Genomic DNA, 57,144 nt, shown 5'->3' with positions numbered 1-57,144 from the left:
CTGAGGTTGGCCCGCTTGAGGAAGGCTGCGAGGATTTGCCGGGCGCTTCGTGTGCGGAGAAACGCTTTGTCCCGGCGAAGGAGCAACTCCGTGGCCGACTCTATGACTCGACGAGCCTAGGATACTTGGCGCGACCTCTGGTGCTGGCATGGCGGTCTGGCTTGATGACGGAGGCGTCGGCGTCCTGGCGTCCGTCGATGCTGGAGCAGGAGTTGCGCCCATGCTGCCAAGCACCGGACCTGCGCCTGGAGAATAATGCATTGGTGTTGCTGGTGGCTGCACGGTGGTTGGTGATGATATCACCGCCGGTGAAATCGGTGGAATGAGCGGGGCTGCCCCCGAGGAATACGGATCCGCGACCTCGGAGGTGCGGTCGCCGTGGCGTACCACTTGTGCAGGTGGGTGGCGGAGTTGGGTTTGGGCTTGTTGGAGTTCGGTGCTGAGGCCGTACATGATGGTGCGGGCTTGGGCGTTCAGTTTTTCCAGGTCGGAGTCGCTCACCGGTGGTTGGATGGCGCGGCTGGCCGCAGCGGCTTTCGGGTCGGCGGCAGTTTGTTCCCAGGAGCGCCTCTGTTGCAGTTTGCTGGCGTACTCGTCGTAGATTTCCTGGATTTTGGCGCGGCTGCTGGTGAGGGCCTGGGTCGCGGCGGACAACGCTGTCTGATTGGTGGCGGCGGCGTCGTGCGTACGCTGCACCTGCTCGATCAGCTCGTCGAGTTTGGCGAGGTAGGCGTGGGAGGCCGCGTTCGTGTCGGGGGGCCAGGCGTGGGCCAGGCGCTCGCGGTGGCGGCGTAGCCGTCCGAGGTGCTGGCCGGACAGCTCGGCGACCTTGCGCCAGCCGGCGACGTGCCGCCAGTGGTTGTCGGCGGGGTGGCTCTGGAGGCAGGCCCACATGTCGGCGACGTTCATCAGGTGCCAGTCGGTCAGGCCGCTGGTGCGACCGACGCCCGGTTCCCTCACCGCATCACCGCCGGGTCGGTGCCGGGGGGGTCGAAGAGCGATGGCGATGCCACGGTCGGCTGCGGCGGCGTGCCGCCGGTCTGCGGGAGTGCCTGTTGGTCGCCCGGTGCGGGCGGGGCGGCGTGCTGACCGAGTGCCCGGTGGACGTCGGCCACGCGGGCCGCGACGAAGGCGTCGGTGTCGGCGTACTGCTCGGCCACGAGTTTGGCGGCCTCGGCGAGGTGGCCGGTGGCGTCGCCGACACCCCAGACCGCATTCGTCGTCGCCTGTTGGGTTTCCCAGTGGGTACGCAGAAAGTGGACCAGCTCGATGAACGCGTCGGCCGGGTTGGGCACCGTGGTGAGCATGTCGTCGGCGATGTACCGCAGATGCGGTGCGTAACTGCTCTCCACCTCGGCGCGGAGCTGCTCGGCGAAGTCTCGTAGCTGACGGATGTCGACCTCGACGCCCCCGGAACCGCGTAGCCAGGACGCTTGTCGATCCTCCTCAGGGATCATCGGCCCTCCCAATCTGTCACGGGCTCGCTCCCCTGAGTGAGGTTAGACGCTCGACGCCCCCTCCGGCAGCCCCGGCGTGGCCGAGGCCGCGTTGCCGCGTACCAGATTGGGTCAGCGAGGTAGGCCGGAGGCGCGCCAGGCGGCGGCACCGGGAGTCGGCACCGGGCCCACCGGGCGGCCGCTGCGCGCCCAGACCGATGCCGGAGCCGGCGCGGGTCGGGCTGCCGGGCGGGACCGCACGGCGATCACGCCCACCAACGCGGCCAGTTCCTCGACGGTCGGCACGCCGCGCACGATCCGGAACAGCGGCTCCTCGACAGACATGGGCCCAGGGTACGCGGCATGAGCTCGATCTTCATCGCAGAGTGGCGTGCCGGCGGTGTGACCGTCTGCGCTGCCGGGTACCGTCTCAGCGATGTCAGAAGCGTCCCCCCAACTCGTCGCCGACCGGTACCGGCTCATCTCGCCGCTCGGTCAGGGTGGCATGGGTCGGGTTTGGCGGGCGCGCGACGAGGTGCTGCACCGCGATGTCGCGATCAAGGAACTGGTTCCGCCGCCGGGCCTGACCAGCGACGAGCGCCGCGAGATGCGCGAGCGCTCGCTGCGCGAGGCACGCGCCATCGCCCGGCTCAACAACATCAACGTGGTACGCATCTTCGACGTCCTCCGCACCGACGGTGACCCGTGGATCGTCATGGAGTACGTGGCGTCCCGCTCGTTGCAGGACACCATCGCCGAGGACGGTCCGGTGTCGCCGGCACGGGCGGTGGAGATCGGCCTGGGCGTGCTGAACGCGTTGAAGGCCGCGCACAAAGCCGGCATCATGCACCGGGACGTCAAGCCCGGCAACGTGTTGCTCGGTACCGACGGTCGGGTGGTGCTCACCGACTTCGGGCTGGCCACGATTCCTGGCGACCCGAACGTCACCCGTACCGGCATGGTGCTCGGTTCGCCCGCGTACATCGCGCCGGAGCGGGCCCGCGACGGCACCTTCGGGCCGGAGGCCGACCTGTGGTCGCTCGGTGCCACCCTGTACGCCGCCGTGGAAGGCAAGTCTCCCTACGCGCGCCCCTCCGCGATCAGCACCCTGGCCGCGCTGGCCACCGAGCCGGTGCCGCCGGCCCGCAACGCCGGTCCGCTCAAGCAGGTGCTCGCCGGGCTGCTGCGCAAGGACCCGCAGGAGCGGATCACCGCCGAGTCCGCGGAGCGCATGCTGCGCCGGGCCAGCGGTCGCCGCGCCCGGGGCATCTCACTGCTCGACGGCGTACGCCGGCCGGGGCCGAACGGGCCGCGCGAGCCGCGCCCTCCGCTGGTGCCGGCGCCGCGCCCGTCCGGCGAGCGGCCGTCGACCCCGGTCACCCCACCCGCGCCCCGCACGCCACCCGCCTCCGGGCTGCTGGCCGGTGGCGCGGCGGCGGCCGGCGCCGCAGCCGCCAGTTCGACAGGTACCCAGCCCGGCTCGGACGTCGACCCGACGGCGAAGGTCGCCGGCCCGGCCGGCGGTGGCGATGCCGATCCGACGGCCAAGGCCGCCGACGCGGGCGGTAGCGCCGATGCCGACCCGACGGCGAAGGTCACCCCGACCAGCCCAGCGGACGCCGCGCCGGAGGACCTGGACAGCGGCCGATCCGGTACCGCCACGTCGAACCCGGCTGGGGACCGGGACACCGCCCTGGCCGCCGCTGCGGGTACCGCCTCGACCGCTGCGGCAGCAGCCGGAGGGCCGGGGGAAGGCGCCGCTGACGGGCCGGCCGGGTACCCGAACGACCACCCCGGATCGGACGCCACGATCGGCGAGCGGACCGACCCGGGCCCGACGGGACCGGGCGTCGACGCGACGGAGACCGGCGTAACGGCTGGCGAGGCTCAACCTGGGGACGCCGCGCCGGCAGGCCCGGCCGCGCCGAACATCGACGCCACGGAGAGCACCGGCACCGCGGACGGGTCCGCCGCAGCGACGGAGACCGGCACGACCGGCGGTGGGGCCGCGCGAGCGGATCGGCCGGCGGTCGAGGGTACGCGGCGTACGCCGCAGCCGACCTCGGTCATGCCGGCGGCTTCGGTGAGCCCGGCCCCGACCCGCGGCAACGTCTTCAAGGCCGGGCAGTTCCGTTCCGAGCGGACCCGGCGTGCGGTGCTCGTCGGTGCCCTGGTGGCGCTGCTGCTGCTCGGCCTGGTGGTGGCGGTGCCGCTGCTCACCAGCGGCGACGAGGACGGCGGCACCCCGCCGGCCACCGGTGGCACCAGCAGCGCACCGCCGCCGGCCAGTTCGGAGCCGGCCGTCCCACCGAGTGACCCGCCGGCCAGCCCGTCGGCGTCACCCAGCCCGTCGGCCTCGCCGAGTCCTTCGCAGACAGCAGGTGGCCTCCCCGAGGGGTGGACGCTGCGGACCGACCCGGTGGGCTTCAAGCTGCCGGTCCCCGACGGCTGGCGACGCAGCGCCAGCGGCACGTCGGTGATCTACCAGGAGCCGGGCGGCGTCGGAGAACTGCTCATCGACCGTACCGACACGCCGAAGCGGGACGCCGCAGCCGACTGGCGCTCGCAGGAGCCGAACCGGAAGAACCTGGTCCGCAACTACGAGTACATCGACATCTCCGCGTTCGACTGCAAGTGGCGGACCTGCGCTGACTGGGACTGGCGGGAAACCCGCGACAACACCCTGATCCGGGTCCGGAACCGGGCCTTCGTCCCCGCCAGCAACCGGGGCTTCGCGCTGCGCTGGGAGGTCGCGGACCGCGACTGGGACGAGCGACTCGACGACTTCGAGATGATCTTCCGCGAGTTCGTGCCGGACCGGCAGGACTGATCGACAGGCATGGCCTCCGGCCGTTCGGGGTATCTGATCTCCGACGACGGAAGGGAGGCCCGAGATGGGTTACCGAGGAAGGGACGCCCGGCCCCGGCTGGCACTGTGGACGGCCGTGGTGCTGGGCAACGTCGTACTGCTCGTCGCCACCGTCGGAGTCGCGGTGCTGGCGACCATGTTGAGCCTCGTGACGCTCGCCGGGGCCGCGTTCGCCGGCTGGCACCTCACCCGCCGGGGCAGCGTGTCCCGTAGCGCGGGGATGAGCGTGCCTGTCGCGATGGCCGCACGGCGGCGGGCCTGACATTCCGGTGACGCCCGGCCCGGCGACACCGGTTCGGGTGCGGCGCGACGGCAGGCTGACGTCCGTCTTCGAGCGAGAAGGACGCCGGCCCGCCGTCGCGGCGTACGTCAGGTGTTGTTGGCCAGTGCGATCAGCCGGCTGCGGTCGCCGTTCCAGTAGTTGCGGTCGACGCCGCCGCTGATGCCCGGGACACTGCCGGAGTCGGTGTACTGCCAGAAGCTCCAGAACGGTGCGCCGGCCGGCAGCGCACCGACGGAGGACGACCAGCGGGCCACCCACAGCGGGTGGTTGTTCCACGGTCCGCTCCACGAGCCGGTGCACTGGTTCCAGAAGCTCGTGGTGGTGTAGATGACCGCGTAGCGGCCGGTGCGGGACCGGTACGTGTTGAGGAAGTCCTGCACCCAGTTGCGCATGCCTGTGGTGCTCAGGCCGTAGCAGTAGCCGCCGCTGTACGGGTTCGCCTCCAGGTCCAGCGCGGCCGGCAGGGTGCGACTGTCCGCCGACCACGCGCCGCCGTTGGAGGCCAGGAAATTCGCCTGGACCGCGCCGGAGGAGATGTTGGGTCGGGCGAAGTGGTACGCGCCGCGGATCACTCCCGCGTAATACGCGTTCACGTAGTTGGTGTTGAAGTTCGGGTCGCGGTAGCTCGTACCCTCGGTGGCCTTGATGAAGGCGAACTGGATGCCGGAGTTACGGACGCTCGTCCAGTTGATGGTGCCCTGGTAGCGCGAGACGTCGATGCCCGGCACGGTGGCAGCGGCGGCCGGGGTCGCGGTGGCGACGAGCCCGGCGGCAGCGGTGGCGAGTACGGCGAGTGCGGCGGCGGTCAGCCGGCGCAGCGATCTGGTTCGACCCATGGCGTCCTCCTGAGACGGCTGTCGATAGACAGACATCTTTGAAGGCGACTGCCCGCCGGGGCAAGGGGGATCAAGGCAACTTTCGATGTAGCGGTTGTGGTGGCGACCCACCTGGTGTTCAACGCAGCGTGGCCGGATCCACCTGCCAGCGGAACGGCTCGGTGAGGGTGAGCGTCTCGCCGGCCTTGGCCACCCGCTCCTCGACGTAGTGCCCGCCGTCGAGGCGGTAGAGCCGCAGCGAATGGGTCTCGCCGTCCTGCTCGACAAGCAGGTACCAGGAGATCCGGGCGATCGCGTAGAGCTGCATCTTGAGCACTCGGTCAGCGGCGGCATTGCCCGGCGACACGATCTCGCAGACGAGCGCCACCTCGGCGGCTTCGACCACGCTGCCCTCGTCGTCGGTATCGGCCACCACGACGTCCGGAATGGCGATCCGGTTCGGCCCGAGTCGAAGATTGACCGCCTCGAAAACGGTGAGGCCGAGCGGAGCAGCCGCCGCGTCGAGGCTGTTGGCCAGCCATCGAGACACCAGTTGATGCCGCTTGCTCGGGGCAGGGCTCACGATCAGGCTCCCGTCGAGCAACTCGATCCGGTCACGAGTTTCGCCCATGGCGAGGTATTCGGCCTCTGTCCAGAGGCCGACGTGGGGTTCCAGGGGGGCCGCGCTCACCGGCGTTCACCTCCCGATCCGATCGCCACCCGGTCAGTCTCACACGATACGACCGGTTGGCCCGGGACCGACACCGGAACGGTCACCCGGCGCGACGCCGGCGGCGGAACGTGAGCGGTAGGCTGCCGCCTCATGGTGTCGATCGAGGGCATGACCGCGTTCTGGGACCGCCTGTTCGGTGCGCAGCCCGACCCGCCCCCGCTGCTCGTGGTGCTCACCGGTCTCGTCGCGCTGCTCGTCGTCGTCACCCGGCTGCCGTGGCGGGTCGCCCGCAACGCGATCACCATCGCCCACGAGGGCGGTCACGCGCTTGTCGCCGTACTCACCGGGCGCAAGCTGCACGGCATCCGGCTGCACTCGGACACCTCCGGCCTGACGCTGTCCGCCGGTCGTCCCACCGGCCCGGGCATGGTGCTGACCCTGCTCGCCGGGTACCTGGCCCCGCCCCTGGTGGGGCTGGGCGGAGCGTGGCTGCTCGCCGGTAACCGGATCACCCTGCTGCTGTGGATCGCGGTGATCCTGCTGCTGGCCATGCTGGTCATGGTCCGCAACCTCTACGGCGCGTTGACGCTCGTGGTGACAGGTGGCGCGGTACTCGCCGTCTCCTGGTACGCCAGCCCGCAGGTCCAGGCCGCCTTCGCCTGGACCGGAGTGTGGTTCCTGCTGCTCGGCGGCGTACGCCCGGTGGTGGAGTTGCAGCGGCTGCGCGCGCGGCGCGGGATGCCGGCCTCCGACGCCGATCAGTTGGCCGGCATCACCCCGCTGCCGGCGTTCTTCTGGGTGGTCCTCTTCGGCCTGGTCAACCTGGCTGTGCTGGTGACCGGCGGCCTGATGCTGGCCGGACCGCTGCTCGCCGAGGCCGGCCTCACCTGATTTCGGCTGCCGGTCGGCAACCAGCCCCACCCCCCGGTGCGTGTGCTCTGTCAGGTACGGGGAGGTGCGGGTGGCGGACGTCGAGGGGTTCGACGAGTTCTACCAGGGCAGCCGGCAACGGTTGCTCGGTTACGTCTACGTGCTGACCGGTGACCTCACCGAGGCTCAGGACGCCGTACAGGAGGCGTTCATCCGGGCCTGGCAGCGGTGGTCCACGGTGGGCGGCTACGACGACCCGGAGGCATGGGTACGGGTGGTGGCCGCCCGGATCGCGGTGAGCCGCTGGCGCAGCCTGCGCAGCCGGGCCCGGGCCTACCTGCGGCACGGCGCTGTCGACAGCGTGCCAGGACCCACCACCGACACCGTCGAGGTGGTCGCCGCCCTGCGCCGGCTCCCCGAGGAACAACGCGTCGCGATTGCGCTGTACTACCTGGTGGGTATGCCCGTCGCCGATGTCGCCCGGGAGACCGACGCGCCCGTCGGCACCGTCAAGGCCCGACTCGCTCGGGGACGTGCCGCGTTGGCCGGACTGCTGGCCGTGTCCGATGTGGAGGAGGCTACCGATGCGGTCTGACGACGACATCAGCCTGGTGGAACGGGTGCAGCAGGATCTGCGGACCGTCCGTTGGCTTGACACCGCCGAGGTGCGCGCCGTGGCGCGGCGACGCAGCCGGTTCCGGGCGGCGGCCGTCGCCGTCGGCGCTGTCGTGCTGTCCATTCCGCTGGTGACAGTCGTCGCACTGCCGTCTCGGCAGACGACGATGCCGGGGGAGGGTGGTGCGATCACGCGGGCGGAGATTCCGTTCGAGGCGCTGTTGCAGCCCGAGGATCTGCCGATGGAGGTCGAGGCCCCGACTGTCAGGGCGGGCCTGGCCGAGCCGATCGTGATCGATCCTGAGTTGGCGAGGTGCCTGGAGGCGAAGGGCACGTCTCCCGACTGGGAAACGTCCCGTTACTCCCGTTCACAGTTCATGCATCGTCCGGCGGACATCCGGGTCGAGGACGGCATGGCGTTGGGACGCGGCATATCGATCGTGCTCACGCAGGACGTCTACCGCATCACTCCGGAGTCGGTCCGGACCCTCTTCGCCGGTATCGATCGGCAGGTGAGCACCTGTCTGGCCTGGGAGAGCATCGAGGTCGGCTCGATCGACGACATGACGGAGTGGGCCGACTTCCACGCGATGCAGAGCTGGGCGGTGGTCGACAGGCAGTTCGCCGGAGACGAGTCGGTACTGATCCGCCACACGGTCGGTGAGACGCGTCGAGGCGACGCCAACGGTGAGGTGCTCGCCGCGCCGATGCCGCCGAACGTCATCGCCGTGGTGCGGGTCGGTGACCTGGTCACGGTCGTCGGGGTCGAGTCCGGCGCGAGCGAGTCGGAGCTGAGACGGCTGGCGACAATCGCCGCCGGGCGAATGTGCGTGGCGGCCAACCCACAGTGCTGACCGGCCCCTGCCGACGGGCTGACGCGCGGGAGGGGCCGGTCAGTGGCGGCTACAGCGGGATGTTGCCGTGCTTCTTCGGCGGGAGGGTCTCCCGCTTGGTCCGCAGCACCCGCAGCGCCCGGACGATCTGGGTACGGGTCTCGTGCGGCGGGATCACCGCGTCGACGTAACCACGCTCTGCGGCCACGTACGGGTTGGCCAGGGTGTCCTCGTACTCGGCGATCCGCTCGGCGCGGACCGCGGCCGGGTCCTCGGCGGCGGCCAGTTCCTGCCGGTAGAGGATGTTCACCGCGCCCTGCGCACCCATCACCGCGATCTGGGCGGTCGGCCAGGCGAAGTTGAGATCGGCCCCCAGGTGCTTGGAACCCATCACGTCGTACGCCCCGCCGTACGCCTTGCGGGTGATGACTGTGACCTTCGGGACGGTGGCCTCGGCGTACGCGTAGATGAGCTTGGCGCCCCGGCGGATGATGCCGTCCCACTCCTGGCCGGTGCCGGGCAGGAACCCGGGCACGTCCACGAAAGTGAGTACCGGGATGTTGAAGGCGTCGCAGGTGCGTACGAAGCGGGCCGCCTTCTCGCTGGCCGCGATGTCCAGGGTGCCGGCGAAGTGCATCGGCTGGTTGGCCACCACCCCTACCGGGCGGCCCTCGACCCGGCCGAAACCGACCACCATGTTCTGCGCGTAGAGCGGCTGGACCTGCAGGAACTCCCCGTCGTCGAGCACGTGCTCCAGCACCCGGTGCATGTCGTACGGCTGGTTGGCCGAGTCGGGGATCAGCGTGTCCAGTTCCCGGTCGGAGTCGCTGATCTCCAGGTCGGCCGGCGCGTCGAAGACCGGCGGCTCGTCCAGGTTGTTCGACGGCAGGTGGGACAGGAGCGCCTTGACGTAGTCGATCGCGTCGGTCTCGTCGGTGGCGAGGTAGTGCGCGTTGCCGCTACGGCTGTTGTGGGTGCGGGCACCGCCCAGTTCCTCCATGCCGACGTCCTCGCCGGTGACGGTCTTGATGACGTCCGGGCCGGTGATGAACATGTGCGAGGTCTGGTCGACCATCACCGTGAAGTCGGTTACCGCGGGGGAGTAGACCGCGCCGCCCGCGCACGGGCCCATGATGAGCGAGATCTGCGGGATGACACCGCTGGCCCGGACGTTGCGGAAGAAGATCTCGCCGTACAGGCCGAGTGAGGCCACGCCCTCCTGGATCCGGGCGCCGCCGGAGTCGTTGATGCCGACGACCGGGCAGCCGATCTTCATGGCCAGGTCCATCACCTTCACGATCTTCTCGCCGAAGACCTCGCCGAGAGAACCGCCGAAGACCGTGAAGTCCTGGGCGAAGACGCAGACCTGCCGGCCGTCGACGGTGCCGTAGCCGGTGACTACACCGTCGCCGTACGGGCGGGTCCGGTCCAGCCCGAAGTTCGTGGACCGGTGCCTGGCGAACTCGTCCAGCTCGACGAACGACCCCTCGTCGAGCAGCATCTCGATGCGCTCGCGGGCCGTCTTCTTGCCGCGCGCGTGCTGCTTCTCCACGGCGCGGGCCGACCCGGCGTGCACCGCCTCGTCGACCCGTCGTGCCAGGTCCGCCAGCTTGCCCGCGGTGCTGTGGATGTTGGTCCCGGTCTCGGTAGTCACCCTGGGAATATAACGATGGTTCAGGTCGCCGCCGCTGTGCACTTCGCCTCACCGGCCTACCCGTACGCTGGTGGGGTGCCGGGTTCTCCGTACACCGATCTGGATCGCCCGCCGCTGTCGGCGGCCCGGCTGCGTCGGGCGCTTGTCGAGCCGTACGGTCCGTGGTCCCGGTTGGAACTGCGGACGGAGACCGGGTCCACGAACGCCGACGTCGCCGAGGCGGCGCGGAGCGGCGAGCCGGAGGGCCTCGTCGTGGTGGCCGAACAGCAGACCGCCGGCCGGGGACGGCGCGGGCGGGTCTGGCAGTCGCCGCCGCGCGCCGGCATCGCCACGAGCGTGCTGCTGCGGCCCGGCGAGGCCGTGCCGGCACGCGGCTGGTCGCCGGCACCACCTGCGGGGTACGGCTGGCTGCCGTTGCTGGCCGGCGTGGCGCTGGTCGAGGCGGTGACCCTGCTGGCCGAGCTGGACGCCACCCTGAAGTGGCCGAACGATCTGCTCATCGGGGGCGCCAAGTGCGCCGGGATCCTCGCCGAGGGGGTGCCCGGACCGGGCCTGAACGACCCGCCCGCGGTGGTCCTCGGCATCGGGCTGAACGTGACGCTGCGCGCCAACGAGCTACCCGAGTTGCCGACCGGGCTGCCGGCCACCTCGCTGCAACTGGCCGGCGCGACGGCCACCGACCGTGATCCGCTGCTGCGGGCCCTGCTCCGCTCGGTCGCCGACTGGTACGCCAGGTGGCGGGACGCCGGCGGGGACGCGACGGCAAGCGGGCTGCGCGAGGCGTACCTGGCGGCGTGCGGCACCATCGGCCGCGAGGTCAGCGCCCTGCTCCCCGACGGCACCACCCTCACCGGCACCGCCACCACCGTCGACCCCCACGGCCAACTCCTCCTCACCACCCCCACCGCCCAGCACCCCCTGGCCGCCGCCGACATCCGCCACCTCCGCTAACCCCCGCCCGCCCCCTCTCGCCCCCGCGATCTTGCACTTTTGGTCGGGTCAAACAGGTGCAGAAGGGCTACTTCGGCGACCGTAAGTGCAAGATCGCGGGGCTGCTGCGCGGCGGGCGCGGGCGGGCGGGGGCGGGGGCGGGTGGGGTATCGAGCCGCGTGGCGGATGTGGGGCGGTGGCGGTGGGGGGTTACGGTCTGCGCGTCCGTTCCTGCGAGGAGGTTTCCGTGGCGTTCCCCGAAGACGTGCTCACCGAGGATGAGCACGTCGTGTTGCACTTGCACCCGCACTGGAAGGCGCTGATCCGGCCGGTGGCGGTGCTGGTGCTCGCCATCGCCGCGGTGGTGGCCGGCGTGCTGTTCCTGCCCTCGGGCGGGAGCGGTTCCGTGACACTTGCGGTGATCGGCGGGTTGGCCCTGCTGGCCGTGATGATCCTCGCGGTGTGGCCGTACGTCTCCTGGCGCACCACCCACTATCTCTTCACCAACGAGCGGGTCCTGCTCCAGCACGGCGTGTTCGCCCGGGAGCGTCGGGACATCCCGTTGAGCCGGGTCAACGACCACTCGATGAGTCAGCAGTTCGTCGGGCGGGTGCTGGGCTACGGCACGCTCACCATCGAATCGGCTGGCGAGCGCGGGCAGTCGGTCCTGCACGACGTGCCCAAGGTCGACCGGGTGCAGACGAAGCTCTACGAACTCGTGGAGGCGTTCCACGACCGGCACTCACTCGGTGACGGTGAACTACGCGAGATCCTCGGCGAGCGCGACAAGAGCGCCGGGGCTTAGGTCCGGCATCGCTGCGGGCGACAGGTCAGCGGCGGCGCAGACGGCGGGGGGCCCGGGCAGGCTGCAACTGGGCCTCCAGCTCGGCCTCCAGCTCGGCGTCCAACGCTGCCGTCAGGTCGCCCTCGTCGGGCAACGGGGCGGCCCTCGGCGGTAGCGGCCGGGGGGTCACGCCGGGCCGGGTGGCGGGTGGTTGCTCCTCCTCGAGCTCCGTCACGGACTCGGCCAACTCGGCCACCGGATCCATCCCGGCCATCGTGTCCCACTCGTCGCGGGGCAGGCCGTGCCAGCGCTGCGTGGCCTCGGCAGGCGCGGCGGGCTGGAAGACGAAGGTCCGGTACGACCAGAAGCGGAAGAGGGTGGCCAGCACGACGCCACCGGTCTTCGCGACGTTCAGGGCGAGCAGCCCGGTCACGCCCAGTCCGTACTTGGCGGCGGCGAGCACGCCGAGTTCGATGAGCAGCCCAGCACCGTTGAAAAGGAAAAACAGGGCGTATTCCCGCTGCATCGCAGATTTCGGACGATCACGGTACGTCCAGTGTCGATTCATCAGATACGACGTGATCGTGGCGACGATGGTGGCGACGACTGTCGCCTTCAGTTGACCATCGACGAAAACCGTGAGTGCGAGTGCGTTGAACACGGCGTAATTGATGACCGTGTTGATGCCACCGACCAGGCCGAATTTGAGTGCCTCGTGGATGAACTTCTGCCAGCGCTCAGGTAGCAGACGGACGAGAGGCATGCGCAACACCTTAAGGCAGTGGGTCGGGGTCGGCTGGCTCCGACCGAACGAGTGGGCGGCAGGTCACGCCCGGCGGTCCTGGTTCGCTTCCGCGACGGGTGGCGTTCCCGCTTCGACGAAGACGAACCGTCGGTACGACCAGAATCGGAACAGCGTGCCGAACCCGGTGCCCACGACGAAGCTGGCCACGTTGTCGGCCAGTCGGGTCTGGAAGACGGCCGGCCAGATGCTGCCGAGCCCGTAGTGGCTGATGGCGAGACAGGCCACCGCGATGCCCAGCCCTACCGCGTTGAAGAAGAAGAACAGTGCGTACTCGCGGGCCGGGTGGGAGCGCTTGCGGTGCCGCCAGGTCCAGAACCGGTTGCCCAGGAAGGCGAAGGTCGCGGCGATGACCGTGGCGATGGTCTTCGCGGTGATCTGCTCGACGCCCTGCGGGCCGATCAGGTAGTTGAACAGGACGAAGTCGACGAGGAAGGCCACCCCACCGACGGTCGCGAACTTGCTCATTTCCCGGATGAGGTGACCGAAGCGGTCGATCAGGGAGTGAACCAGACCCGGGCGGGTCTGCCGGGAGCCTGGCTCCCCGGTCATTGTGGCGGCCACCGTGCGAGCGTACCGGTTGGCCGCCCCGGGAGCGGGTAGCAACGGGCACCGGGGTGCACCGGTGCGGCGGCACGGACGGGCACGAACGGAGCGTAACCGGATCCGTGCGATCGGGTGTTCTTTCCGCTTCGGTACGCCCTGTCGAAAAACGCCGTCGCCGGCTCGGGTCGGGTGTCGTCAGCAGGAGGTCCGCCGAAGGATTTGCGTGAAACTGCGCATGAAAGCGGGTAAAGGCTCGTGATGCCGCAGGGTGACCGCACCTTGTGCAGTTCTTCACAACCAGTCCCACTGACTGGAGAGGTCCCTCGGTTTACGCTGAGGCCAATCCCAGGTTTCCACGAAGGCGACGCGCATCGCGCCGCCGAGACTCGTGCACTCCATAGACCGGTCAGCGTCGACCACAAGGAGATGTGTCATGGTTGCTCCGGCCACCGTTCGGGGTATCGATCAGGCCCCTACGTCCCACCCGAAACTGCTCGCCTGGGTCCGTGAGGTCGCTGAACTGACCACCCCTGACCAGGTCGTCTGGGTGGACGGGTCCGACCAGGAATGGCGTCGCCTCACCGACGAGCTGGTCGAAGCCGGGACACTCGTCCGGCTGAACCCCGAGAAGAAGCCCAACTCCTTCTACGCGCGTACCGACCCGACAGACGTCGCCCGGGTCGAGGAGCGCACCTTCATCTGTTCCGTGGACGAAGCGGACGCCGGGCCCACGAACAACTGGATGGCGCCGGCCGAGATGAAGCGGACCATGACGGATCTGTACCGCGGCTCGATGCGCGGGCGCACGATGTACGTCATCCCGTTCTGCATGGGCCCGCTCGAGGCCGAGAGCCCGATGTTCGGCGTCGAGATCACCGACAGCCCGTACGTGGTCGCCTCGATGCGGATCATGACCCGGATGGGCGCCTCGGTCCTGCAGGCGATGGGCGACGACGCCGACTTCGTGCACGCCCTGCACTCGATCGGCGCCCCGCTGGCCCCCGGTCAGCAGGACGTGGCCTGGCCGTGCAACGAAACCAAGTACATCTCCCACTTCCCGGAGACCCGGGAGATCTGGTCCTTCGGCTCCGGGTACGGCGGCAACTCGCTGCTCGGCAAGAAGTGCTACTCGCTGCGTATCGCCAGCGTGATGGGGCGCGACGAGGGCTGGCTCGCCGAGCACATGCTGATCCTGAAGATCACCTCGCCAGAGGGGCAGGTCTACCACATCGCCGGGGCCTTCCCGTCGGCCTGCGGCAAGACCAATCTGGCCATGCTGGAGCCGACCATCCCGGGTTGGAAGGTCGAGACGATCGGTGACGACATCGCCTGGATGCGGTTCGGCCCGGACGGACGGCTCTACGCGATCAACCCGGAGTACGGCCTGTTCGGCGTCGCCCCGGGCACCGACTGGAAGACCAACGCCAACGCCATGCGGACGTTGGATCGGGGCAACTCCATCTTCACGAACGTCGCCCTCACCGACGACGGCGACATCTGGTGGGAGGGCATGGGTGAACCGCCGGCCCACCTGATCGACTGGAAGGGCAACGACTGGACGCCGGAGAGCGACAACCTCTCCTCGCACGCGAACAGCCGGTTCTGCACCCCGATCACCCAGTGCCCGATCCTGGCGGAGGACTACTACAACCCCGACGGCGTGCCGATCGACGCGATCCTGTTCGGTGGCCGGCGTCGCGACACCGTACCGCTGGTGACCGAGGCCCGGGACTGGGTGCACGGCGTCTACATGGGTGCCACGCTCTCCTCGGAGACCACCGCCGCCGCCTCCGGTGCGGTGGGTGTGGTCCGCCGCGACCCGATGGCGATGCTGCCCTTCATCGGTTACCACGGTGGCGACTACTTCAGGCACTGGATCGAGATGGGCAAGGGCGCCGACGGCGACGAGTCGAAGCTGCCCAAGGTCTACTACGTCAACTGGTTCCGTAAGGACCCGGAGGGCGGTTTTCTCTGGCCGGGCTTCGGGGAGAACTCCCGGGTGCTCAAGTGGATCATCGAGCGGATCGAGGGCCGGGCCGATGCCGTCGAGACCCCGATCGGCATGGTGCCGACCCTGGACTCGCTTGACGTCGAGGGTCTGGACATGACGCCGGAGGACGTCCGCATCGCGCTGAAGGTGGACCCGGACGAGTGGCGCAACGAGTTGCCGCTGGTCACCGAGTGGTTCGAGAAGTTCGGCGACAAGCTGCCAGGTGTCCTCTGGGCCGAGCTGGACGCCCTGCGGGCCCGACTCGACGCGGAGCAGCCGCAGCGAGGGGTGTGATCGACGACGGATCCGGGCATCATCGGATCCCATGAGGACGGCCGCCGAGACCGAGGTCCGGCGGCCGTTCGCCGTCCGGACGCTTACCGCGCTGTTGGCGGTGACGGCCGCGGCCACCGTCGTGGTCGAGGTGCTCAACTGGTGGTACGCGCCGGAGCAGGGGTTCGGGCTCGCTGTGCGTACCGGGTGGGCGATGCTGCGCTCGTTCGGCTTCCTGCTGCTCATCGGGCATGTCCGTCGCGGCCGGACAGTGGCCCGTCCGTTCGGTCTGATCCTCGCCGTCACCACGGTCTTCGCTGTCGGTCGGCTGATCGTGCCCCGCCAGGGCGTACCACCGTTGCCCGGCCTGCTCGGCTTCGCCCTGCTCACCGCGCTCTGCGCGACAGTGGTCTGGCTGTTGTACAGGTCGTCCGCGCTCGCCGGGCACCTGGTGCGGCACCGCTCCCGGCTGGTCATCGACCGTTCCGGCATCTCCTGGCGGGAAACGCCGCCGCGCCGGCCGGAGGCGAGCGCCTGGCTGTTGACCAGCCGGGTCGCGGCGTTCACCTACAGCCCGCTGATGCTGGTGCCGGCGCTTGTCGCCACCGCCGCGATCCTGGACGGACAGTTGCTCGCCGTACCCGCCGTGCTGCTCTGGCTGGGTGCCGGCATCGCGACAAGCTACCTGGTGCTGCTCTGCACGGCGTTCCTCCTGCGCGGTAGCCGCTGGGCGGGCACCCTGCTCATCGTCGTCACTGTCGCCGTACTCGCCGTGGACCTGCCGTTGTGCTGGTGGCTGCTCGGCGTCGACGGCCTGATACGCGACGGTGCGCCGCTTGTCGTCGCCGCCGTCCTCACCGTCTACGGTGTCCGCCGCGCCGCCCAAACCACCCCCACCCCACCCTGACCCCCATCCTGCGCCCATCCTGCGCCCCAAGATCCGGACAACTTCGGGGAAGTTGCTGCCTCAGCCGAGCTGGAGGCAGCAACAACAGGGAAGTTGTCCGGATCTTGGCCTGGGCTGGTCGACGATTGAGGGCCGGACCCCTTGCTCTGCTTCAACGGGCGCGCTGGATCCGGGACGATCGCAGTGCGTGGGGTGAAGCAGAGCAAGGCGGCAGAGCAGAGAGTGCCGCGCAGTCGAGGCGGAGCAGGGGGACGGCGGGGACGGCGAGGACGGCCGGCGGCGGGGACGGCGGAGCAGAGGGGAGAGGCTGTGCGCGACGAGTTCGACGTGGTGGTGGTCGGGGCGGGGCCGGCGGGGGTGGCCGCCGCTCTGGCGGCCCGCCGGGCGGGTGCCGAGGTGTTGCTGTTGGACCGCGCCGAGTTTCCCCGGGACAAGGCCTGCGGTGACGGTATCGCCGCGCACGCGTTGGACGTACTCGCCGAACTTGGTGTGCGCGACGCGGTTGCCGGCTTCTCGCCGGTGCCGGCGTTGCGGCTGGTGGCACCGGACGGTGGTGCGGTGGCGCGGGCGTTGCCCAGACCGGCGTACACGGTGCCACGGCAGGTGTTCGACGCGCGCCTGGTGGCGGCGGCGGTCGGGGACGGTGTGCCGTTGGGCCGGCGGGCGGTGCGTCGGGTGGAGGTGCGCGCCGACCGGGTCGTGCTGGACGGGGAGATCTCCGCCGGGGTGGTGGTGGGTGCCGACGGCGCCGGATCCGTCGTGCGCCGAGCGTTGGGCGAGCCGAACAACCCGGACCGCCATCTGGCGCTGGCCATCCGGGGGTACGCGCCCGCGCCGCCCGGACCGCCGGCCCAGCTCATTGTCACCTCGGCCACCCGCTGGCCGGCGTACGCCTGGTCGTTCCCGATCGGTGACGGTCGGGCGAACGTCGGGTACGGGGAGGTGCTGCGGGGCGAGTCGCTGACCCGCGCGCACCTGCTCGACCGGCTGGCGGCGCTGCTGCCGGGCACGGATCCGGCGGCGGTCAGCTCGCTGCGCGCCCATCACCTGCCGCTGTCCACCTTCCGGCCGACGCCGGGACGGGGCCGGGTGGTGCTCGCCGGCGACGCACTTTCGCTGATCAACCCGCTGACCGGTGAGGGAATCTTCTACGCGTTGCGATCCGGGGCGCTGGCCGGGCGGGCCGCGGTAGGTGCTCCGGAGCACGCCGCGCGGCGGTACGCGGGCGAGCTGCGTCGCCGGCTCGGCACCCACCTGCGGCACAGCTCGGCGGCGGCCTGGCTGGCCCGGCGGCGGCGGGTGGTGGACGCGACGGTACGGGCGGCCGATCGGGACGGACGGGTCTTCGCCAGGGTGACCGAGCTGGGACTGGGCGATGGTCTGCTGGACGGCCGGACGCTCGGCCTGATCGCCCTCGGCCTGTCGGCGCCGCATCGGCCACCGGCACACTGATCGGTACGGCGGCTCGCTACCCTGCTAGGTGATGACTCTGCGGAAACTTCTCTACTCCGTCTACGAGCGGCGGCTGACGGCCAAGCTCGCGGGCCGTCCGGTGCCCCGCCACGTGGGTGTGATGTGTGACGGCAACCGTAGATGGGCCCGGGAGATGGGCTTCGTCGATCCGAACGACGGGCACCGGATGGGTGCCGAGCGGATCAAGGAACTGCTGCGCTGGTGTGACGCCGCGGGTGTGGGTCACGTGACTCTGTGGCTGCTCTCCACCGACAACCTTTCCCGCCCGGCGGCGGAGCTGGACCCGCTGCTCCAGATCATCGAGGATCTCACCACCGAGCTGGCCGCGGATGCCAATCCCTGGCGGCTGCGGATGGTGGGCGCGCTCGACGTGCTGCCGACCCGTCTCGCCACGGCGCTCAAGGCCGCCGAGGAGCGGACCAGGGAACGCACCGGCAGCGCTCAGGTCAACATCGCTGTCGGGTACGGCGGCCGGCGGGAGATCGCCGACGCGGTGCGCTCGTTGCTGCTGGAGCGCGCGGCGAACGGCGGCACGCTTGAGGAACTGGCCGGGTCGCTCGACGTCGACGACATCTCCGAGCACCTCTACACCCGTGGCCTGCCGGATCCGGATCTGATCATCCGGACCAGCGGGGAGCAGCGCCTCTCCGGCTTCATGCTCTGGCAGTCGGCGCACTCGGAGTTCTACTTCTGCGAGTTGAACTGGCCCGATTTCCGGCGCGTCGACTTTCTCCGCGCGTTGCGCTCATACGCCACCCGCCAGCGCCGCTACGGGGTCTGAGAGCGGCGCCGGACGGGGGCCGGTTGCTCAGCTGAGGTGGTGGGTGGCCTCGGTGAGGAAGTCACCCAGGTCGGCCGGGGAGTCGATGGTGAGGTCGGCGGCCTCGGCGACCTCGTCGCCGGTCTCCGGGTTGGCGACGGCGACGCAGACACCGAGGAAGTCCGGGTCGGCGGCAGCGCGGGCCCGCAGTGCGGCGAAGGCCTTGATGTCGGAGACGTCGTCGCCGAAGTACCAGGCCGCGCGTACCCCCTGCACCAACTCGTCGATCACCATGCCCTTGTCCCGGTCGACCGGTGGCTTGATCTCCAGGACCATTCGTCCGACCTGTACCCGTAGGCCGAGACGCTCGGCCTGATCGCGGCCCCACTGCTCGACGGTGTCGGCAAGTCGCGGCGCGGTACGCCAGTGCAGGGCGACCGACAGCCGCTTGAATTCCACAAGGGTGCCGGGTGGCAGTTCGGTGCGGGCCAGTTCGGCGAGTTCGGACATTGTGGGCACCCACGGCAGGGCGGCCGGCTCGGTGACCGTGTCACCGCCGGAATGGCTGTGCTCCAGGCCGTAGAGGCCGTACAGGTCGACACCGGTGAGCCCGTCGAAGTGTTCGCGCAGGAACTCCACAGGTCGGGCCGAGACGATAGCGATGCGCCGCACGACCGGGGCGAGTGCCTCGATGGCGGCCAGCACCTTCGGCGCGGGCTGTACCTGTGTCGGATCGTCGGCGACCGGCGCGAGGGTGCCGTCGAAGTCGAAGAAGAGGACGGTCTCGGCCGCCCGGTCGGCGGTCGCCCGCCAGGCATGGTCGGCGTTCAGCGGGATCTTCGGCTGCTGGTTGCCCAGATTCAACGGCGGCACGCGCGACAGCGTACCCCGGGTTCGGCCGGTCAATCCTGACGTGAATCCGGTGTGGGCGACAGGTGTGATTCAGCGTTCGGCGGCTCCACGTCCCCGGCGTCCGAACGGCACCACCGCCGCTTCCTGGCCGTGGCTCAGCAGGTAGCCCTCCACGAAGCCGGAGTTCCGGTCGCCGGTGTGTGCCTCGATTTCCCGCAGCCGCTCCACCAGGAACTCGGTGAGCGCGGTGAGCCGATCGTTGAGCCGGTCGTGCAGTTCGGCGACGACGGCCAGGACGATCGCGGTGCCCGCGGTGGCGAGCGCGAAGAGGTTGACGAGCAGCGGAAGCTGCCCGCCGTTCAGGGTCAGGGTCACCGCGTTGCCGGTGACGCACAGCGTCACCGAGACCGTCGCGACCACGACAGCCAACCATTTCAGGGTCATGGAAAGACCCCTTTCTGTCCCGCAGGGCTGGGTTCGGCCTTGTCCCGTCCCCCGCCGACGACGAGCCCAAGCAGTACGAATACGGACGCTAGCGCGCCCGATCCCGCCCCGTAGCGAAACGAATCAGGCTGACCTGCCGTTCTTTCGCCATCTGAGGAACTAGCTGGCGGCGTCTCCTCGTTTTCGGACACCGAGCGGCAGCGTCGGGCGATATGCGAGATAACGAATGGTTTCCCGGATGTGGAACTTCTCCGCGTCCGAGACGTCGGGGTCGACCAGCCGGCGGAGCAGCGCCTCGACGTCGGGGTCCATCGGCGGTGGTGACGGCGAGGTTCGGCGGGAGGTCGTCCGGTCCCAGCCCAGCGCCGCGAAGGCCACGGTCGGGTCGAGCCCGAGGCCCTCGCAGAAGGCCACCACCCGTTCCGCTTCCGGGTCGCTGGCCCAGTCGCCGCGTACCCACCGGTTGATGGTCTGTCGGGAGACGCCGGTGCGCCGGGAGACCTCGGTGCCGCTCCACGCCCGGGTCGCGCGGGCCTCGTCGAGGGCGCGCCGGACGAAGGTGGCGAAGGCGATCTTCCGCGCGTTGGCCGTCTCGGTCACCTCGTGACCGTACGACCGTTGAGCCTGGGTGACAGCGCCTGCCACGCGTCTGTCACGCTTGCGTGACGTCGTTGCTATGTGGCCGGAGGGGGGTCCGGCGCTCTTCCTGAGGGGTGCCACCTGGGCAGGATAGATGTACGTAGGTGCGGAGGCAAACGAACGAAAAGCTGATACTGTCACGTTCATGGGACAACCTACGGTGTGTCACGTGCATGAGACGACCAGTGCTCACCTGCGTCACGCGCCCGGTGCGAGGGGGACGCGGTGACCGAACTCGCAACCCGTGCTCAGGCGTTCAGCCTGGTGGCCGAGGGGGTCGCCGCCGGGCTGAGCGCGCCGTGGCGCCTGTACCTCGCCCGCGGCTGCCGCTACCTGTCGCTGAGTGTCGGTGACCGAGCCGAGTGGAACGCCTGGCGGACCCACCTCGGCTGCCCGGAACTGAGCGTCCGGGTCTACGACGCCGGTGGCGAGATCCGCCGTTCGTCAATGGCTGAGGTGGTCATGGACGGCTGCCGGATCAGCGTCGAGCTGGTCGAGGAGATCGGCACCGACGACCTCGACCGGCTGCTGGTGGCCGACCCCACCACCGTCGAACCGGAGGAACGATGACGTCCGCGCGGGGAACCGGAGCCGCCGGATGAGTCCGTTCCTGGCGATCTTCCTGGTGCTCGTGCTCGCGGCGACGAGCTACGCCGCGGGGCGGCTGCACGGGCAGCTCAGTTACCGGATCGGTTACCGCTTCGGCTACCGGCAGGGCTACTTCGACGGGGACCGTGGCGCGTGGAACCGGCGTCGCCGGGACGCGCAGGCGGCCATCGCCTCCGCTCTCGCCGTCGCGGCACCCTCGTCGCCCCCGGCCCGGGTCACCGCCACCGTGAACCCGCTCCCGACACGCGGCGCGAGCCCGGCGCCGTCAGCCCTACGGTCCGACGGGCCGCAGGGCGAGATCGAGAAGGCCGGGGCAGCCCGGCCGGGCACCACGTACACCGGTTCGTCCTTCGCGGAGCCGGCCGCCTCGGTCACCGGGCGGCACCCGACCGGCACCCTCGTACGACGGACCGGCTGAACCGGTCGACGGGCCCAGGCCCGTCCACAGGCGCGGCGCGTACGCCCTTCCGGGTGGCGCCGCCGGGGCCACGTCAGACCGGTGGCGGTGGTCCCACCGGCCGGGATGCGCGCAGGGGGCATGCATCCCGGCCGGTTCGTTCCCGGCCTCGCCGTCCGGCGGTGCCGCCGGGCCGTCCGGCGGTGCCGGCCGCGCCGTCCGGCAGTGCCGGCGCGGGCCCGCAGCGGCACCGCCGCAGGCCGGGTCCGGGGGCGGCCGGGCACGATCTTTGAAACGTGACCTAGCCGGGACGGGTGCGGGGAGCTAGCGTCTAGGCATGGCGCGGGGTTGTCCCGAGCCAGCCGGCCCGCCCGGCCTGCGACCTCGCGCACGGGGCCCGCATCCGACCCCGTGTCAGCCGGGCATCCGGAGGAGGCGGACCGCGGGTGGCCGGGTGCCCATCCGCCGGAGCAGGCCTGTGACGACTCGCCGTACGACCGCCGGTGCCGACCAGGGCCCGGCCGCGACTACCACGACCCGCCGCAGCACCCGGAGCCGCCGTACGGCGGCCGCCGGTTCGGCCGACCCCAGGGAGCCCCGACCAGCGGGCCAGTCCTTCGTTCTGGACACCTCCGTACTGCTCAGCGACCCGGCGGCGTTCCACCGCTTCGCCGAGCACGAGGTGGTGCTTCCGCTGGTGGTGATCTCCGAGCTGGAGGGCAAGCGGCAGCACCCGGAGCTGGGCTGGTTCGCCCGACAGTCGCTGCGCATGCTGGACGAGCTGCGGGTGCGCCATGGTCGGTTGGACCGGCCGGTGCCGGCCAACGATGTCGGTGGCACCTTGCGGGTGGAGTTGAACCACACCGATGACGGGGTGCTCCCGCCAGGCTTCCGCAACGAGTCCAACGACGCGCGGATCCTCTCCGTCGCGCTGAACCTCGCCGCCGAAGGACGGGAGGTGACGCTTGTCAGCAAGGACATGCCGTTGCGGGTCAAGGCCGCCTCCGTGGGGTTGCGCGCGGACGAGTACCGGCACGGCCAGGCCAGCGACCCGACCTGGACCGGGATGGCCGAGTTGGAGCTGGCCGAGGAGGACATCGCCCGGCTCTACGCGGGAGAGGTCGTCGACGTGGACTCGGCAGCGGGTCTGCCCTGCCACACCGGCCTGGTGCTGCACTCGTCCCGGGGCTCGGCGCTCGGCCGGGTGCTGCCGGACAAGACCGTACGGCTGGTCCGTGGTGACCGGGAGGCGTTCGGCGTGCACGGCCGCTCGGCCGAACAGCGGATCGCGCTCGACCTGCTGCTCGACGAGTCGATAGGCATCGTCTCGCTCGGTGGCCGGGCCGGCACCGGCAAGTCCGCCCTGGCGTTGTGCGCGGGGTTGGAGGCGGTGATGGAACGTCGCCGGCACAAGAAGGTGATCGTCTTCCGCCCCCTGTACGCCGTCGGCGGGCAGGAGCTGGGTTACCTGCCGGGTTCGGAGTCGGAGAAGATGTCGCCCTGGGCCCAGGCGGTCTTCGACACCCTCGGTGCGGTGGTGCACGAGAACGTGCTGGAGGAGGTCACCTCGCGCGGTCTGCTGGAGGTTCTCCCGCTCACCCACATCCGGGGCCGCAGTCTGCATGACGCCTTCGTCATCGTCGACGAGGCGCAGTCGCTGGAACGTGGCGTACTGCTGACCGTGCTCTCCCGGATCGGCCAGGGCTCCCGGGTGGTGCTGACCCACGACGTCGCGCAGCGGGACAATCTGCGGGTCGGGCGGCACGACGGTGTCACCGCGGTGATCGAGGCGCTGAAGGGTCATCAGCTCTTCGCGCACGTCACGCTCAGCCGTTCGGAGCGTTCACCGATCGCCGCGATGGTGACCGACCTACTGGAGGACGTCCCGACCTGACAGCCGTTTTGGGCGAATCGCGTTGATATTTGGCGTGACCCACGTCACAATTGAGGTCCGTGGTTTCCCATCAGCCTCACTGTGCGCGATGGTGTCCCACGGGCGCCCACGCACCGGACGCATCGTTGGTCGTCGTTCGTCACTCCAGCAGGGGAGCGGACGACGCCGGCAGGCGACGCGGTGCGTCAACGGTGGCCGGCACGCCGGCCGCGGGCGCCCGTGGCGCGCCACGACGCAGTACGGTCGCGGCACGCCACGTCCCTGAACCCGACGAAGGGATCACTTCGTGAGTCGGCCGTGGAGCCGGTTCGCCGCCCGCACCGCAGCCGTCGCGCTGCTCTCGGTGGGCGTGGCCGGCGGCTTCTATCTGAGCGAGGACCGCCAGTCGCAGCGCTCAGGCCCCGGCGCGCAGGTGGCCGGCAGCGTCAGCGAACTCGACGTCAACGTCGAATACCGGCAGGAAGAGGCGGTCTCCCGCCAGGTCCGTACCGCCCGGCAGCAGGCCACCGAGGTCCGGAAGCAGGCCAAGGCCGCCGCCGAGAAGGCCCGCAAGGCCGAGGAGGCGGCTCGCAAGAAGGCTGCGGAGAAGGCCGCCAAGGAGGCCGCGGCCCGGGCCGCGAAGCCGTACGACGGCCCGATCCCGGAGTCCTGCGAGGAGTACAGCGGCAACCGGAAGGTCGGCTGCGCCCTCATGATCGACGCGGGCTTCAAGATCGACCAGTTCCCGTGCCTGGACCGGCTCTGGAACAAGGAGAGTGGCTGGAACCACAAGGCCCGTAACCCCTCCTCCGGGGCGTACGGCATCCCGCAGGCGTACCCCGGGAACAAGATGTCCTCGGTCGGTGACGACTGGCAGACCAACCCGGTCACCCAGATCAAGTGGGGGCTCGGCTACATCAAGGGCCGCTACAGCACGCCCTGTGCAGCGTGGAACCACTCGCAGGCCAAGGGCTACTACTGAGCTGAGTCACGGCGGCGGGGTGCGAACGACCGCACCCCGCCGCCGTGTGTCTCGTACCGGAAAAGTGGCGGCTGTCGGCGTTTACTGATAGCTGTTGACGGGTGACCCTGCTCCCCGGAAGTGGCGACCCGCACCGGTTCGGCACCGTGGCCTTCTATGCGTCCATCGGCCGGGCGTTCGTCGCCATGTGCGCGGTGGTGCCGGTGCTCTTCCTGATCGAGGGCCTCGACGTCTGGCTCGGCGCCGGCTTCGACTCCGCCGCCGGGATCATCCCGCAGCGTATCGACGGGCTGGACGGTGTCTTCTTCTCGCCGTTCCTGCACCACGGCTTCGACCACCTCTACAGCAACAGCATCCCGCTGATCCTGCTCGGCACCTTCGTGCTGGCGGCGGGTGCCCGGCGCTTTCTCTGGTCCACCCTGGTGATCGTCCTGGTCAGCGGGCTCGGTGTGTGGTTCACCGGCTCGCCGGCCACGATCGTCGTGGGCGCCAGCGGGGTCATCTTCGGCTACCTCGGCATCCTGCTCACCCGGGGCATCTTCGAGCGGAGCTGGTGGAACTTCGCCGTCTTCCTGCTGGTCGGGCTCCTCTACGGCGGCCAGTTGGTGGGCGTGCTGCCGACCGACGAACGGATCTCCTGGCAGGGGCACCTGTTCGGGCTGCTCGGCGGTATCGTGGCCGCGATCATCTTCCGCCGACGCCGGTCCGACCTCGACGGGCCGTACCGTTCCGAGTCGCCGATGACCATGCCCTGACGCGTCCGCCGAGCGCGGCGACCGCCACCGCGACCAGGGTCAGGACGGCACCGAGCATTGTCGTCGCGTCCGGATGTGAGGCCGCCGAGGGCAGCAGCATGTCCAGCAGGACCGCACCCACCACCTGCCCGGCGACGGTGGCCAGGCCGAGCAGCAGCACGCCGGTGAGGCGGACCACCGCGGCGGCCACCGCGATGAACGTGACACCGATCGGCCCGCCCAGGTAGAGCCAGAGGTCGGTGGGCAGCCCGCCGGGCGGCAACCCCCGCAGCACGAGGCTGACGACGAACGCGACGAGCAGCACCGCCGTACCGACCGCGAAGTTGACGAGGGTGGCGGTGAGCGTGCTCTCGGTGACCACCCGGACCCAGCCGTTCACCGCCTGCTGCCAGGCCACCGCCACCCCGGCGAGCAGCGGCAGCACGGCCAGACCGAGGGTCGCCGGCTCGGCGAACCTGTCGCTCACCGCCAGCAGTACCGCGATCACCGTCAGCACCGCACCCGCCAGCCGGGCACCGGTCACCGGCCGCCGGCCACCCGGGCCGACCCCCGCCCGGTCGACGAGCAGGCTGCTGGCGGACTGCCCGGCCACGATCGCCACCGTGAACACCGCGACTCCCAGGGTGCCGACGGTGGCGCCCTGGGTGAACACCAGGAACGCGCCGCAGGCACCGCCGAGACACTGCCAGGGGCGAAGCGTCCCCCGGCGGAAGGCGGTACGCAGCGTCGCCAGGCCGCGCCGCCCGGCACCGGTGGCCGGTACCAGGATCAGCAACAGCAGCAGGCCCGACCCGAACGAGATGACGGCGGCAGCAACCCCGTCGCCGAGGCGTACGCCCAGCTCGCCGTTGATCCGCGACTGCGTCGCCACGGCGACCCCGGCCACGGCGGCCAGCGCCACCGCGCCGAACCGGCGACCCGGCGACACCGTCGGCCGGGTCGCCGTCGGGGCACTCAAGCCTGTTCGTCCAGCGGCCGACCGTCGAAGTCCACGGCCGAGTAGAGCGCCAGCTTCTCCAACCGGTGGTACGAGTCGATCACCCGGATCGTGCCGCTCTTGGAGCGCATCACTATCGACTGGGTGTACGCCCCGCCGGCCCGGTACCGCACGCCGCGCAGCAGGTCACCGGAGGTGACGCCGGTGGCCACGAAGAAGCAGTTGTCGCCGGTGACCAGGTCGTCGGTGGTGAGTACCCGGTCGAGGTCATGGCCGGCGGCGATCGCCTTCTCGCGCTCGGCGTCGTCCTGCGGCCAGAGCTTGGCCTGCATCATCCCGCCCATGCACTTCAGGGCGCAGGCGGCGGTGATGCCCTCCGGGGTACCGCCGATGCCCATCAGCACGTCGACGTCCGACTCGCCGCGCGCTGCGGCGATCGCACCGGCGATGTCGCCGTCGGAGATGAAGCGGATGCCAGCCCCGGCGCGGCGGATCTCGTCGACCAGGCCGTCGTGTCGGGACCTGTCGAGCACGCAGACGGTGACCTCGGAGACGCTCGTGCCCTTGGTCTTCGCGATGCGGCGCAGATTCTCGACGGTGCCGGCCTCGATGTCGACCACGTCCGCGTAGGCCGGACCGACGGCGAGCTTCTCCATGTAGAAGACCGCGCTGGGGTCGAACATCGCGCCCCGTTCGGCCACCGCCAGCACCGCGAGGGCGTTCGGCATCCCCTTGCTCATCAGCGTGGTGCCGTCGATCGGGTCGACCGCGACGTCCACCTCGGGACCGTCTCCGTCACCGACCTCCTCACCGTTGAAGAGCATCGGGGCGTTGTCCTTCTCGCCCTCGCCGATCACCACGACCCCCTTCATCGGGATCGAGTTGATCAACTTACGCATCGCGTCCACGGCGGCCCCGTCGCCGCCCTCCTTGTCGCCCCGGCCGACCCACCGGCCGGCGGCCATCGCTGCCGCTTCGGTGACCCGGACAAGATCAAGGGCGAGGTTACGGTCGAGGTTCTGTGGGGTTCGCGTCCTGGCGGTGGTCATGAAAACGGCTCCTCCTCGCGGCGGTGCGGGGCGGGCCGGCGCTGCCGGCTTCGTTGCTGATCCTCACACGATGGCGGACGCAGGGCCGGGTCGGGGCGGTGATGGCACGGATACCGCCGGTCGGGCGGCTGCGAGAATGGCGGGGTGGAACCTGCACAGCCTGCCGACCGCGCACCCGCCGATGAGCCCGTGCCACCGCCCGCAGCCGCCGCGAAGTCCGAACGGTCGCCGCGGGACATGGCCATCTCGCTGCTGGTGCTGCTGATCCCGATCGCCCTGCTCCTCGCCTTCTACCGGGGCTTCCTCGGCGGGGACCAGCCGAACACAGTTGATCCGGCACCGGCCTTCGAACAGGCGAAGTCGGCAGGGGTCTTCCCGGTGAGCGAACCGGCCGAGCTGGGCGACGGCTGGCGGGCGATCCGCGCGACCTACCGGACTGCCGAGGACGGGGCGATTCTGCGGGTGGGATATGTCACCCCGGAAGGGCGCGGCCTGCAACTGGTGCAGAGCAACGTCCCGCCGGAGCGGCTGCTGCCGGCCGAGCTGACCGAGGAGGGGCGGCCCCAGGGGCAGACCGATCTCGGCTCCGGCACCTGGCAGCGCTACACGGCCCGGGGCAACGAGCAGGCGCTGGTGCTGCTCCAGCCGGAGCGCACGGTGATCGTCGTCGGCGACGCCCGGGACAATGAACTACGGGCCCTCGCCACCGCCGTGGATTGACAGTCCTCGACGCGGCCGGGCATCCCGCGACATCAGCGTGAGCTAGACCGGCGGCGCGTGCGGGTGCCCCCTGCATGTCGGCACGATCCGCTACGCTCCCCGGGTTCGATGCCTGGCCGGCCCCGGTCGGTCGGGCTTTCCTGCTTGAAGAGAGACGATCTGTGAACATTCGACGGTGGAGCGTCGGCCTCATCGCCGCCACGCTGCTCGTTCCCGGCCTCGCCGCCTGCAACAACTCTGGCGGCGACTCGCCGTCCACGGCCTCCTCGCCCGAGTCGGTCATCCCGGCCGACCCGAAGGCGGCGCTCGTCGCCTCCACCAAGGGGCTGGCCGAGGGCAACTTCACGTTCACCATCGCGGCTGACTCGATGACGGGCAAGGGCACGTTCCACAAGCCCAGCAACAGCGCCCAGATGTCGATGACCATGGGTGGCGAGGACTTCACCATGGACTTCGACCTCATCCAGATCCAGCCGGACACCTGGGTGAAGGTCGACCTGGGCGAACTTTTCGCCGGCATCCCGGGGATGGAGGCGATCAAGGACAAGTACCAGCACCTCGACGCCGCCAAGGCCAAGGACGCCAAGAACCTCGACATCTTCAAGGACGGCACCGACCCGGCCGACGCCGCCGGCATGTTCGAGGGCCTCGCCGAGGTGCAGAAGACCGGCGAGGGCACCTACAGCGGCACCTTCGACCTGACCAGTGTGAAGGACTCGGTCGCCGCCGACGAGGACATGCTCAAGGAACTGGGCGACAAGGCGAAGGCGATCCCGTTCACCGCGAAGCTGGACGCCGAGGGCTGGCTGAGCGAGCTGGTCATGTCCCTCCCGGCGGCGGGTGAGACCAAGGCACAGGACATCAAGGTCACCTACGCCGACTACGGTTCGGCGACGGCTGTGCAGAAGCCGCCGGCGGACCAGGTCATCGAGGCGAGCGAGCAGACCTACGAGATGTTCAAGTAGGTCGAACGGTAGCGCTGCGGGGGTGGGCTCAGCCCACCCCCGTTCGCGTTCCGGCGTACGGTCCCGGCCGGATCCGAGGGATGTCGCCGGTTTCGGGTGATTGCGTGGGCGGCCCGCAGGGAACAGAAGAGAGGAGCCTCCGGCGCGAGAACGCACCGGATGACCCTGCTGGGAGACACCGATGACCGTTCGACGACTGAGCGCCGGCCTCGTGGCCGTCGCCCTCTTCACGCCCGGAGTCGCCGCCTGCACCGCCACCGGTGACGCCGGGCCGACCGCCACACCGTCCGCCACCGCGTCCGGTGCCGCACCCGAGGCCGACACCGACGCGAAGCAGGCGTTGCTGGACTCGACCCGGGAGATCCGCAACGGCAACTTCAGGTTCAGCATGTCCGGTGCCGGCTCGGTGGCGGAGGGGCAGGTGCACCAGCCGAGCCAGAGCGCCGAGATCCGGGTACGCCTCGGCGAGTCGACCGACGACCTGGCGATCGGCCTCGACCTCATCCACGCGAAGCCGGACAGCTGGGTGAAACTTGACCTCAAGGGACAGGCGGCGACGAGCGTGCCCGGGGCGGACCGACTCAACCTCGGCAAGTACCAGCACCTCGACCAGAACCGGATCAAGGGCAACCGCAGCCTCGGCTTCGACTTCGAGAAGGTCGACCCGGCGGGCAGCGAGGCGTTGACCCAGGCTGTCACCGACGTCCAACGCACCGGCGACGGCGCGTACGCCGGTACCCTCGACCTGTCCAAGGCAGCCGACGCCGGGTCGCTCGACCCGACGCTTGTCACAGCGCTCGGCGCGGAGGCAAACTCCGTACCGTTCACCGCGACCACCGACGCTCAGGGGCGACTCACCGAGCTTGTCATCAAGCTGCCCGAGGCTGGCCAGGCTGCCGGTCAGGAGATCAAGGTGACGTACTCCGACTACGGCAACGCGACCGAGGCGACCAAGCCGTCGGCCGACCAGGTCGTCGAGGCGCCGCCGGAGCTGTACAACCTCCTCGACTGAGCGCGGAGAGCGGCGACGCGCGACCGACCGGCGGACGCCGACCCACCTCGCTGATCATTAACGTACGCATCGCGGCGGGAGCCAACCGGCTCCCGCCGCGTCGTGCAGGCGCCCTGCGTCAGCTGGCCGGGTCGGGTCGGACGGCGTCGATCCGGGCACGGGCACCGTCGAGCCAGCGCTGGCAGATGACAGCCAGGGCCTCGCCGCGCTCCCACAGCGCCAGCGACTCCTCCAGCGACGTGCCGCCGGCCTCCAGCCGCTCCACCACCGAGGCGAGTTCGGCACGGGCCTGCTCGTAGCTGAGTCGCTCGTCCGACCCGCTGGTCTTCTCGTCAGTCATCGCACCCATCTCAGCACAACCGCCCGACACCCCGGATGACCGCACCGCCGTTCAGGCGCCGGACGGCAGGGGCATGCGCCACTCGATGCGGGATCACCAGGCCGGCCGGTCACGTGCCGACAGTGGCGGCCAGTTCGCCGTCGGCGAGGCGTACCCGCAGCGGGTCGCCGGGAGCCACCTCGGTGGCCGCGCGTACGACGTGGCCGTCGGCGCGTTGCACGATGGCGTAGCCGCGGTCGAGGGTGGCGGCCGGGGAGAGCGCGCGCAGCCGGGCCAGGGTGTGCCGGAGGTCGTCGCCGGCGGCGGCGAGGCGGTGGTCCAGACAGCGGCCGGCGCGCTGGCGCAGCGCGGCCAGTTCGGCGGTGCGTTGCTCGACCATCACCTGCGGGCGGGCCAGCACCGGCCGGGACCGTAGCGCGTCGATCCGGTGGGACTCGCGATCGACGAGGTTGTGCACGGCCCGATGCAGCCGGAACCGGGCCTGCTTGATGAGGCGTACCTCCTCGGCCAGGTCGGGCACCACCCGCTTGGCCGCGTCAGTGGGGGTCGACGCCCGGACGTCGGCCACGTAGTCGACGAGCGGTGCGTCCGTCTCGTGGCCTATCGCACTGACCACGGGGGTACGACAGGCGAAGACGGCCCGGCACAGTGCCTCGTCGGAGAAGGGGAGCAGATCCTCGATGCCGCCCCCGCCCCGGGCCAGGATGATCACGTCGATGCTCGGGTCCGCGTCCAGCACCTTGAGCGCGTCCACGATCTGGGGGACGGCGCTCGGGCCCTGGACTGCCACGTTCACCGTCCGGAACTCCACAGCAGGCCAGCGGCGGCGGGCGTTCGTCAGCACGTCCCGTTCGGCTGCGCTGGCCCGACCGGTGATCAGCCCGATGCGCTGCGGCAGGAACGGTGGACGGCGCTTGCGTGCCCGGTCGAACAGTCCCTCGGCGGCCAGCAGCTTCTTGAGTTTCTCCAGCCGGGCGAGCAGTTCACCGAGGCCGACCTGGCGGATCTCGTCCGCCCGCAGGCTGAGCGTGCCCCGGGCGGCGTAGAACTCGGGCTTGGCGTGCAGCACCACCCGGGCGCCCTCGCGCAGCTCCGGCGCGCCGGAGTCGAGTACGTCACGGTTCGTGGTGACGGTGAGACTCAGGTCGGCGGACGGGTCACGCAGCGTCAGGAACACGGTGCTGGCGCCGGGACGACGGCTGATCTGCGCCACCTGCCCGTCGACCCACACCCAGCCGAGCCGGGCCACCCAGGCGCCGATCTTCTGGCTGACCACCCGCACCGGCCACGGCTCATCCGAGCTGCTCTTCCCGCCCGCACCACCATTCTCACCCGCACTCACCCGACCACCCTACGGCCCGCCGCCCCGACCGCGTTGATCATGAGGTTGTTGTTGCCGGCACGGCGTGTCGCGGGTGACAACTTCATGATCGACGGGCTGTGGGGGGCGGCTCACGCGCTGCTGGGTCGGGCGGCGGCACGTACGATGGGGGGGTGATTGAGGCTGAGGTGACTTCCCGGACCGGTAAGCGCGTGCTCCTGGCCAAGCCCCGCGGCTACTGCGCGGGCGTGGACCGGGCGGTGCAGACCGTCGAGGAGGCGCTCAAGCTCTACGGTGCCCCCATCTACGTCCGCAAGCAGATCGTGCACAACAAGCACGTGGTGCAAACGCTTGAGGCCCAGGGCGCCATCTTCGTGGAGGAGAACGAGGAGGTGCCCGAGGGCGCCATTGTCATCTTCTCCGCGCACGGCGTGGCACCCGAGGTCTACGAGCAGGCGAAGCAGCGGTCGCTCAAGGCGATCGACGCCACCTGCCCGCTTGTGACGAAGGTGCACCACGAGGCGAAGCGGTTCGCCGCCGAGGACTACGACATCCTGCTCATCGGTCACGAGGGGCACGAGGAGGTCATCGGCACGTCCGGTGAGGCGCCGGAGCACATCCAACTGGTGGACGGCCCCGAGGACGCCGACCGGATCACCGTGCGCGACCCGAACAAGGTCGTCTGGCTGTCGCAGACCACGCTGTCGGTGGACGAGACGATGGAGACCGTCGCCCGGCTCAAGAAGCGACTGCCGATGCTCCAGTCGCCGCCCAGCGACGACATCTGCTACGCCACGAGCAACCGGCAGCACGTGATCAAGGAAATCGCGCCGGAATGCGACGTGGTGATCGTCGTCGGCTCCCGCAACTCGTCGAACTCGGTACGCCTGGTCGAGGTGGCCCTGGACGGCGGTGCCCGTGGAGGTCACCTCGTCGACTTCGCTCACGAGATCGAGGACGCCTGGCTCGCCGACGCGCGGACCGTGGGCCTGACCTCGGGCGCGAGCGTGCCGGAGGAATTGGTGCAGGAGGTGCTGGCACACCTCGCCGAGCGTGGCTTCACCGACGTCGAGGAGGTGGTGACCGCGAACGAGCGGCTGACCTTCTCCCTCCCGCAGGAGCTCAAGCGCGACATGAAGGCCGCCGCCGCGGCCCGCGACTGAGCGCGTCGGCGGGCCTGATGGAACTGTTCACCGCTCCGGTGCGTCAGAGCTTGGCATGAGGACCCTTCGGATCGCCGTCACCGCGTTGATCGTCTGCACGGCGCTCGCCGCCTGCGGCGGCCAGGACGCGGGGGACGGCACCACCACCCCGACCCCGACGGGAGCGTCACCCGTGACCGAGCTGCCGACCCCGGACCCGAGCCTGCCCGCACCCTCGCCCTCCGATCCGGTGGACCCGACGGCACCGACCACCCGACCGACGGTCCGGCCCAGCGCCCCGTCCAAGCCGCCGACGACCGGCGAGATGACCCTTACCGGTCGGATCGAGTCCGGCGTCGAGCCCGGCTGCCTGCTGCTCGACGGCTACCTGCTGCTCGGCGGTCCCCGCGAGGTGCTCACTGCGGGCTCGTCGGTGACCGTGACCGGCCGCCCCGACCCCACCATGATGTCCACCTGCCAGCAGGGCACCCCGTTCGTGGTGGCTTCCGCCAAGCGCGGCTGACCGAGGTTTCGGGGCACCTCGCCGGCACGGGACGACGAGGTTGATCAGTTGATGGCAGGATGCCCCGGTGCGGTACCGACCGATCCTTCCTGCGGCGGCCGGTGCGCTCGCCGTCGTTCACGTCGCCGGCATTCTCACAGCTGTTTCGCTGCTGCGGCAGGCCGAGCTGGCCGCGTTGCTGCTGCTGTCGGTGTACGCGCTGACCGCCCGGCCGCCCGCCCGCCCCTGGGCGGTGCCGGTAGCGCTCACCGCGCTTGTCGCCGACGCCTGGGCCACGATGCCCGCCGAGTCCGCCGACCGGGGCTGGCAGGTGCTTCGGCCCGGTGCGGCTGACCCCACCCTGGGATTCGTCACCGGCCTTCGCCTGAGCTGGGCAGCGTTGGTCTTCGTCCTGGTTCTGCTGCTGACCGTGCGGTGGCGGGAGGCCCGCCCGAGCCGTCCCGCTCTCGCCGGGACGGTGCTGGCGGCGGTCCTGGTGACCGGGTACGCGGCGGTCCGGCTGGTCGAGATCCAACGTGCGGTACGGGACGCTCAGCCCGACCTGGCGGTGACCGCCGCCGTGCTGGCACCCCTCACACTCGCCCTGGGTGCGCTCGTCCTGGCTGCCCTGCTGACCGGGCGTCGGCAGCGGCTCGCCGCCGGTGGTGCCACACTGCTGGCCCTGGTCGCCCTGACGTACCTGGACGCGGCGCTGGCCCTGACGCAGTTGCCGTCGTACCTCGAACGAGGCACCGTGTTTACTGCCGCGTTCCAGGGCACCGAGAGGCTGCCCGCGCTCGGGCCGGCAGTCGTCGCCGCCGTCGAGTTGAGCGCGTACCTGCTGCTCGTGGTGGGTGTCAGCGCCCGCCAGGCGGTACCGGCCGGGCCGGGTCGCCGGTCGTACCGGTAGCCATCCCGCAAAGACGGAAGCCCGTCTCCGGAGAACCGGAGACGGGCTTCCTGGTGGTGCGGGTGGTGGGGTCAGTTCACCGCGCCGACGGAGACCGCGCCACGGCCGACGACCGCGCCTTCGGTGGTCACCACGGCCAGCTCACCGAAGAGCGTCCGGCCCGCGGGCGGGGCCGCCAGGGCGGTCACCGTACCCGAGATGGTGCCGGTGGCGCCGTGCGCCAGGGTGAGGGTGCCGCCCGACGCCGCGAGGGTGCCGAGCGCCGGGGAGGAGAACGAGTCCCGGTAGTCGTACTCGGTGCTGCCACCGGCACCGTCGACCGAGTACGCCTCCACGACGACGGTGTAGGTGCCCGCCGGTGGGTTGGCGATGGTCACGAACTCCTCGGAGTCGCCGTCGGCGTTGTACTGGACCAGTGCGCCGCCCCGGTAGACGAACAGGTCGAGGTCGGCACCGGCGTTCGACGGGTTACCGATGCGGGCGGTGAAGCTGGTGGCTCCCGCCGGCACCTCCACTGTGAACTCCTGCGTCGCGTACTCGACGATCGTCGGCCGCTCCGAGTGCGAGCTGGCCAGTGCGCCGCCCTGACCGGTCACCGTGACCGGACCGAAGGTGTTCTTCAGCGTCCAGGTGACAGGGGTCGGGGTGCCGGTGGTCACCGACGGCAGCTCGACCACGGCCGGTTCGACAGCGACGCCCTGCACCCGTGCCTGGAGCTGGTACGGGTTGTTCAGCGCCGGCGAGGTACGCCGGGACTCGACCTCGATCTCCCAGACACCCGGCATCGGGTTCTGGTAGTCACGCTCGAAGGCGTTGCAGGCGCTGGCGAAGTTGGTGTAGCAGGTCAGGCTGGAGGTGCTCTCCACCGGAACGCCGTACGGGTTGAACGCGATGAAGCGGGTCTGCGAACCGGTGGCGATGCCGGAGAGGTTCACCTGCAGCGCACCGGCACCCGGGGGAACCGTCACGAAGTACGACGTGGTGCTGTTCCGGTCCACCGAGCCCTGCGCCGAGTAGGCGAAGTTGGGCTTGCTGACGTCGTTCGAGGCCACCACCACAGCGGAGACCTCGAAGTCGATCGTGTTGGTGGCCGGGTCGTCGACGGTCACGATCGTGCCGTGCGCGCCGGCGGTCTTCGGCTTGGCGGTGACCGTGAGGGTGACGGTGCTGTTCAGCGGCAGCGTGACGGTCTTCGGCGCCGAGAAGGTGCCGTCGTTGCCGCGCAGGCCGACGTTGTGCTTGACGTTGCCGGCCGGGCCGCTGGTCCGGGTCAGCTTGACCTGGTACGACTTCGACTGGTTGACCTTGTGGCCGCCGTCGGCGGAGCCGCAGCGGTTGTAGACGCCGGTGCCGCGGTGCGGGGTGGCCAACTGGCCGGAGAGCACCGTGCAGACCGGGGCGTCGGAGGTGTACGAGCGGGTCTGCACACCCTTCTTCAGCAGCTTCCAGGCACCCGGCACGTCGAACATGCCGTAGCCCTGCCCCTGGGTGGGGGTGTCGGCGATCGGCTTGGCCGAGGTGTAGATCGCCCGGCGCAGCATCTCCGGGGTGATGCCCTTGTCGGTCGCCTTGGCGGCCGAGAGCAGCAGCGCGGCGGCGCCGGCGGCCTGCGGGGAGGCCATCGACGTGCCGTTGAACATGCCGTAGCCCGGCGGCAGCGCGTAGCCGGCCTCGGCGACGGGGCTGCCGGCCTGCCACACCGGGGTGGTGGAGATGGCCGAACCCGGCGCGGCGATGTTCGGCTTGGCGCCACCGTCCTCACGCGGACCGCGCGAGGAGAAGTTGAACAGGGCGTTCTTCTTCTTGACCACCGAGCCGTAGTTGGCCAGCCAGGTGTCCTTGCTGACGCTGGCGGCGACGCTCACCACGTTCGCCGACGCGGACGGGTCGCCGATGGTGTTCACACCCGGGCCGGAGTTGCCGGCCGAGATGAACATCTGCACCCCGTACGTGGTGATCAGGTTGTTGTAGAGGGTGGCGCGGGCGTTGTTGCCGTCGTTGAGCGCGGGCAGGCCGCCGATCGACATGTTGATCACGTCGACGCCCCGGTTGATCACCAGATCGGCCATGCCGGTGGTGAGTGCGGCGGCCGTGCAGCCACCGCCCCAGGAGCAGGCGCGGGAGGAAACGATCTTGGCGCCGGGGGCGGCACCGTCGAACGCGTCGTTGCCCAGCATGTCGTTGGCGGCGGTGATGCCGGCGACGTGCGTGCCGTGCGCGCTCTCGATGATGCCGATGTTGACGTAGTCGACCAGGCCGGGGCCGCCGATCGGCGTGGTGTTGACGTTCTTGCGGTACTCGACGACGAACGACATCCGCTCCTTGACCGGAGTCGCCGGGTTGTCGGTGCCGAAGTGGCCGACGTCGAACTTCTCCTTGTACGGCCGCATCACGGCCTCGTCGGTGAAGTCGCCGTCCTGGTCGGTGTCGACCCAGATGTTGTTGGTGGCCGAGTCGAACAGGATGCCGAACTGGTCGGTGTTGTCCCCGTCGCGGTTGACGTCACCGCCCGGTTCGCTGTTGTTCGTGGTGTTCTCGCTGAACAGGCTGAACCGGTAGGTGCCCGCCGGTGCCGTCCAGGTGCGACCGGCCAGGGAGAACGACGGCCCGGTCACCTGGTTGACCATCGGCCGCCAGGTGGCGTCCTCGAACGGGTCGGTCGCGGTCACCCAGTCGACGATCTTGCGCTCGCCGGTTGTGGTCTTCTGCAGCGCCGGGTGCTCCAGGTCCACGCCGGAGTCCATGATGCCGATGGTGACGCCGCGTCCGTCCCACTTCTTGTTCTGCTTGACGAACTTGACCGCACCCGTCTCGTTCGTCGGCATGTACGGGTTGTCGGCCTTCGTGCCGGCACCCGGCCCGCTCAGCGTGCTGCCCTGCTTGGCTGCCTTCTTGCCGCCCGGGGCTACCTCCGGCGACGGGTCCGGCAGCTGGATCTTCTCATCCAGGTCGATCGAGGCGACGCCCGGCAGCGTGGCGGCCTTCACCGCTTTGCCGGTCGGCACCGTGGCGAGCACGTATCCGATGGTGTCGTAGCGCTCGGTGACGGCCGCGCCGAGGTCGTTGAGGTCGTCGGCGACGTCCTTCGCCTTGCCCTTGTCGGTGGCGACGATCATCGTGACGGTGGGGGCCTTCTTGGCCTCCGCCTCGGCGAGCAGCTTGGCGTCGTGCTGGTCCAACACTTCGGCGGGGGTGGCCTGCGCGGCGTCGGATCCGGCAGGAGCGGCGCTTGCGGTGGCGGCACCGCCCGCCACGGTCACGGCGCTGGCCGCCATCACCGAGGCGAAGAGCGCGGCGGAGGTACGCCGGCTCAGGTTTCGGGGTTTACTCACGTTCTCTTTCCTCCAGAGAACAGGGCGCCCTCAGATGCAGGGCACGCGTGAGCGAAATCCTTCGTGGTGCCGACCGTCGATGTCACTACCGCCAGGTACGTTGTGACCATCTCGTGATATGCGAGACGCTCATTGTCACATCGAAGATGATAGGGGTCGTTTTCAGTTAGACCGAGTTCGATCATCTGAAGTGGATTCCGGGAGCAGTTCCGGCGCTTGTGGCTGCCGGGGCGCCAACTCCACCTGCCCCGGCGTGGGCAGTTCCTGATCCGACACACCCAGCTCGGCCAGCTTGCGGGCGCTGACCAGCACCCGTGCCTCCAACGAGCCCACCGCCCGGTTGTACGCGGTGACCGCGCCACCCAGCGAGGCACCGAGCTTGCCCACGTGGTCACCTAGCGTCGACAACCGTCCGTACAGTTCCCGCGCCAGCGTGTGCACGGCCATCGCGTTGCGGGTGAGCTGTTCCTGCCGCCATGACCAGGCGACGGTACGCAGCAACGCGACAAGGGTGGCCGGGGTGGCCAGCACCACGTTGCGGGCGAAGGCGTGTTCCAACAGCGTCGGATCGCGTTGCAGGGCGACATCCAGGAACGGATCGGCCGGTACGAAGAGCACCACGAACTCCGGAGTGGACTCGAACGCCGACCAGTAGGACTTGGCGGCCAACGCGTCGACGTGTGCCCGGAGATGCTTCGCGTGCGCGTCGAGGTGGCTGTCCCGCCCCCGCTCGTCGCGCGCCTCCATCGCGGTGAGGTACGCGTCGAACGGCGCCTTGGCGTCCACCACCACACTCCGGCCGCCGTGCAGGCGGACCACCAGGTCGGGGCGTACCGTCTGCTGGTCGGTGGCGGCGGTGACCTGCTCGGCGAAGTCACAGTGCTCCAGCATGCCGGCGGCCTCGACGATGCGGCGCAACTGGTGCTCGCCCCACCGGCCGCGTACCTGGGGCGCGCGCAACGCCGCCACCAGCTGTTTCGTCTCCGTCCGCAGCTCGCCGGAGACCGTGCTCATGGCGCGGACCTGTTCACGCAGCTCGGCGTACGCGTCGACCCGCTCCCGTTCGAGGTCGGCGACCCGCTGCTCGTAGCGTCGTAGTGTCTCGTGCAGCGGGGCCACCGCCCGCGCGACCGCCTCCTGCGACTGGGCTGTCGCCTCGTAACTCAACGCCCGCATCGACTGCTCCAGCCGCCCTTCTCCCTCACGGGTGGCGCGCAGTGTGGCGTCCAGCCGGGCGATCTCGGTCGTCGAGCGGGACCGGGCGGCGAACCAGCCGACCGCGCCGCCGGCAACGAGACAGACGACGACAACCGCCAGGGTCGAGAGCTCCATCCTCAGGAGCTTGCCAAACAAGCGCGGCGCTCGCCCGGACGGGTGCTCGCGACATACCGTGCAGAAGACCGGTGCGGGCTGTCGGACCAATTCACTGGAAGTGCGTCAGCAGGGCCACGGCGGATGGCCGAGGCCCTGCTGACGGATGCCTTATGGCTTGTCACCCGGTCCGCGGACCTAGTAGAAGTAGTGCCAACTGCCGTAGAAGCGGACCTGAGACCTTGATGAACCTGGGCTGAGGGTGAGGATAGGGTCTGCGCCGATGACCACATGGGGGGTGTCGAAGATGTAGACATTCACCCTGGAATTGTTGCGTGCGGAGCGGACGGGCCAGTTCTTTGCCCAGGAGCACACGGTCGGCGAGTTGTGCCAGTCAGCATCCCTGTCGTGCCAGGCGCACCGCTTTCCGGTTCCGTTGGTGGAGTCCCAGACGCACATGTTGCTAGTGGGGCAGTCCCAGGCTGCCTGTGCTGCGACGGGTGGCGCTGCCACGAAGATGATCGTTGCCAGGCCTAATATGGCCAGGATCTGCCGCACCTTCTTCACTGATCCCCCGCTCCTTTTTGATGTGTCGATAATGCGCGACGTGAGTCATGCTGCTGATCGACAGTGATAAGATCCGCGTACGCGACCTGAAGCCTACGCTTCCGTCAATTCCCTGTCAGCCCCGAATGGCCTGGGGTCCGGTCTTGCCGGGAACTTGAAAGTCGTCGCGGATGCTTCGCCGGGGTGCGGTAGAAGCGCAGGTGGCAGATGTGGGCGGGCAATCGATTTCGCACGGCCGTCCCGGGCCTGCTAGACACCAGGCCCGGGACATCGGGACGGCTGCGGCAGCCAGTGCTGGTTCGACCGGGCTCTTGAGTCGTGGCTCAGCCGGTGTTGCGCATCCCGGCCGCGATGCCGTTGACAGTGGTGAGCAGGGCCCGCTCCAGGGCGGTGCCGTCGCTGGGTGCGCGTCGGCCGCCCGGCGCGGTGGCCACCGCCCGCCCGGCCGCACCCGAGTCGCGGTACTGCCGCAGCAGCGCCACCTGGAGGTGGTGCAGCGGCTCCAGGTAGGTGTCGCGCACGGCGAGCGTGCGTTGCAGCACCGGGGAATTCTCCAGCAGCTCCGGCGAGTCGGTGACCGCGAGCACCTCACGCCGGGTCAGCTCGTACTCCTGCTCGATCTTGTCGAAGATCGGGTGCAGCTGCTTCGGTACCAGCGTCTCCACGTACCGGCGGGCGATGCCGAGGTCGGTCTTGGTAAGCATCATCTCCACGTTTGACAGGAACGTGCGGAAGAAGTGCCAGTTGCGGTGCATCTCGGCCAGCACGTCGGCCAGCCCGGCCTCCCGGGCGGCGGCCAGGCCGGAGCCGACCCCGAACCAGCCGGGCACGATCTGCCGGGTCTGGGTCCAGCCGAACACCCACGGGATGGCCCGCAACCCGGACAACCCGGCACCGGTGTTCGGCCGCTTCGCCGGCCGGGAGCCGATGTTCAGCGCACCGAGCAGCTCGGTTGGGGTGGACGCCCAGAAGTACGCGGGCAGGTCCGGGTCCTCCACAAGCGAGCGGTACGACCGGAACGCCGACTCGGAGACCACGTCCATCGCCGCGTCCCAGCGTTCCAGCATCTCGGCGGGTTGCCGGGGCGCGGTGTGCAGCAGCGTCGCCTGGAGCACGGCGGCCACGCTCAGTTCGAGGTTCTCCCGGGCCAGCGCCGGCAGCGTGTACTTGTCGGAGATGACCTCACCCTGCTCGGTCACCTTGATCGCGCCGTCCAGGGTGCCGTACGGCTGGGCCAGGATCGCGTCGTGCGTGGGGCCGCCGCCGCGTCCGACCGTGCCGCCCCGGCCGTGGAAGAGCCGCAGGTGCACCCCGTGCCGGGCGGCCACGTCGCGAAGCGCGCGCTGGGCCCGGTGGATGGACCACTGGCTGGTGGTGATGCCGGCCTCCTTGTTGGAGTCGGAGTAGCCGAGCATCACCTCCTGCACGTCACCCCGGGCCGCCACCAGCGCCCGGTACGCCGGCAGCGACAGCAGCTCGTCGAGCAACTCGCCGCCGGAGTTCAGCTCGGCCGGCGTCTCCAGCAGCGGCACGATGCCGATCCGGGCCCGGCCGCTGTGCACGTCGACCAGGCCGGCCTCGCGGGCGAGCACCACCGCGGCGAGCACGTCGTCCACGCCGAGGGTCATCGAGATGATGTACGACTCGATCACCTCGGAACCGAACCGGTCCTGCGCCTCACGAATGGTGGCGAACACGTCGAACGTCTTGCGGGCCGATTCACTGAGCGGGGTGTCCGCCGTCGACAGCGGCCGGCGACTGGCCAGCTCGTCGGCGAGCAGCTTGGTGCGCTCCAACCGGCTCAGCGACGGGTAGTCGTCGACCTCGCCCACCGCCGCGTACAACTGGCTGAGCACCTCGTGGTGCTTCTCGGCGTGCTCGCGCACGTCCATGGTCGCCAGGTGCAGGCCGAACGCGGAGACGGTACGGATCGTCGAGGCGAGCCGGCCGACGGCGGTGAGCTGACCGGAGTTGCGGGCCAGCGAGGCACGCAGCAGATCCAGGTCGGCGATCAGCTCGGCCGAACCCCGGTAGTCCCGACCCGGTACGTGCGGGGTGCCCTGGCGCAGCCGGGCCCGGGTGTTGGCGAGCTTGGCGCGGACACAGCGGGCCTTGAGCCGGTACGGCTCCTCGGCGTTGACTCGGCGGAACCGGGGTGCCACCTCGGGCAGCGCGTCGAGGTCGGCGGCGAGGCTGGCGGACAGGTCGAGCGACACCCCGCGCAGTCGCCGGGACACCGACACCTCGTTGATCAGCTCCTCCATGGCCGCCTCGGTGGCGGTCAGGCCGTGCTCGTGCTGGATGGCCAGCACCTCGCGGGTCACCGCCGGGGTGACGAACGGGTTGCCGTCCCGGTCACCGCCGATCCAGGTGCCGAAGGTCAGCGGCCGGGCCGTCGGCGAGGTCTCCACGCCGAGCGTACGCAGCGTCTCGGCGAGGTCGTCGAGCACCTGCGGTGCCGCCTCGGCGTACAGATCGCGCAGGTAGTAGATGGCGTTGCGCGCCTCGTCGGTCGGGTCCGGTCGGTCCAGCCGCAGCTCGTCGGTCTGCCACATCAGGTCGAGCAGCTCGGCCAGCCGCCGGTTGGCCGGACCTTCGTCGCTGGCGCCGTAGAGAATCGCGTTCGCCGTCTCGGCGTCCAGCTCGTCGGCGATCGCGCGCAGCTTCGACAGGATCGACCGGCGGGCCGCCTCGGTCGGGTGAGCGGTGAAGACCGGCCGTACCGCCAGCCGACGGGCCACCGACGCGATCTCCTCGGCCGGCACCCCGCGCTCGGCGATCATCTTGGCCGCCTGGTCCAGCCAGCCGCCCTGGATGGCGCGGCGGCGGCGCAGGTCGCGCGCCCGGTGCACCTGTTCGGTGATGTTGGCCAGGTGGAAGTAGGTTGAGAAGGCGCGGGCCAGCTTGGTGCCGGTGGTCACATCGAGTCCGCCGAGCCGCCGGGCGGCGGCCGGGGCATCGGTGCGGACCTGGGCGCGGATCTCCTCGACGAGGTCGAGCAGCGGGCGCCCCTCCTGGCGGGCCAGGGTCTGCCCGAGCAAGGTGCCCAACCTGCGGATGTCGGCGCGCAGGGCGGCGTCGGGGCCGTCGTGATCGTGCTGGTCGGTCACCATGCGCTCCTCACGTCAAGTACGAAGGACAGCGCTGTCCGACTCCCCCGATCGTATCCACGTGAACCCGCCGGAAAGGAGGGGCCCCAGGTTGTCACGTTCATCATGTTCCGGGGGCGTTGACCTCGGCGACCCGATGTGAGGTCGACCTTCGGCAGGCGTAACCGTGCCGTCGCCCCTCCTGGTCGAACCGGAAAACTGCTGGCTGCCGCCGATAGCGTCGGCACATGACAGCGCTGCACCAACCGCCGAAACCCCGCCCCGGTGACCGGGTGGCGGTCGTCTCACCCTCCGCCGGCCTGCCAGGTCTCTTCCCGCACGTGTACGAACTGGGGCTGCGCCGGCTGCGCGAGGAGTACGGCCTGGAACCGGTCGAGTATCCGACCACCCGGGTCATGGGGGCCGACCCGCGCGACCGCGCCCGGGACCTGACCGCCGCCTTCGCCGACCCGACGATCACCGCAGTGCTGGCCACCGTCGGCGGCGACGACCTGATCACCGTGACGCCGCACCTGGACGACGCGGTGCTGCGGGCCAACCCGAAGCCCTACTTCGGGTACTCCGACAACACGAACGTGCTCAACCACCTGCACCGGCTGGGCATCGTCAGCTACCACGGCGGGTCGGTGCTCGTGCATCTCGGCCGCCCCGGGGCGCTGCACCCGCTGACCGCCGACTCGCTGCGCGCGGCGCTGTTCAGCACCGACTGGTACGAGCTCGTCCCGGCGCCCGAGTGGGGCGACGAGCCGAACGACTGGAATGACAGCGGTTGCCTGGCGGACGAGCCGGTGATGTTTCCCGGCACCGGTTGGCACTGGCAGGGCCCGGCGACGGTGGTCGAGGGTCGGACCTGGGGCGGCAACCTGGAGGTGCTGCACTGGCTGCTCGCCGCCGACCGGGTCGCCCCCGCCGCCACCCTCACCGGTTCGGTCTTCCTGATGGAGACGTCGGAGGAACTTCCGCCGGCCGTCGAGGTCTACCGGATGCTGCGCAATCTCGGCGAGCGTGGCCTGCTCGGTGGCTTCCCCGCCGCACTCGTCGGCCGCGCCAAGGCGTGGGAGTTCGGCCGCCGACTCACCCCGCAGGAGAAGACGGAGTACGCCCGGGACCAGCGCGCCGCCGTCACCCGGGCGTTCGCCGAGTACGCCCCCGACGCGGTACTGGTCTTCGACGTCGACTTCGGTCACACCGACCCGCAACTGATCATCCCGTACGGCGGTGCGGTCCGGGTGGACGCGGTCCAGCGGCGCATCTCGGTCCGCTACTGACTGCCGGGCCACGGCCCGAGGCGCAACATCTACTCCGGTTACGGGATGTCGCGGTTTCCGCGCCTGGCGGAAGCCACGACATCCCGCATCCGGAGTTGATCTTGTCGGTCAGTCGACGACGGCGAAGGCGCGGACGGGGAAGGTGCCCATGCCGGCCACCCTCGGTGGGGCGGCGGTGAACCGGAAGCCGTCCGGCGGGAGGGCGGCCAGCCCGGTCAGGTGCTCCACGATCGGGATACCGGCGGCCAGCAGGGTGCTGTGCGCGGGCCGCTCGCCGCCGGCCGCCGGACCCATGTCGTCGATGTTGATCGAGTCGATGCCGACCAGGGCGGCACCCGCGTCCACAAGCGCCTTCGCCCCGTCGCCGGTCAGGTGGGGCGCCTCCGGGGCGCCGTACCCGTCGGTGCCGAAATGCACGTCCCAGCCGGTGTGCAGCAACACGGCCTTGCCGGTGACGTCGTAGGGCGCCAGCAGCAGCCGGTCCACCGCGCGGGTGCCGGCGGGCAGCCGGACGACGAGTCCGGGCAGGTCGGCGAGGCGGTCCAGCGGGAAACCGGACAGGTCGGCACCATCGGCGTACCTGTGGGCCGGCGTGTCCAGGTAGGTGCCGGTGTTGGCGATCATGTCTATCCGGGCCACGTGGAACTCGGTGCCCGGGGCGTAGTGCTTCCGGGACGCCTCGCGGGTCAGCCACTCGGTGATCTTCGGTGCCGGCCAGCCGGGCAGGGTGATCATCCCGTCGGTGACCGGGTGACTCAACTCGATAAGTCGCCGACCGGCGGTGCGGTCTGCGGCACCAGGTACGGCGCGACCGCCCTTGTGCGGCTCCTCGATGATCGTCTTGTTGGTGATCCGTACCTCGGACACCATCAGCAGGCCGAGATGTCGGACGAACAAGGCCGCCAGGTCGGCGTCGTCGATCCGGTCGCCGGGGATGTCCAGCCGGAACCCCGCGGTGGTCAGGCCGCCGCCGTTGGCGAAGGCGACGTCGGCGTCGAACTGCGCACGAAATTCCCCGTTCATTCGGGCAGCCGACCACAGCCCGGCACGGGCGTCAATCTCGTTCGGTGTGCCGGCCGGGGTACCGCTCGGTTTCCCCCGACGTGGACCCGGTACCGGTGAACCGTCTGTGCGGTCAGCTCGACAGGCACCGGCAACCAGCACCCTGGCGTCGGCCGCCCGCCGTGCTCGCCTGGGCGGCGGTGGCCGTGGGCGGCGGTGATTCGTCGGTCCGGAGAGATAGTGTCAATCGGTAACGACCCCCCGTCCGGCCGGACGCGGGGTGATCGTCGTGTCCCCACCTCGGAAGTGATCATGACTGCGCTCACCGGACTGTTCGCCGCCGCCCTGGCCGACCCGGGCCTGGCCCGCGTCCGTGACCTGGCGCGCTCCGGTGCGGCCCAGGTCGACGGGCTCGACCTGACCGCCCCGCCGGCGCTGCGCCCGTTCGCGGTCGCCGCGGTCGCGGCGGACCCGGGCGCCGGCCACCCGACGACCGGCGGAGCGGGGCGGCCGGTGTTGGCGGTCACCGCCACCAGCCGGGAGGCCGAGGACCTCGTCGCCGCGCTCGGCAGTCTGCTGCCGGCCGAGCAGGTGGCGATCTTCCCGAGCTGGGAGACGCTGCCACACGAGCGGCTCTCCCCGCGCTCCGACACGGTCGGCCGCCGGCTGGCCGTGCTGCGCCGGCTCGCGCATCCGGACTCGGCGGACGCGCACGGGCGTACCGGACCCCTGCGGGTGGTCGTCGCGCCCGTCCGGTCGGTGCTGCAACCGCAGCTCAAGGGGCTCGGGGACCTGGAACCGGTACGGCTCGCCGCAGGGGACGAAGCCGACCTGGAGCAGGTGGCCCGCCGGCTCACCGACATGGCGTACGCCCGGGTCGACCTGGTCACCAAGCGGGGCGAGTTCGCCGTGCGTGGCGGCATCCTCGACGTCTTCCCGCCCACCGACGAGCACCCGTCCCGGGTCGAGTTCTGGGGCGACGAGGTGGAGGAGATCCGCACCTTCGCCGTCGCGGACCAGCGCACCATCGAGCAGATCGCCCAGCTCTGGGCACCGCCCTGCCGGGAACTGCTGCTCACCCCCGAGATCCGGGAGCGGGCGGCCACGCTCGCGCAGCAGCACCCGGAGCTGGCCGAGATCCTGGACAAGCTGGCCGGTGGGATCCCGGTGGAGGGCATGGAGTCCCTGGCGCCGGCGCTGATCGGCAACGACTCGATGGAGCTGCTGCTGGACTGCATGCCGGCCGGCACCCACGTACTGCTCTGCGACCCGGAGCGGATCCGCACCCGGGCGCACGACCTGGTCCGTACCTCTGAGGAGTTCCTCCAGGCCAGCTGGGCCGCGGCCGCCGTCGGTGGCCAGGCCCCGGTCGACCTGGGCGCCGCCGCCTTCCACACCCTCGCCGACGTACGCGCGCACGCCGCGAACCTGCGCCAGCCCTGGTGGACACTGTCTCCGTTCGGCCTGGCCGAACCAGTTGGCCCAGCCGCGACCCGACAGCCGTGGGAGGACGAGCCGGCGGCGGTCGACGTCACGCCCGACGACGCCATCGCGGTGGCCCTGACCGCCCAGCCCGCTCCGCTCTACCACGGCGAGACCGCCCGGGTGGTCGACGACCTGAAGCGGTGGGCCGGCGAGGGCTTCGCGATCGCGCTCGTCTTCGAGGGGCACGGTCCCGCCCAACGGGCCGTCGAGGTGCTCCGCGACGGCGGTCTCGGTGCCCGGATGACCGACGAGGTGCCCGCCGCGCCCGCCCCGGGTGAGCTGCTTGTCACCTGCGGCAGCCTGACCGGCGGTTTCGTCGACGAGGCGGCCCGGTTCGTACTGCTCACCGGCAGCGACGTGACAGGTGGTCGGGGCGTGTCGACCCGCGACATGCGGAAGATGCCGAGCCGGCGGCGCAACACCATCGACCCGCTGGAGCTACGCGCCGGTGACCACGTGGTGCACGAGCAGCACGGCATCGGCAGGTACGTCGAACTGGTGCAGCGCACCGTCAACGGCGCCTCGCGGGAATACCTCGTCATCGAGTACGCCCCGAGCAAGCGCGGCCAGCCCGGTGACCGCCTCTTCGTCCCCACCGACCAGCTCGACCAACTCTCCCGCTACGTCGGCGGCGAGCAACCGACCCTGCACAAGATGGGCGGCTCGGACTGGCAGAAGTCGAAGGCCCGGGCCCGTAAGGCGGTCAAGGAGATCGCCGCCCAGCTGATCCAGCTCTACGCCGCCCGAAAGGCGTCCAAGGGGCACAACTTCGGGCCGGACACCCCGTGGCAGCGGGAGCTGGAGGACGCCTTCCCCTGGCAGGAGACGCCCGACCAGCTCGCCGCCATCGAAGAGGTCAAGCGGGACATGGAGCAGAGCATCCCGATGGACCGACTCATCTGCGGCGACGTCGGCTACGGCAAGACCGAGATCGCGGTACGCGCGGCGTTCAAGGCGGTGCAGGACGGCAAGCAGGTGGCCGTGCTGGTGCCGACCACCCTGCTGGTGCAGCAGCACTACAACACCTTCGCCGAGCGGATGGCCCAGTTCCCGGTGACGATCCGGCAGCTGTCCCGCTTCCAGACGCCGAAGGAGGCCGAGCAGACCCTCACCATGGTCGCCGACGGCACCGCCGACGTCGTCATCGGCACCCACCGGCTGCTGGCGGCGGCCACCCGGTTCAAGTCGCTCGGGCTGGTCATCGTCGACGAGGAGCAACGGTTCGGCGTCGAGCACAAGGAGCACCTCAAGTCGATGCGGGCCGCCGTCGACGTGCTGAGCATGTCGGCCACCCCGATTCCGCGCACCCTGGAGATGGCGATCACCGGCATCCGGGAGATGTCCACGATCGCCACCCCGCCGGAGGAGCGGCACCCGGTGCTCACCGCCGTCGGGGCGCAGGACGACCGGCAGGTGGCCGCCGCGATCCACCGGGAGCTGCTCCGCGACGGCCAGGTCTTCTACCTGCACAACCGGGTCGAGTCGATCGAGCGGACCGCCCGCCGGCTGCGGGAACTGGTGCCCGAGGCTCGGGTGGCGGTGGCGCACGGCCAGATGGGTGAGGACGCCCTGGAGAAGGTGATGGTCGGCTTCTGGGAGAAGGAGTACGACGTCCTGGTCTGCACCACGATCGTGGAGTCCGGCATCGACATCCCCAACGCCAACACGCTTATCGTGGAGCGGGCCGACCTGCTCGGCCTCGCCCAGCTGCACCAGATCCGGGGCCGGGTCGGCCGGGGCCGGGAGCGGGCGTACGCGTACTTCCTCTATCCGCCGGACAAGCCGCTCACCGAGCACGCCCACGAGCGGCTGGCCACCATCGCCCAGCACACCGAGCTGGGTGCCGGCATGTACGTCGCGATGAAGGACCTGGAGATCCGGGGCGCCGGCAATCTGCTCGGCGGCGAGCAGTCCGGGCACATCGAGGGCGTCGGGTTCGACCTGTACGTGCGGATGGTCGGCGAGGCGGTCCAGGCGTTCAAGGGCGAGCGGCCGGAGGAGGAGGCCGACATCAAGATCGATCTCCCGGTGGACGCGCACCTGCCGCACGACTACGTGGCGGTGGAGCGGCTGCGCCTGGAGATGTACCGCAAGCTCGCGGAGGCGCGCGACGAGGAACGGCTGCGCGAGGTCGCCGCCGAGATGACCGACAGGTACGGCGAGCCGCCCGCGCCGGTGCAGAACCTGATCGCGGTGGCCCGGTTCCGGCTGCTGGCCCGCCAGTACGGCCTGACCGACGTCAGCATGCAGGGCAAGCACCTCCGCCTCGGCCCGCTGCCGCTGCCCGATTCCAAGCAGTTGCGGCTCAAGCGCTACCACCCCGACTCGGTCTACAAGGCCGCCCTCGACCAGGTGAGCGTGCCCCGCCCGAGCACCCGTCGGGTCGGTGGCGAGCCACTGCGCGACCAGGCCCTGCTGGAGTGGTGCGCGCAGTTGCTCTCCGACGTCCTCGGCGTACCCGCCGGTGTCAGCGGTGGGTAAGGGGCATGAGAGAGTGACGGGCATGCGTGCTCGCCGTCTTGTCGCCGTCGCCAGCGTGGCGGTCGGCCTCATCGCCCTCGCCGGTTGCCGTTCCGAGCCTGGTGTCGCCGCCTATGTCGGTGACCACCGGATCACCGAGGACGCGGTCACCGAGGTCATCGAGGACGCTCAGACGAAGAACCCGGCCCCGACCGGGGCGGACGAGGTGCCGCCCGGCCAGGAGCCCCAGCTGCCGCCCGGCCAGGAGCCTCAGTTGCCCGGGCGCAGCCAGGTGGTGAGCACCCTGGTGCTCAGCGAGGTCTGTGAGCGGATCTCCGCGACCGAGGGCTACCGTTCGCAGAGCCAGGTCGACCCGGCGCAGGTGGCCCAGGGGCTCGGCCTGAGCCCGGAGACCGGGTACGTGCGGCAGGTCGCCGAGCTGTACACCTGCCTCTCCGGCATTCCGATCGGCGCTCCGGTGGCCCCCACCGAGCAGGAGCTGATCGACCTGGTCGCGGCCGGCAAGCGGGCCGGCGCGGTGCCGGCCGAGGTGACCGTCGAGGAGGCCGCCGCCCAGCTCGACGGCGAGCAGCTGCGCCAGGCCCTGGCCAACCGGGACTCGCTGCGTGCGGCCGTCGAGACGTACGACGTGACTGTCAACCCCCGGTACCGGCCGCTGGTGTTCCCGGTGCTGAGTTTCAGCGGGCAGGCCGTCGCGGTGGGCGTGCCGCTGGGTGAGCCGGCCTCCGACGCGGTGAACGACATCTCCACCCCGAGGCCGCGGCCCGAGCCGTCGGCACCCACCGACGGCTGAGCATGCCCCGCATCGTCCTGCTGGTGACCTCACCCCGGTTGCCGGCCGGTCTGCTGACGGCAGCGGCCTGGGATGTCGTACGCGCGGCTCCGGTGCTTGTCGCCGAGGACAGCGAGCTGACCACGGCGCTGCGGTCGGCGGGTGCCGAGGTCCGGGTGCTCGACGGGCCGCCGGTGCCGGCGCTGCTGGACGCGGTGGCGGCGCAGGACACGGTGGTCTGGCTGGCCGGGCCGGCCGGGGACGAGGCGGTGGCCCGGGAGCTGGGGCTGCGCCTGGCCCGCGAGCCGGGGCTGGCCGAGCTGGAGCTGATGTACGGCTCGTGGGATCCACCTGGCGCACGGTTGCTGGACGCGGTGGCGGTGCTCGACCGGCTGCTGTCGCCCGGCGGGGATCCGTGGAAGCGGGCGCAGACCCACCGCAGCCTGGCCGGCTTCCTGCTGGAGGAGAGCTACGAGGCGTACGACGCGATGAGCGCCGGGGACACCGACGCGCTGCGCGAGGAGTTGGGCGACGTGCTGCTCCAGGTGGTGCTGCACGCCCGGCTGGCCGAGGAACTACCCGAGGACGAACGCTGGACCATCGACGACGTGGCCGCTGGGCTGGTGGACAAGATGATCCGGCGCAACCCGCATGTCTTCGCCGGTGCCGAGGCGGGCACCCTGGAGGAGATCACCGCCAACTGGGAGCGGATCAAGCAGGCGGAGAAGGCCCGTGACTCGGTGCTCGACGGCATCGCGTTCAGCCAGCCGGCGCTCGCCCTGGCGGCGAAGATCCTGGAGCGGTCCGCCCGGGCCGGCATCACCGCGCCGCTGCCGTCACCGGAGTCGCAACCCACCCCCGAGGCCGCCCTCGGCGCCCACCTGCTCGCGATCGTCGCCCAGGCCCGCACGGCCGACCTGGACCCCGAAGCCGCCCTCCGCCACACCACCCTCACCCACGCCCAAACCCTCCGCACCACCGAACCCTCCCCACCCCCCACCTCCCCACCCGCCCCACCCTCTCCACCCCCCACCTCTTCGCGTTGATCATGAGGTTGGCGGCGCCGAATCCGACATTTCGCGCGGCTAACCTCATGATCAACATGGCGAGGGGTGAGGGCGGGGCGGGGTGGGTGGGGTTTCGGTGGGGGTGGTTAGGGTCGGGGGGTGGAGCGGTTTCGGGTGGTCGGTGAACGGGTTGTCGAGGCGTTGCTGGGGAGTCGGCCGGTGCTCGCCGCGACAGCGGGGGACCATCGGGCCGACGATCGGCTGCCGGATTTCTCGGCGGACGCGGTCGCGGGGGACCGGGCGATGCTCGTCGACGCGGCGAGCGCGCTCGTCGAGATCGACTCCGAGGACCTCGACGTCGAGGAACGCGTCGACCACGCCCTGCTCTCCGCCCTGGTCGACCGGGAGCTGTTCGAGCTGACCGAGATCCGGGGGCACGAGTGGGATCCACTCGCACACAACCCCGGCCCACTGCTGCACGCCCTGCTGTCCCGCCCGTACGCGCCGGCCGAGGTACGGCTGACCGCCCTCGCCGGCCGTCTCGCCGCCGTACCGGACGCGTTGGCCACCGCGCGCGCGACGCTGCGGGACATGCCCCGGGTCCACGCCGAGACGGCGGTCGGGCAGTTCACAGGCGTGGCCGCACTGATCCGCGACGAGGTGCCCGCGCTGCTCGCGCAGGCTCCCGCCGCCGTCGACCGGATCGAGCCGGCCGCCACCGGGGCGCTTGCCGCGCTCGACGAGTTCGTCGCCTGGCTGCGCGCCGGCCTGGCGGTCGACGCCGGGCCGGGCCGCGATCCCCGGCTGGGTAGGCGGCGCTGGGAGGCACGCCTGTGGCACGCGCTCGACACCGAGCTGGGTGCCGCCGAGATCCAGCGCCGGGCCTGGGCGAACCTCGACCGGGTCACCGACGAGATCCGCGCGGCGGCTGTCGAGCTGGTCGGCGGCCCCGCCGACGACGAGACCGTACGCCGGGCGCTGGACCTGCTCGCCGCCGAGCATCCCGACGACCACACGATCGTCGACCTGGCCTCGATCACACTTGACGAGGCGAGCGACTTCGTCCGGTTGCACGATCTGGTGAGCGTGCCGGCGGACCCCTGCGTCATCCAGGTGATGCCGCAGTTCGCCCGAGGTGTGGCGGTGGCCTACTGCGACGCGCCCGGCGGTCTGGAGACGGCGGACGTGCCGACGTTCTACTGCATCGCGCCGACGCCCGCGGACTGGCCGGCGGGCCGGGTGGAGTCGTTCTACCGCGAGTACAACGACCACATGATCCGCAACCTGACCGTGCACGAGGCGATGCCCGGGCACTTTCTCCAGCTCGCCCACGCCCGGCGCTACACCGGCTCGACCCGGGTACGGGCGTTGATCCGGTCCGGCCCGTTCGTCGAGGGTTGGGCGGTCTACGCCGAGGAACTGATGGTCGGTCGCGGCTTCGGTGGCCTGCCGGTGCGATTGCAGCAGCTCAAGATGCAGCTGCGGATGACCCTCAACGCCCTGCTCGACCAGCTGACCCACGCCGAGGAGCTACCCGAGGCCGAGGCGATGGCGCTGCTGACCGGACGCGGCTTCCAGGAGGAGGGCGAGGCGGCGGGCAAGTGGCGTCGCGCGTTGCTGACCTCGGCGCAGTTGTCGACGTACTTCGTCGGCTACAGCGAGATGGCCGAGATCGCCGCCGCCCGCCCGTCCGACGTGCCGCTGCGTGACTGGCACGACGAGATGCTCGCCCACGGCAGCCCGCCGCCGCGCCACCTGCGCACCCTGGTCGACCGGTAGGGGCGCCGACCGGTGGCTCAGGGGCCGGCGGTGCGCCTGTCAACCACGTCGGCACCCGCCGGCAGGTCGAAGGCGCCGCCGTCGACCTGCTCCTGGTAGCGGCTCAGCGCCAACTCGACGGGTTGCCCGTCGAGCTGGCCGGTGAAGCTGCCCAGCGTGCCCTCCCCGGTCACGCAGGCGGTGAAGCTCTCCGCGTTCTGGCGTACGTCCACGCAGGTGGCGTGGTGGCCGACGACGGTGCTGCTGCGTTCGGTGATGACCGCGTCCGGGTCCAGCGCCGCAGAGGTCAGCCGGCCCATCACCATCGGGGGTGTGACAAGCCCCTGTAGCTCGGCCTCGGCGAAGACCACCACCGAGGGCTTGCTGTTGGGGGCGGGCGGTGCCTCAACAGTGCAGACGGTCCGGTCACCATCGGTGTCGCACCGGGTGGTCGCCTCGTCGGTGACCGTCAGCTTGCCCCCCGGCCAGGTGTAGCTGGACCGGGCCGGGTCCTGCGACTGGACGAACGAGGCGCGCTGCCCACCGGCCATCTGGTACTCCGCCGAGTAGGTCAGCTCCAGCGCCCGGTCCATCCGGGCGGCGAGATCGTTGACGATGTCGGCTCGACCCATGGCCCGCCCGGCGTCGTCCAGGGCCTGACAGCCGGTGACGGTGAGCAACGCGATGACCGACACAGCGAGCGTACGGAGAGTGGTCGAGGCGGCGGGCATGGCGACCAGCCTTGTCGATCGGGTCCCGCTCGTGCAAACCGGTTGTCGGTTGAGGTACGAGAATCCGGGAATGTCCGACCCGTCGGTACCGGAGCGTGGTCGTTGACCCGCCCGGTCGCCGTGCCGACGGGCGGGGACCGATACGCTGCGTTCAACACCTGCCTCTGCCGCACCGTCGCGGCCGATACCGGACGAGACCACACGAACGAGGAGCAACTCAGTGGCAACCATCGAGGTAATCGAGGCTCGGGAGATCCTGGACTCGCGGGGCAACCCGACTGTCGAGGTCGAGGTCGGGCTCGACGACGGCACGATCTCCCGGGCGGCGGTGCCCTCCGGCGCCTCGACCGGCGCCTTCGAGGCGATCGAGCTGCGCGACGGTGACAAGGGCCGCTACCTGGGCAAGGGAGTGGAGAAGGCGGTCGCCAACATCGAGGACCGGATCGTCGACCAGTTGATCGGCTACGAGGCCAGCGAGCAGCGGGCGATCGACCAGAAGATGCTCGACATCGACGGCACCGACAACAAGGCCGAGCTGGGCGCCAACGCGATCCTCGGGGTGTCCCTGGCGGTGGCCAAGGCCGCGGCCGGCAGCGCCGACCTGAGCCTCTTCCGCTACCTGGGCGGGCCGAACGCGCACCTGCTGCCGGTGCCGATGATGAACATCCTCAACGGTGGGGCGCACGCCGACAGCAACGTCGACATTCAGGAATTCATGATCGCGCCGATCGGCGCGCCCAGTTTCCGTGAGGCGCTGCGTTCCGGTGCCGAGGTCTACCACGCGCTCAAGTCGGTACTGAAGAAGAAGGACCTGTCCACCGGGCTCGGCGACGAGGGCGGCTTCGCGCCGAACCTGCCGACGAACGCCGCCGCGCTGGACCTGATCGCGGAGGCGGTGGAGAAGGCCGGCTACCGGCTCGGCACCGACATCGTCTTCGCCCTCGACGTGGCCGCCACCGAGTTCTTCGCCGACGGCAGCTACACCTTCGAGGGCGCGGCCAAGAGCGCCGCGGAGATGAGCGAGTACTACACCAAGCTGGCCGACGCGTACCCGATCGTCTCGATCGAGGACCCGCTGGCCGAGGACGACTGGACCGGCTGGCAGACGCTCACCGCCGCGATCGGCGACCGGGTCCAGATCGTCGGTGACGACCTGTTCGTCACCAACCCGCAGCGCATCGCGCGGGGCATCGCCGAGAAGGCGGCGAACGCGGTGCTGGTCAAGGTCAACCAGATCGGTTCGCTCACCGAGACGCTGGACGCGGTGGACCTGGCCCACCGGGCCGGCTTCAAGTGCATGATGAGCCACCGTTCCGGCGAGACCGAGGACACCACGATCGCCGACCTGGCGGTGGCCACCGGCTGCGGTCAGATCAAGACCGGTGCGCCGGCCCGGTCGGACCGGGTGGCGAAGTACAACCAGCTCCTGCGTATCGAGGAGGAGTTGGCCGACGCGGCGCGGTACGCCGGGGCGGGCGCCTTCCCGCGCTACCGTTCCGCCTGACGGATGCCGGACCTCGGGGGAGGGGTGTGATGGAGCAGCGCCGCACGCCGGGTGGTCAGCGTCCGGTCCGCCGGCCGGCACGCGCCGGCCGGCCCGGCGCGGCCCGGGACAGCGGTGTCCGCGCCGAGTCGCGGTCCGCCGCCGGTCGGGCGCCGTCGGCCACCCGCGGCGCCGAGGGCGTACGCTCCGCCAAGCGTCCCGCCGCCGCCCGGCGTGCGGCGGCCGGCGGCGCGGTGACGCGGCTGTCCGCACCCCGTTCCCGAGGTCTCACCGGCCGGGCCACAGTGCTGTTCGCGGTGCTTATCGCGCTCGCCCTCGCCTACACCTATCCGGTCCGGGTCTACCTCGACCAGCAGGCCGACATCGAGCGGATGGAGGCTTCGCAGGCGGCCCAGCGGAAGCTGATCGCCGAGCTCACCACCGAGGCCGAGAAGTGGCAGGATGACGCCTACATCGAGGCCAAGGCGCGGGAGCGGTTCTTCATGAAGCGTCCGGGCGAGAAGATGGTGATCCTGCTCGACGATCCCGCAGGTGCCGCCCGGGAAACCGGCGGCGGTGCCGACCCGGCGGCCCCGATCGTGCCGGATCCCTGGTACGACACCCTGTGGTCAAGCGTGCGGGCGGCCGACGCCCACCAGACTGACGGTTGAGCACCTGACGAGAGATGGCATCGTGACTGTCGTACCCCCGCAGGAGCCGGCGGCGGCTTCCGTACCTCCGCCGAAGCGGGAGCCGGCCACGGAGGCCGACCTGGCCGCGGTGGCCGCGCAGCTCGGACGCCCACCCCGAGGTACCAGGGCGGTGGCGCACCGCTGCCCCTGCGGGCTGCCGGACGTGGTGGAGACGACCCCCCGGCTGGCCGACGGCACGCCCTTCCCGACGCTGTTCTACCTGACCTGTCCCCGGGCGACTGCGGCGTGCAGCCGGCTGGAGTCAGCGGGTCTGATGAAGGAGATGGCGGACCGGCTGGCCGCCGACCCGGAGCTGGCCGCTCGGTACCGCGCGGCCCACGAGGACTATCTGACCCGCCGGGACGCCATCGCCGAGGTGCCCGAGATCGCCGGCATCTCGGCCGGCGGGATGCCAGGTCGGGTGAAGTGCCTGCACGTCCAGCTCGGCCACGCGCTCGGCGCCGGGCCGGGGGTGAATCCGTTCGGTGACGAGACGCTCGACCTGGTCGAGCCCTGGTGGGCGGCCGGACGCTGCGTCGACGTGCCGGAGGCCGGGTGAGCGACGGTAGCGTCGTGATCCGGCGGGCCCGGACCGCCGACGTGCGGGCCATCCGACGACTTGTCGACACCTACACCGACGATCGCCGGCTGCTCAGCAAGGCCACCGTGACGCTCTACGAGGACGTGCAGGAGTTCCGGGTCGCCAGTCGGGTCTCCGACGGCGTGGTGGTGGGCTGCGGCGCGCTGCACGTGATGTGGGAGGACCTGGCCGAGATCCGGACGGTGGCCGTCGATCCCGGTTGCCGGGGGCAGCGGATCGGGCACCGGATCGTCGCGGAGCTGATCGACGCGGCGCGCGACCTGGGGGTGGCCCGCATCTTCGTGCTGACCTTCGAGACCCGGTTCTTCGGATCGTTCGGCTTCACCGAGATCGACGGTGCCCCGGTGCCGCACCCGGTCTACGAGCAGCTGCTGCGCTCGTACGACGAGGGTGTCGCCGAGTTCCTCGACCTGGAACGGGTCAAGCCGAACACCCTGGGCAACACCCGCATGCTCCTGCGCCTCTGACGCCCCTGGCCCACCCTCGCCTCGCCTCGCCTCGGCTGCTCGACTTCGGAGAGTCACCCCAGGTCTGGCTACTGTCCGTGAGTCTTGCGACCCGAGGGGTGGGCTGGCGTGGCGGTAGGGTTTCCGTCGTGACGACGCGTGTGGCGGCCATCGACTGTGGCACGAACTCGATCCGGTTGCTGGTGGCTGACCTGCCCGACCCGTCGGCCGGACCGGACGCGCCGCTTGTCGACAGGAGTCGGCGGATGGAGATCGTCCGGCTCGGTCAGGGGGTGGACGCCACCGGCCGGCTCGCTCCGGAGGCGATCGAGCGGACCCGGGTCGCGCTCGCCGGCTACGCCGAAGAAATCGGGAAGCTGGGTGCCGAGCGGGTGCGGATGTGCGCCACGTCGGCCAGCCGGGACGCGGAGAACGCCGCTGACTTCCGCGCGATGGTCGAGCGGACGCTCGGCGTCGCGCCCGAGGTGGTGAGCGGTGACGAGGAGGCGCGGCTGAGTTTCACCGGGGCGGTGCGCGGGCTGCCCGCCGACGCGCCGTCGCCGTACCTGGTACTGGACATCGGTGGCGGCTCGACCGAGTTCGTGGTGGGCACCCGGGACGGTGGGGTCGACGCCGCGATCTCCATGGACATCGGCTGTGTGCGGATGACCGAGCGGCACCTGCACGGAGACCCGCCGGGCCTGGACGAGATCGCCGCCGCCCAGGCCGACATCGCGGTAGCGGTGGACCGCGCGCTGACGGCCGTGCCGGGGCGGCAGGCGGCCACCCTTGTCGGGCTCGCCGGCTCGGTCACCACAGTGGTCGCGATAGCTCAGGGCCTCACCGGGTACGACCCGACCCGCATTCACCACGCCCGGGTGTCCTACGACCAGGTGGCGGAGGTGACCGCCGACCTGCTTGCCATGACCCGTGAGCAGCGGCTTGCCATCCCGGCGATGCATCCCGGCCGGGCGGACGTGATAGGTGCCGGCGCACTGGTGCTGCGCGTGGCCATGGAACGGGCGGGCATGACCGCCGTGATCGCTTCCGAGCACGACATCCTCGACGGCATCGCCTGGAGCCTGGCAAACGCGAACGGAGGTACCGGCGCTAGCGCGAACAGGAGGTACCGGCGC

54 protein-coding genes are annotated in these 57,144 nt (G+C 70.7%); 34 read left to right on the top strand and 20 right to left on the bottom strand.

The window, feature by feature from the left end:
• Nucleotides 1–197: 197 nt before the first annotated feature.
• The gene (locus Van01_RS33470) at nt 198–326 is read left to right on the top strand and encodes a hypothetical protein (protein WP_275410291.1); all 129 of its coding nucleotides are present in this window, start codon (nt 198–200) and stop codon (nt 324–326) included.
• A 247-nt stretch (nt 327–573) separates the two neighbouring features.
• The gene (locus tag Van01_RS10085; protein ID WP_204004717.1) at nt 574–795 is read left to right on the top strand and encodes a hypothetical protein; all 222 of its coding nucleotides are present in this window, start codon (nt 574–576) and stop codon (nt 793–795) included.
• Between the two features lie 161 nt (nt 796–956).
• Here the strand turns inward: Van01_RS10085 and Van01_RS10080 are convergent, their stop codons facing one another.
• Complete coding sequence (locus tag Van01_RS10080; RefSeq protein WP_204004715.1) at nt 957–1,457, bottom strand: hypothetical protein; 501 nt, start codon at nt 1,455–1,457, stop codon at nt 957–959.
• A 111-nt stretch (nt 1,458–1,568) separates the two neighbouring features.
• Nucleotides 1,569–1,781, bottom strand: a complete 213-nt coding sequence (locus Van01_RS10075) for an acyl-CoA carboxylase subunit epsilon (RefSeq protein ID WP_204004712.1) — start codon at nt 1,779–1,781, stop codon at nt 1,569–1,571.
• Between the two features lie 91 nt (nt 1,782–1,872).
• Between Van01_RS10075 and Van01_RS10070 the strand changes: the two genes are divergently transcribed.
• Nucleotides 1,873–4,266 (top strand): serine/threonine-protein kinase, encoded by a 2,394-nt coding sequence (locus Van01_RS10070; RefSeq protein WP_204004709.1) that lies wholly within the window; start codon nt 1,873–1,875, stop codon nt 4,264–4,266.
• Nucleotides 4,267–4,330: 64 nt separating this feature from the next.
• Nucleotides 4,331–4,567 carry a hypothetical protein gene (locus Van01_RS10065; protein WP_204004706.1) on the top strand — a complete coding sequence of 79 codons (237 nt, stop codon included), beginning with the start codon at nt 4,331–4,333 and terminating at the stop codon, nt 4,565–4,567.
• A gap of 107 nt (nt 4,568–4,674) precedes the next feature.
• Here Van01_RS10065 and Van01_RS10060 read toward each other — a convergent pair whose 3' ends face one another.
• The gene (locus Van01_RS10060; protein ID WP_204004703.1) at nt 4,675–5,424 is read right to left on the bottom strand and encodes a GH25 family lysozyme; all 750 of its coding nucleotides are present in this window, start codon (nt 5,422–5,424) and stop codon (nt 4,675–4,677) included.
• A 118-nt stretch (nt 5,425–5,542) separates the two neighbouring features.
• Nucleotides 5,543–6,094 (bottom strand): Uma2 family endonuclease, encoded by a 552-nt coding sequence (locus tag Van01_RS10055; RefSeq protein ID WP_239098971.1) that lies wholly within the window; start codon nt 6,092–6,094, stop codon nt 5,543–5,545.
• Between the two features lie 132 nt (nt 6,095–6,226).
• Between Van01_RS10055 and Van01_RS10050 the strand changes: the two genes are divergently transcribed.
• The 3 genes from Van01_RS10050 to Van01_RS10040 all read left to right on the top strand — a co-directional run bounded on the left by Van01_RS10050 (nt 6,227) and on the right by Van01_RS10040 (nt 8,415).
• Complete coding sequence (locus Van01_RS10050) at nt 6,227–6,967, top strand: M50 family metallopeptidase (protein WP_204004700.1); 741 nt, start codon at nt 6,227–6,229, stop codon at nt 6,965–6,967.
• A gap of 70 nt (nt 6,968–7,037) precedes the next feature.
• Nucleotides 7,038–7,541, top strand: a complete 504-nt coding sequence (locus Van01_RS10045; RefSeq protein WP_204004697.1) for a SigE family RNA polymerase sigma factor — start codon at nt 7,038–7,040, stop codon at nt 7,539–7,541.
• A complete protein-coding gene (locus Van01_RS10040; protein WP_204004695.1) occupies nt 7,531–8,415 on the top strand; it encodes a hypothetical protein in 885 nt (294 codons plus the stop codon). The genes Van01_RS10045 and Van01_RS10040 overlap by 11 nt, the downstream gene beginning before the upstream one ends.
• A gap of 49 nt (nt 8,416–8,464) precedes the next feature.
• Here the strand turns inward: Van01_RS10040 and Van01_RS10035 are convergent, their stop codons facing one another.
• The gene (locus Van01_RS10035) at nt 8,465–10,048 is read right to left on the bottom strand and encodes an acyl-CoA carboxylase subunit beta (protein ID WP_204004690.1); all 1,584 of its coding nucleotides are present in this window, start codon (nt 10,046–10,048) and stop codon (nt 8,465–8,467) included.
• A 75-nt stretch (nt 10,049–10,123) separates the two neighbouring features.
• Between Van01_RS10035 and Van01_RS10030 the strand changes: the two genes are divergently transcribed.
• Entirely contained in the window at nt 10,124–10,999 is an 876-nt protein-coding gene (locus Van01_RS10030; protein ID WP_204005053.1) for a biotin--[acetyl-CoA-carboxylase] ligase, read from the top strand.
• A 226-nt stretch (nt 11,000–11,225) separates the two neighbouring features.
• Nucleotides 11,226–11,783 (top strand): PH domain-containing protein, encoded by a 558-nt coding sequence (locus Van01_RS10025; protein ID WP_204004687.1) that lies wholly within the window; start codon nt 11,226–11,228, stop codon nt 11,781–11,783.
• A 25-nt stretch (nt 11,784–11,808) separates the two neighbouring features.
• Here Van01_RS10025 and Van01_RS10020 read toward each other — a convergent pair whose 3' ends face one another.
• Both Van01_RS10020 and Van01_RS10015 read right to left on the bottom strand, forming a co-directional pair.
• Nucleotides 11,809–12,525: a GtrA family protein gene (locus Van01_RS10020; RefSeq protein WP_204004684.1), complete on the bottom strand. Its 717-nt coding sequence runs from the start codon at nt 12,523–12,525 to the stop codon at nt 11,809–11,811.
• Nucleotides 12,526–12,588: 63 nt separating this feature from the next.
• A complete protein-coding gene (locus Van01_RS10015) occupies nt 12,589–13,116 on the bottom strand; it encodes a GtrA family protein (protein WP_204004682.1) in 528 nt (175 codons plus the stop codon).
• A gap of 427 nt (nt 13,117–13,543) precedes the next feature.
• Between Van01_RS10015 and Van01_RS10010 the strand changes: the two genes are divergently transcribed.
• The 4 genes from Van01_RS10010 to Van01_RS09995 all read left to right on the top strand — a co-directional run bounded on the left by Van01_RS10010 (nt 13,544) and on the right by Van01_RS09995 (nt 18,534).
• On the top strand, nt 13,544–15,394 hold the full coding sequence (locus Van01_RS10010; RefSeq protein ID WP_204004679.1) for a phosphoenolpyruvate carboxykinase (GTP): 1,851 nt from the start codon (nt 13,544–13,546) through the stop codon (nt 15,392–15,394).
• Between the two features lie 31 nt (nt 15,395–15,425).
• Nucleotides 15,426–16,280, top strand: coding sequence for a hypothetical protein (locus Van01_RS10005; RefSeq protein ID WP_204004676.1), 855 nt, complete (start codon nt 15,426–15,428; stop codon nt 16,278–16,280).
• Nucleotides 16,281–16,589: 309 nt separating this feature from the next.
• Nucleotides 16,590–17,732, top strand: coding sequence for an NAD(P)/FAD-dependent oxidoreductase (locus tag Van01_RS10000; RefSeq protein WP_204004674.1), 1,143 nt, complete (start codon nt 16,590–16,592; stop codon nt 17,730–17,732).
• Nucleotides 17,733–17,763: 31 nt separating this feature from the next.
• Complete coding sequence (locus Van01_RS09995; RefSeq protein ID WP_099847558.1) at nt 17,764–18,534, top strand: isoprenyl transferase; 771 nt, start codon at nt 17,764–17,766, stop codon at nt 18,532–18,534.
• Nucleotides 18,535–18,561: 27 nt separating this feature from the next.
• On the opposite strand, the gene otsB is transcribed toward Van01_RS09995, so the two are convergent.
• The 3 genes from otsB to Van01_RS09980 form a co-directional block, all read right to left on the bottom strand.
• On the bottom strand, nt 18,562–19,386 hold the full coding sequence (gene otsB / locus Van01_RS09990) for a trehalose-phosphatase (RefSeq protein WP_204004673.1): 825 nt from the start codon (nt 19,384–19,386) through the stop codon (nt 18,562–18,564).
• 69 nt (nt 19,387–19,455) lie between these two features.
• A complete protein-coding gene (locus Van01_RS09985) occupies nt 19,456–19,809 on the bottom strand; it encodes a hypothetical protein (RefSeq protein WP_099847556.1) in 354 nt (117 codons plus the stop codon).
• A 159-nt stretch (nt 19,810–19,968) separates the two neighbouring features.
• The gene (locus Van01_RS09980; protein ID WP_204004661.1) at nt 19,969–20,409 is read right to left on the bottom strand and encodes a helix-turn-helix domain-containing protein; all 441 of its coding nucleotides are present in this window, start codon (nt 20,407–20,409) and stop codon (nt 19,969–19,971) included.
• Between the two features lie 264 nt (nt 20,410–20,673).
• On the opposite strand from Van01_RS09980, the gene Van01_RS09975 reads away from it, so the two are divergent.
• From Van01_RS09975 to Van01_RS09955, 5 genes are all read left to right on the top strand, one after another.
• A complete protein-coding gene (locus Van01_RS09975) occupies nt 20,674–21,018 on the top strand; it encodes a hypothetical protein (protein ID WP_093406661.1) in 345 nt (114 codons plus the stop codon).
• A gap of 28 nt (nt 21,019–21,046) precedes the next feature.
• The gene (locus tag Van01_RS09970; RefSeq protein WP_204004658.1) at nt 21,047–21,475 is read left to right on the top strand and encodes a hypothetical protein; all 429 of its coding nucleotides are present in this window, start codon (nt 21,047–21,049) and stop codon (nt 21,473–21,475) included.
• 457 nt (nt 21,476–21,932) lie between these two features.
• Nucleotides 21,933–23,348, top strand: a complete 1,416-nt coding sequence (gene phoH2 / locus Van01_RS09965; RefSeq protein WP_204004654.1) for an RNA 5'-3' helicase PhoH2 — start codon at nt 21,933–21,935, stop codon at nt 23,346–23,348.
• Nucleotides 23,349–23,634: 286 nt separating this feature from the next.
• Nucleotides 23,635–24,309: an aggregation-promoting factor C-terminal-like domain-containing protein gene (locus Van01_RS09960; protein ID WP_204004651.1), complete on the top strand. Its 675-nt coding sequence runs from the start codon at nt 23,635–23,637 to the stop codon at nt 24,307–24,309.
• Between the two features lie 101 nt (nt 24,310–24,410).
• Complete coding sequence (locus Van01_RS09955; RefSeq protein WP_099847551.1) at nt 24,411–25,064, top strand: rhomboid family intramembrane serine protease; 654 nt, start codon at nt 24,411–24,413, stop codon at nt 25,062–25,064.
• On the opposite strand, the gene Van01_RS09950 is transcribed toward Van01_RS09955, so the two are convergent.
• Together Van01_RS09950 and glpX are read right to left on the bottom strand one after the other, a co-directional pair.
• Nucleotides 24,994–26,022 carry a DMT family transporter gene (locus tag Van01_RS09950; RefSeq protein ID WP_373306230.1) on the bottom strand — a complete coding sequence of 343 codons (1,029 nt, stop codon included), beginning with the start codon at nt 26,020–26,022 and terminating at the stop codon, nt 24,994–24,996. The genes Van01_RS09955 and Van01_RS09950 overlap by 71 nt on opposite strands.
• The gene (glpX, locus tag Van01_RS09945) at nt 26,019–27,050 is read right to left on the bottom strand and encodes a class II fructose-bisphosphatase (RefSeq protein ID WP_204004648.1); all 1,032 of its coding nucleotides are present in this window, start codon (nt 27,048–27,050) and stop codon (nt 26,019–26,021) included. Before glpX ends, Van01_RS09950 begins: the two co-directional genes overlap by 4 nt.
• 144 nt (nt 27,051–27,194) lie before the next feature.
• On the opposite strand from glpX, the gene Van01_RS09940 reads away from it, so the two are divergent.
• From Van01_RS09940 to Van01_RS09930, 3 genes are all read left to right on the top strand, one after another.
• Nucleotides 27,195–27,770: a DUF4245 domain-containing protein gene (locus Van01_RS09940; RefSeq protein ID WP_204004635.1), complete on the top strand. Its 576-nt coding sequence runs from the start codon at nt 27,195–27,197 to the stop codon at nt 27,768–27,770.
• A gap of 161 nt (nt 27,771–27,931) precedes the next feature.
• The gene (locus Van01_RS09935; protein WP_239098970.1) at nt 27,932–28,735 is read left to right on the top strand and encodes a hypothetical protein; all 804 of its coding nucleotides are present in this window, start codon (nt 27,932–27,934) and stop codon (nt 28,733–28,735) included.
• A 181-nt stretch (nt 28,736–28,916) separates the two neighbouring features.
• Nucleotides 28,917–29,747, top strand: a complete 831-nt coding sequence (locus Van01_RS09930) for a hypothetical protein (RefSeq protein WP_204004632.1) — start codon at nt 28,917–28,919, stop codon at nt 29,745–29,747.
• Nucleotides 29,748–29,865: 118 nt separating this feature from the next.
• Here Van01_RS09930 and Van01_RS09925 read toward each other — a convergent pair whose 3' ends face one another.
• The gene (locus Van01_RS09925; protein ID WP_204004629.1) at nt 29,866–30,087 is read right to left on the bottom strand and encodes an exodeoxyribonuclease VII small subunit; all 222 of its coding nucleotides are present in this window, start codon (nt 30,085–30,087) and stop codon (nt 29,866–29,868) included.
• 109 nt (nt 30,088–30,196) lie between these two features.
• A complete protein-coding gene (xseA, locus tag Van01_RS09920; RefSeq protein WP_204004626.1) occupies nt 30,197–31,429 on the bottom strand; it encodes an exodeoxyribonuclease VII large subunit in 1,233 nt (410 codons plus the stop codon).
• A 152-nt stretch (nt 31,430–31,581) separates the two neighbouring features.
• On the opposite strand from xseA, the gene Van01_RS09915 reads away from it, so the two are divergent.
• The 3 genes from Van01_RS09915 to Van01_RS09905 all read left to right on the top strand — a co-directional run bounded on the left by Van01_RS09915 (nt 31,582) and on the right by Van01_RS09905 (nt 33,962).
• Complete coding sequence (locus tag Van01_RS09915) at nt 31,582–32,571, top strand: 4-hydroxy-3-methylbut-2-enyl diphosphate reductase (protein ID WP_204004623.1); 990 nt, start codon at nt 31,582–31,584, stop codon at nt 32,569–32,571.
• A 55-nt stretch (nt 32,572–32,626) separates the two neighbouring features.
• Complete coding sequence (locus Van01_RS09910; RefSeq protein WP_204004620.1) at nt 32,627–33,073, top strand: hypothetical protein; 447 nt, start codon at nt 32,627–32,629, stop codon at nt 33,071–33,073.
• 67 nt (nt 33,074–33,140) lie between these two features.
• A complete protein-coding gene (locus Van01_RS09905) occupies nt 33,141–33,962 on the top strand; it encodes a hypothetical protein (RefSeq protein WP_204004617.1) in 822 nt (273 codons plus the stop codon).
• Nucleotides 33,963–34,033: 71 nt separating this feature from the next.
• Here Van01_RS09905 and Van01_RS09900 read toward each other — a convergent pair whose 3' ends face one another.
• From Van01_RS09900 to ppc, 4 genes are all read right to left on the bottom strand, one after another.
• Nucleotides 34,034–37,294 (bottom strand): S8 family serine peptidase, encoded by a 3,261-nt coding sequence (locus Van01_RS09900; RefSeq protein WP_204004614.1) that lies wholly within the window; start codon nt 37,292–37,294, stop codon nt 34,034–34,036.
• Nucleotides 37,295–37,456: 162 nt separating this feature from the next.
• On the bottom strand, nt 37,457–38,626 hold the full coding sequence (locus tag Van01_RS09895; RefSeq protein WP_204004611.1) for a DNA recombination protein RmuC: 1,170 nt from the start codon (nt 38,624–38,626) through the stop codon (nt 37,457–37,459).
• 177 nt (nt 38,627–38,803) lie between these two features.
• Nucleotides 38,804–39,172 (bottom strand): peptidase inhibitor family I36 protein, encoded by a 369-nt coding sequence (locus Van01_RS09890; protein ID WP_204004608.1) that lies wholly within the window; start codon nt 39,170–39,172, stop codon nt 38,804–38,806.
• Between the two features lie 323 nt (nt 39,173–39,495).
• Entirely contained in the window at nt 39,496–42,282 is a 2,787-nt protein-coding gene (ppc, locus tag Van01_RS09885) for a phosphoenolpyruvate carboxylase (protein WP_204004605.1), read from the bottom strand.
• A gap of 227 nt (nt 42,283–42,509) precedes the next feature.
• On the opposite strand from ppc, the gene Van01_RS09880 reads away from it, so the two are divergent.
• Nucleotides 42,510–43,550, top strand: coding sequence for a S66 family peptidase (locus Van01_RS09880; protein ID WP_204004602.1), 1,041 nt, complete (start codon nt 42,510–42,512; stop codon nt 43,548–43,550).
• Nucleotides 43,551–43,658: 108 nt separating this feature from the next.
• Here the strand turns inward: Van01_RS09880 and Van01_RS09875 are convergent, their stop codons facing one another.
• Nucleotides 43,659–44,573, bottom strand: a complete 915-nt coding sequence (locus Van01_RS09875; protein WP_204004599.1) for a cyclase family protein — start codon at nt 44,571–44,573, stop codon at nt 43,659–43,661.
• Nucleotides 44,574–44,864: 291 nt separating this feature from the next.
• Between Van01_RS09875 and mfd the strand changes: the two genes are divergently transcribed.
• The 4 genes from mfd to Van01_RS09855 all read left to right on the top strand — a co-directional run bounded on the left by mfd (nt 44,865) and on the right by Van01_RS09855 (nt 52,076).
• Nucleotides 44,865–48,518, top strand: coding sequence for a transcription-repair coupling factor (mfd, locus tag Van01_RS09870; protein ID WP_204004596.1), 3,654 nt, complete (start codon nt 44,865–44,867; stop codon nt 48,516–48,518).
• A 22-nt stretch (nt 48,519–48,540) separates the two neighbouring features.
• Nucleotides 48,541–49,311 carry a hypothetical protein gene (locus Van01_RS09865; RefSeq protein WP_204004593.1) on the top strand — a complete coding sequence of 257 codons (771 nt, stop codon included), beginning with the start codon at nt 48,541–48,543 and terminating at the stop codon, nt 49,309–49,311.
• A gap of 2 nt (nt 49,312–49,313) precedes the next feature.
• Complete coding sequence (locus tag Van01_RS09860; protein ID WP_204004590.1) at nt 49,314–50,336, top strand: nucleoside triphosphate pyrophosphohydrolase; 1,023 nt, start codon at nt 49,314–49,316, stop codon at nt 50,334–50,336.
• Between the two features lie 120 nt (nt 50,337–50,456).
• Complete coding sequence (locus tag Van01_RS09855; RefSeq protein ID WP_204004587.1) at nt 50,457–52,076, top strand: DUF885 domain-containing protein; 1,620 nt, start codon at nt 50,457–50,459, stop codon at nt 52,074–52,076.
• 17 nt (nt 52,077–52,093) lie between these two features.
• Here Van01_RS09855 and Van01_RS09850 read toward each other — a convergent pair whose 3' ends face one another.
• Complete coding sequence (locus Van01_RS09850) at nt 52,094–52,786, bottom strand: hypothetical protein (protein ID WP_204004572.1); 693 nt, start codon at nt 52,784–52,786, stop codon at nt 52,094–52,096.
• Nucleotides 52,787–53,006: 220 nt separating this feature from the next.
• On the opposite strand from Van01_RS09850, the gene eno reads away from it, so the two are divergent.
• The 5 genes from eno to Van01_RS09825 form a co-directional block, all read left to right on the top strand.
• Complete coding sequence (gene eno / locus Van01_RS09845) at nt 53,007–54,290, top strand: phosphopyruvate hydratase (protein WP_093406354.1); 1,284 nt, start codon at nt 53,007–53,009, stop codon at nt 54,288–54,290.
• Nucleotides 54,291–54,319: 29 nt separating this feature from the next.
• Complete coding sequence (locus tag Van01_RS09840; protein ID WP_204004569.1) at nt 54,320–54,940, top strand: FtsB family cell division protein; 621 nt, start codon at nt 54,320–54,322, stop codon at nt 54,938–54,940.
• Between the two features lie 22 nt (nt 54,941–54,962).
• The gene (locus Van01_RS09835; RefSeq protein WP_204004566.1) at nt 54,963–55,520 is read left to right on the top strand and encodes a DUF501 domain-containing protein; all 558 of its coding nucleotides are present in this window, start codon (nt 54,963–54,965) and stop codon (nt 55,518–55,520) included.
• On the top strand, nt 55,517–56,029 hold the full coding sequence (locus Van01_RS09830) for an amino-acid N-acetyltransferase (RefSeq protein WP_204004563.1): 513 nt from the start codon (nt 55,517–55,519) through the stop codon (nt 56,027–56,029). The genes Van01_RS09835 and Van01_RS09830 overlap by 4 nt, the downstream gene beginning before the upstream one ends.
• A 140-nt stretch (nt 56,030–56,169) precedes the next feature.
• Nucleotides 56,170–57,144 (top strand): Ppx/GppA phosphatase family protein (locus Van01_RS09825; protein ID WP_204005040.1); only part of this gene is annotated, 975 nt, incomplete at its 3' end.

The sequence above is a fragment of the Micromonospora andamanensis genome (genome assembly GCF_016863495.1).
In the GTDB taxonomy this organism is placed as follows: Bacteria; Actinomycetota; Actinomycetes; order Mycobacteriales; family Micromonosporaceae; genus Micromonospora; species Micromonospora andamanensis.
This window is presented reverse-complemented; position numbering and strand designations above follow the sequence as displayed.

Bases quoted from the DNA above. Each gene is read 5' to 3' on its own strand.
- Van01_RS09860 (WP_204004590.1), top strand. From the start codon at position 49,314: ATGCCCCGCATCGTCCTGCTGGTGACCTCACCCCGGTTGCCGGCCGGT.
- Van01_RS10015 (WP_204004682.1), bottom strand. From the start codon at position 13,116: ATGACCGGGGAGCCAGGCTCCCGGCAGACCCGCCCGGGTCTGGTTCAC.
- Van01_RS10040 (WP_204004695.1), top strand. From the start codon at position 7,531: ATGCGGTCTGACGACGACATCAGCCTGGTGGAACGGGTGCAGCAGGAT.
- Van01_RS10050 (WP_204004700.1), top strand. From the start codon at position 6,227: ATGGTGTCGATCGAGGGCATGACCGCGTTCTGGGACCGCCTGTTCGGT.
- Van01_RS09995 (WP_099847558.1), top strand. From the start codon at position 17,764: ATGACTCTGCGGAAACTTCTCTACTCCGTCTACGAGCGGCGGCTGACG.
- Van01_RS10070 (WP_204004709.1), top strand. From the start codon at position 1,873: ATGTCAGAAGCGTCCCCCCAACTCGTCGCCGACCGGTACCGGCTCATC.
- Van01_RS10060 (WP_204004703.1), bottom strand. From the start codon at position 5,424: ATGGGTCGAACCAGATCGCTGCGCCGGCTGACCGCCGCCGCACTCGCC.
- Van01_RS10005 (WP_204004676.1), top strand. From the start codon at position 15,426: ATGAGGACGGCCGCCGAGACCGAGGTCCGGCGGCCGTTCGCCGTCCGG.
- Van01_RS09865 (WP_204004593.1), top strand. From the start codon at position 48,541: ATGCGTGCTCGCCGTCTTGTCGCCGTCGCCAGCGTGGCGGTCGGCCTC.
- Van01_RS33470 (WP_275410291.1), top strand. From the start codon at position 198: ATGCTGGAGCAGGAGTTGCGCCCATGCTGCCAAGCACCGGACCTGCGC.
- Van01_RS10080 (WP_204004715.1), bottom strand. From the start codon at position 1,457: ATGATCCCTGAGGAGGATCGACAAGCGTCCTGGCTACGCGGTTCCGGG.
- Van01_RS09875 (WP_204004599.1), bottom strand. From the start codon at position 44,573: ATGAACGGGGAATTTCGTGCGCAGTTCGACGCCGACGTCGCCTTCGCC.
- Van01_RS09850 (WP_204004572.1), bottom strand. From the start codon at position 52,786: ATGCCCGCCGCCTCGACCACTCTCCGTACGCTCGCTGTGTCGGTCATC.
- Van01_RS10065 (WP_204004706.1), top strand. From the start codon at position 4,331: ATGGGTTACCGAGGAAGGGACGCCCGGCCCCGGCTGGCACTGTGGACG.
- Van01_RS09985 (WP_099847556.1), bottom strand. From the start codon at position 19,809: ATGACCCTGAAATGGTTGGCTGTCGTGGTCGCGACGGTCTCGGTGACG.
- Van01_RS09930 (WP_204004632.1), top strand. From the start codon at position 28,917: ATGACCGTTCGACGACTGAGCGCCGGCCTCGTGGCCGTCGCCCTCTTC.
- Van01_RS09880 (WP_204004602.1), top strand. From the start codon at position 42,510: ATGACAGCGCTGCACCAACCGCCGAAACCCCGCCCCGGTGACCGGGTG.
- Van01_RS10010 (WP_204004679.1), top strand. From the start codon at position 13,544: ATGGTTGCTCCGGCCACCGTTCGGGGTATCGATCAGGCCCCTACGTCC.
- Van01_RS10020 (WP_204004684.1), bottom strand. From the start codon at position 12,525: ATGCCTCTCGTCCGTCTGCTACCTGAGCGCTGGCAGAAGTTCATCCAC.
- Van01_RS10075 (WP_204004712.1), bottom strand. From the start codon at position 1,781: ATGTCTGTCGAGGAGCCGCTGTTCCGGATCGTGCGCGGCGTGCCGACC.
- Van01_RS09910 (WP_204004620.1), top strand. From the start codon at position 32,627: ATGAGGACCCTTCGGATCGCCGTCACCGCGTTGATCGTCTGCACGGCG.
- Van01_RS09840 (WP_204004569.1), top strand. From the start codon at position 54,320: ATGGAGCAGCGCCGCACGCCGGGTGGTCAGCGTCCGGTCCGCCGGCCG.
- mfd (WP_204004596.1), top strand. From the start codon at position 44,865: ATGACTGCGCTCACCGGACTGTTCGCCGCCGCCCTGGCCGACCCGGGC.
- Van01_RS09895 (WP_204004611.1), bottom strand. From the start codon at position 38,626: ATGGAGCTCTCGACCCTGGCGGTTGTCGTCGTCTGTCTCGTTGCCGGC.
- Van01_RS09925 (WP_204004629.1), bottom strand. From the start codon at position 30,087: ATGACTGACGAGAAGACCAGCGGGTCGGACGAGCGACTCAGCTACGAG.
- glpX (WP_204004648.1), bottom strand. From the start codon at position 27,050: ATGACCACCGCCAGGACGCGAACCCCACAGAACCTCGACCGTAACCTC.
- Van01_RS09970 (WP_204004658.1), top strand. From the start codon at position 21,047: ATGAGTCCGTTCCTGGCGATCTTCCTGGTGCTCGTGCTCGCGGCGACG.